Source organism: Cupriavidus phytorum (genome assembly GCF_003254285.1).
GTDB lineage: Bacteria > Pseudomonadota > Gammaproteobacteria > Burkholderiales > Burkholderiaceae > Cupriavidus > Cupriavidus phytorum.
On sequence record NZ_QKZN01000010.1, the window covers coordinates 1 to 57,671 of the forward strand.

The 57,671-nt window shown below is 67.8% G+C and carries 48 protein-coding genes, 1 tRNA gene and 1 pseudogene (1 of these 50 running past the window's edge); 23 read left to right on the top strand and 27 right to left on the bottom strand.

Annotated features, from left to right (window positions below):
• Positions 1-154 (bottom strand): annotated as a pseudogene (locus C7416_RS22290) (amino acid permease); the annotation flags it as partial.
• Positions 155-422: 268 nt separating this feature from the next.
• Entirely contained in the window at positions 423-1,517 is a 1,095-nt protein-coding gene (locus C7416_RS22295; protein WP_111520951.1) for a branched-chain amino acid aminotransferase, read from the bottom strand.
• Between the two features lie 441 nt (positions 1,518-1,958).
• On the opposite strand from C7416_RS22295, the gene C7416_RS22300 reads away from it, so the two are divergent.
• The 3 genes from C7416_RS22300 (at position 1,959) to C7416_RS22310 (ending at position 4,506) form a co-directional block, all read left to right on the top strand.
• Positions 1,959-3,431, top strand: coding sequence for a patatin-like phospholipase family protein (locus C7416_RS22300; protein WP_258401151.1), 1,473 nt, complete (start codon positions 1,959-1,961; stop codon positions 3,429-3,431).
• A 189-nt stretch (positions 3,432-3,620) separates the two neighbouring features.
• Positions 3,621-4,100: a carboxymuconolactone decarboxylase family protein gene (locus C7416_RS22305; protein WP_111520952.1), complete on the top strand. Its 480-nt coding sequence runs from the start codon at positions 3,621-3,623 to the stop codon at positions 4,098-4,100.
• A gap of 4 nt (positions 4,101-4,104) precedes the next feature.
• Entirely contained in the window at positions 4,105-4,506 is a 402-nt protein-coding gene (locus C7416_RS22310) for a cupin domain-containing protein (RefSeq protein ID WP_111520953.1), read from the top strand.
• Between the two features lie 30 nt (positions 4,507-4,536).
• Here C7416_RS22310 and C7416_RS22315 read toward each other — a convergent pair whose 3' ends face one another.
• The 4 genes from C7416_RS22315 to C7416_RS22330 all read right to left on the bottom strand — a co-directional run bounded on the left by C7416_RS22315 (position 4,537) and on the right by C7416_RS22330 (position 7,586).
• On the bottom strand, positions 4,537-5,328 hold the full coding sequence (locus tag C7416_RS22315; RefSeq protein WP_111520954.1) for a transporter substrate-binding domain-containing protein: 792 nt from the start codon (positions 5,326-5,328) through the stop codon (positions 4,537-4,539).
• 127 nt (positions 5,329-5,455) lie between these two features.
• The gene (locus C7416_RS22320; RefSeq protein WP_111520955.1) at positions 5,456-6,355 is read right to left on the bottom strand and encodes a MipA/OmpV family protein; all 900 of its coding nucleotides are present in this window, start codon (positions 6,353-6,355) and stop codon (positions 5,456-5,458) included.
• Between the two features lie 187 nt (positions 6,356-6,542).
• Positions 6,543-6,764 (bottom strand): DUF2798 domain-containing protein, encoded by a 222-nt coding sequence (locus C7416_RS22325; RefSeq protein ID WP_111520956.1) that lies wholly within the window; start codon positions 6,762-6,764, stop codon positions 6,543-6,545.
• A gap of 18 nt (positions 6,765-6,782) precedes the next feature.
• Positions 6,783-7,586 (bottom strand): SDR family NAD(P)-dependent oxidoreductase, encoded by an 804-nt coding sequence (locus tag C7416_RS22330; RefSeq protein ID WP_111520957.1) that lies wholly within the window; start codon positions 7,584-7,586, stop codon positions 6,783-6,785.
• A gap of 174 nt (positions 7,587-7,760) precedes the next feature.
• Here C7416_RS22330 and C7416_RS22335 point away from each other — a divergent pair, with 174 nt between their 5' ends.
• Both C7416_RS22335 and ppk1 read left to right on the top strand, forming a co-directional pair.
• Entirely contained in the window at positions 7,761-8,711 is a 951-nt protein-coding gene (locus C7416_RS22335; RefSeq protein ID WP_111520958.1) for a GlxA family transcriptional regulator, read from the top strand.
• A gap of 136 nt (positions 8,712-8,847) precedes the next feature.
• A complete protein-coding gene (gene ppk1, locus C7416_RS22340; protein WP_240988161.1) occupies positions 8,848-10,971 on the top strand; it encodes a polyphosphate kinase 1 in 2,124 nt (707 codons plus the stop codon).
• A gap of 249 nt (positions 10,972-11,220) precedes the next feature.
• Here ppk1 and C7416_RS22350 read toward each other — a convergent pair whose 3' ends face one another.
• The gene (locus C7416_RS22350; protein WP_111520960.1) at positions 11,221-12,654 is read right to left on the bottom strand and encodes an FAD-binding oxidoreductase; all 1,434 of its coding nucleotides are present in this window, start codon (positions 12,652-12,654) and stop codon (positions 11,221-11,223) included.
• A 133-nt stretch (positions 12,655-12,787) separates the two neighbouring features.
• Entirely contained in the window at positions 12,788-14,383 is a 1,596-nt protein-coding gene (pdxR, locus tag C7416_RS22355; RefSeq protein ID WP_181461301.1) for a MocR-like pyridoxine biosynthesis transcription factor PdxR, read from the bottom strand.
• Between the two features lie 158 nt (positions 14,384-14,541).
• Between pdxR and C7416_RS22360 the strand changes: the two genes are divergently transcribed.
• From C7416_RS22360 to C7416_RS22420, 13 genes are all read left to right on the top strand, one after another.
• A complete protein-coding gene (locus C7416_RS22360; RefSeq protein ID WP_111520961.1) occupies positions 14,542-15,897 on the top strand; it encodes an ArgE/DapE family deacylase in 1,356 nt (451 codons plus the stop codon).
• 77 nt (positions 15,898-15,974) lie between these two features.
• Entirely contained in the window at positions 15,975-17,579 is a 1,605-nt protein-coding gene (locus tag C7416_RS22365) for an ABC transporter substrate-binding protein (RefSeq protein WP_111520962.1), read from the top strand.
• 158 nt (positions 17,580-17,737) lie between these two features.
• The gene (locus tag C7416_RS22370; RefSeq protein WP_111521070.1) at positions 17,738-18,742 is read left to right on the top strand and encodes an ABC transporter permease; all 1,005 of its coding nucleotides are present in this window, start codon (positions 17,738-17,740) and stop codon (positions 18,740-18,742) included.
• Complete coding sequence (locus C7416_RS22375; protein WP_111520963.1) at positions 18,739-19,578, top strand: ABC transporter permease; 840 nt, start codon at positions 18,739-18,741, stop codon at positions 19,576-19,578. Before C7416_RS22370 ends, C7416_RS22375 begins: the two co-directional genes overlap by 4 nt.
• A 32-nt stretch (positions 19,579-19,610) precedes the next feature.
• Positions 19,611-21,248 carry an ABC transporter ATP-binding protein gene (locus tag C7416_RS22380; protein ID WP_111520964.1) on the top strand — a complete coding sequence of 546 codons (1,638 nt, stop codon included), beginning with the start codon at positions 19,611-19,613 and terminating at the stop codon, positions 21,246-21,248.
• Between the two features lie 52 nt (positions 21,249-21,300).
• Complete coding sequence (gabT, locus tag C7416_RS22385) at positions 21,301-22,563, top strand: 4-aminobutyrate--2-oxoglutarate transaminase (RefSeq protein ID WP_111520965.1); 1,263 nt, start codon at positions 21,301-21,303, stop codon at positions 22,561-22,563.
• Positions 22,564-22,598: 35 nt separating this feature from the next.
• On the top strand, positions 22,599-24,068 hold the full coding sequence (gene gabD / locus C7416_RS22390) for an NADP-dependent succinate-semialdehyde dehydrogenase (RefSeq protein WP_111520966.1): 1,470 nt from the start codon (positions 22,599-22,601) through the stop codon (positions 24,066-24,068).
• Positions 24,065-24,397, top strand: coding sequence for a cupin domain-containing protein (locus tag C7416_RS22395; protein ID WP_111520967.1), 333 nt, complete (start codon positions 24,065-24,067; stop codon positions 24,395-24,397). Before gabD ends, C7416_RS22395 begins: the two co-directional genes overlap by 4 nt.
• Positions 24,394-26,106, top strand: coding sequence for a thiamine pyrophosphate-binding protein (locus C7416_RS22400; protein WP_111520968.1), 1,713 nt, complete (start codon positions 24,394-24,396; stop codon positions 26,104-26,106). The genes C7416_RS22395 and C7416_RS22400 overlap by 4 nt, the downstream gene beginning before the upstream one ends.
• Positions 26,107-26,139: 33 nt before the next feature.
• A complete protein-coding gene (locus C7416_RS22405) occupies positions 26,140-27,219 on the top strand; it encodes a histone deacetylase family protein (RefSeq protein ID WP_111520969.1) in 1,080 nt (359 codons plus the stop codon).
• A 32-nt stretch (positions 27,220-27,251) separates the two neighbouring features.
• Entirely contained in the window at positions 27,252-28,499 is a 1,248-nt protein-coding gene (locus C7416_RS22410; protein WP_111520970.1) for a Zn-dependent hydrolase, read from the top strand.
• A complete protein-coding gene (locus tag C7416_RS22415; protein ID WP_111520971.1) occupies positions 28,496-29,398 on the top strand; it encodes a DMT family transporter in 903 nt (300 codons plus the stop codon). Before C7416_RS22410 ends, C7416_RS22415 begins: the two co-directional genes overlap by 4 nt.
• A complete protein-coding gene (locus C7416_RS22420; RefSeq protein ID WP_111520972.1) occupies positions 29,395-30,894 on the top strand; it encodes an aldehyde dehydrogenase in 1,500 nt (499 codons plus the stop codon). Before C7416_RS22415 ends, C7416_RS22420 begins: the two co-directional genes overlap by 4 nt.
• Before the next feature lie 68 nt (positions 30,895-30,962).
• Here the strand turns inward: C7416_RS22420 and C7416_RS22425 are convergent, their stop codons facing one another.
• The 6 genes from C7416_RS22425 to C7416_RS22450 all read right to left on the bottom strand — a co-directional run bounded on the left by C7416_RS22425 (position 30,963) and on the right by C7416_RS22450 (position 36,911).
• Positions 30,963-31,823 carry a phosphodiesterase gene (locus C7416_RS22425; protein ID WP_111520973.1) on the bottom strand — a complete coding sequence of 287 codons (861 nt, stop codon included), beginning with the start codon at positions 31,821-31,823 and terminating at the stop codon, positions 30,963-30,965.
• Positions 31,820-32,905 carry an ABC transporter ATP-binding protein gene (locus tag C7416_RS22430; RefSeq protein WP_111520974.1) on the bottom strand — a complete coding sequence of 362 codons (1,086 nt, stop codon included), beginning with the start codon at positions 32,903-32,905 and terminating at the stop codon, positions 31,820-31,822. Before C7416_RS22430 ends, C7416_RS22425 begins: the two co-directional genes overlap by 4 nt.
• Positions 32,898-33,818: an ABC transporter permease gene (locus tag C7416_RS22435; RefSeq protein ID WP_111520975.1), complete on the bottom strand. Its 921-nt coding sequence runs from the start codon at positions 33,816-33,818 to the stop codon at positions 32,898-32,900. Before C7416_RS22435 ends, C7416_RS22430 begins: the two co-directional genes overlap by 8 nt.
• 8 nt (positions 33,819-33,826) lie before the next feature.
• Positions 33,827-34,660: an ABC transporter permease gene (locus C7416_RS22440; RefSeq protein ID WP_111520976.1), complete on the bottom strand. Its 834-nt coding sequence runs from the start codon at positions 34,658-34,660 to the stop codon at positions 33,827-33,829.
• 59 nt (positions 34,661-34,719) lie between these two features.
• Positions 34,720-35,742 carry an ABC transporter substrate-binding protein gene (locus C7416_RS22445; protein ID WP_111520977.1) on the bottom strand — a complete coding sequence of 341 codons (1,023 nt, stop codon included), beginning with the start codon at positions 35,740-35,742 and terminating at the stop codon, positions 34,720-34,722.
• An 83-nt stretch (positions 35,743-35,825) separates the two neighbouring features.
• A complete protein-coding gene (locus C7416_RS22450) occupies positions 35,826-36,911 on the bottom strand; it encodes a LacI family DNA-binding transcriptional regulator (RefSeq protein ID WP_111520978.1) in 1,086 nt (361 codons plus the stop codon).
• A gap of 354 nt (positions 36,912-37,265) precedes the next feature.
• On the opposite strand from C7416_RS22450, the gene C7416_RS22455 reads away from it, so the two are divergent.
• Both C7416_RS22455 and C7416_RS22460 read left to right on the top strand, forming a co-directional pair.
• Positions 37,266-37,342: transfer RNA gene (locus C7416_RS22455), tRNA-Asp, on the top strand.
• A gap of 139 nt (positions 37,343-37,481) precedes the next feature.
• Positions 37,482-39,416, top strand: coding sequence for a SurA N-terminal domain-containing protein (locus C7416_RS22460; protein ID WP_111520979.1), 1,935 nt, complete (start codon positions 37,482-37,484; stop codon positions 39,414-39,416).
• 75 nt (positions 39,417-39,491) lie between these two features.
• Here C7416_RS22460 and C7416_RS22465 read toward each other — a convergent pair whose 3' ends face one another.
• Positions 39,492-40,178: an arylesterase gene (locus C7416_RS22465; RefSeq protein ID WP_111520980.1), complete on the bottom strand. Its 687-nt coding sequence runs from the start codon at positions 40,176-40,178 to the stop codon at positions 39,492-39,494.
• On the opposite strand from C7416_RS22465, the gene C7416_RS22470 reads away from it, so the two are divergent.
• The gene (locus C7416_RS22470; protein WP_111520981.1) at positions 40,177-40,875 is read left to right on the top strand and encodes an ABC transporter ATP-binding protein; all 699 of its coding nucleotides are present in this window, start codon (positions 40,177-40,179) and stop codon (positions 40,873-40,875) included. The two genes, C7416_RS22465 and C7416_RS22470, sit on opposite strands and share 2 nt — an antisense overlap.
• A 3-nt stretch (positions 40,876-40,878) precedes the next feature.
• Here C7416_RS22470 and pgi read toward each other — a convergent pair whose 3' ends face one another.
• The 11 genes from pgi to C7416_RS22525 form a co-directional block, all read right to left on the bottom strand.
• Positions 40,879-42,522 carry a glucose-6-phosphate isomerase gene (gene pgi, locus C7416_RS22475; RefSeq protein WP_111520982.1) on the bottom strand — a complete coding sequence of 548 codons (1,644 nt, stop codon included), beginning with the start codon at positions 42,520-42,522 and terminating at the stop codon, positions 40,879-40,881.
• A gap of 240 nt (positions 42,523-42,762) precedes the next feature.
• On the bottom strand, positions 42,763-44,352 hold the full coding sequence (locus tag C7416_RS22480) for an NAD(P)H-hydrate dehydratase (protein ID WP_111520983.1): 1,590 nt from the start codon (positions 44,350-44,352) through the stop codon (positions 42,763-42,765).
• Positions 44,353-44,359: 7 nt separating this feature from the next.
• The gene (locus tag C7416_RS22485) at positions 44,360-45,667 is read right to left on the bottom strand and encodes a D-amino acid dehydrogenase (RefSeq protein WP_111520984.1); all 1,308 of its coding nucleotides are present in this window, start codon (positions 45,665-45,667) and stop codon (positions 44,360-44,362) included.
• Positions 45,668-45,713: 46 nt separating this feature from the next.
• Complete coding sequence (locus tag C7416_RS22490; protein WP_111520985.1) at positions 45,714-47,024, bottom strand: TRAP transporter large permease; 1,311 nt, start codon at positions 47,022-47,024, stop codon at positions 45,714-45,716.
• Entirely contained in the window at positions 47,024-47,575 is a 552-nt protein-coding gene (locus C7416_RS22495; protein ID WP_111520986.1) for a TRAP transporter small permease subunit, read from the bottom strand. Before C7416_RS22495 ends, C7416_RS22490 begins: the two co-directional genes overlap by 1 nt.
• A gap of 87 nt (positions 47,576-47,662) precedes the next feature.
• Positions 47,663-48,628, bottom strand: a complete 966-nt coding sequence (locus tag C7416_RS22500; protein WP_111520987.1) for a TRAP transporter substrate-binding protein — start codon at positions 48,626-48,628, stop codon at positions 47,663-47,665.
• 128 nt (positions 48,629-48,756) lie between these two features.
• On the bottom strand, positions 48,757-50,145 hold the full coding sequence (locus C7416_RS22505; RefSeq protein WP_111520988.1) for an amidase: 1,389 nt from the start codon (positions 50,143-50,145) through the stop codon (positions 48,757-48,759).
• Positions 50,146-50,306: 161 nt separating this feature from the next.
• A complete protein-coding gene (locus C7416_RS22510; RefSeq protein WP_111520989.1) occupies positions 50,307-51,422 on the bottom strand; it encodes a sensor histidine kinase in 1,116 nt (371 codons plus the stop codon).
• An 81-nt stretch (positions 51,423-51,503) separates the two neighbouring features.
• Positions 51,504-51,722 (bottom strand): DUF2188 domain-containing protein, encoded by a 219-nt coding sequence (locus tag C7416_RS22515; protein WP_111520990.1) that lies wholly within the window; start codon positions 51,720-51,722, stop codon positions 51,504-51,506.
• Positions 51,723-51,931: 209 nt separating this feature from the next.
• Complete coding sequence (locus tag C7416_RS22520) at positions 51,932-52,228, bottom strand: hypothetical protein (RefSeq protein WP_111520991.1); 297 nt, start codon at positions 52,226-52,228, stop codon at positions 51,932-51,934.
• Between the two features lie 2 nt (positions 52,229-52,230).
• A complete protein-coding gene (locus C7416_RS22525) occupies positions 52,231-52,479 on the bottom strand; it encodes a hypothetical protein (protein WP_111520992.1) in 249 nt (82 codons plus the stop codon).
• Positions 52,480-52,729: 250 nt separating this feature from the next.
• Here C7416_RS22525 and C7416_RS22530 point away from each other — a divergent pair, with 250 nt between their 5' ends.
• On the top strand, positions 52,730-53,320 hold the full coding sequence (locus C7416_RS22530) for a winged helix DNA-binding protein (protein WP_111520993.1): 591 nt from the start codon (positions 52,730-52,732) through the stop codon (positions 53,318-53,320).
• A gap of 211 nt (positions 53,321-53,531) precedes the next feature.
• On the top strand, positions 53,532-57,578 hold the full coding sequence (gene purL / locus C7416_RS22535) for a phosphoribosylformylglycinamidine synthase (protein WP_111520994.1): 4,047 nt from the start codon (positions 53,532-53,534) through the stop codon (positions 57,576-57,578).
• Between the two features lie 83 nt (positions 57,579-57,661).
• Here the strand turns inward: purL and C7416_RS22540 are convergent, their stop codons facing one another.
• On the bottom strand, positions 57,662-57,671 hold the 3' portion of the coding sequence (locus C7416_RS22540) for an Imm52 family immunity protein (RefSeq protein WP_111520995.1). 713 nt of this gene lie beyond the right edge of the window; the window shows 10 of its 723 coding nt (coding positions 714-723); its start codon lies beyond the right edge, outside the window — the gene reads right to left on this strand; it ends in the stop codon at positions 57,662-57,664.

Sequence of the window (57,671 nt, forward strand, 5' to 3'; positions counted from 1 at the left end):
GCGCGCCGGTGCCGGTCAGCACGAAGATGCCGGTGCCGATGATGGCGCCGATGCCCATCAGCACCAGGTCGACCGGACCCAGCACCTTTTTCAGGGCGGCGACGTGTCTCTGCGCCAGCATCGCATCGATGTCCTTGGTTCGGAACAAGCTCATACAGGGATCTCCTAGATGGGTCTTGCCACGCGCTCGCACGGCTGCGCGCCGGAGATGGCGACGCGGCACGCGGTGCGCCGGCAGCCGGGCAGCGTGCCGACGGGTAGACGACACCGCTTGCCGGCACGCAGGTCGCGTGCCGGTCCCGGAAGTTTTTTTTGGGAATGGCCCAGACCGCCCAGGCGGTGGGGCAGACGTCAAGCCAAATCAACGCGGCGAGCGTTGCCCTGCGATGCCTTGCTCGCCGCCGAGGTCAATCACGCGGGTGTCAGTCGACGTGGTGCACCCATCCGAACGGGTCGGCGATGCTGCCGCGCTGGATGCCGGTCAGCAAGGTACGGAGCCGTTGCGTGACTTCGCCTTCGCCGCCGTTGCCGATGGTGAATTCGCCGCCGGCGTGGCGCACCTGCCCGATGGCGGTGACGACCGCGGCGGTGCCGCAGGCGAAGGTTTCCCTGACCCGGCCACTGGCTGCGTCGGCGCGCCACGACGCGAAGTCGTAGGGCGTTTCGTCGACCGGAATGCCCTCGTGCCGGGCCAGTTCGATGATCGAAGCGCGGGTAATGCCCGGCAGGATGGTCCCTTTCAGCGGCGGCGTGCGCAGCGAGCCGTCATCCATCACGAAAAACACGTTCATGCCGCCCAGTTCCTCGATCCAGCGGTGCTCCGCCGCGTCCAGGAACACCACCTGGTCGCAGCCCTTGGCCGCGGCCTCGGTCTGCGCGATCAGGCTGGCTGCGTAATTGCCGCCGCACTTGGCGGCGCCGGTGCCGCCGGAAGCCGCACGGGTGTATTGATCCGACACCCAGACGGTCACCGCGGACTTGCCGGGCTTGAAATAGGGGCCGACCGGACATGCGATCACGCAAAATACGTATTCGGCCGAGGCGCGCACCCCGAGAAAACTCTCCGAGGCAAACATGAACGGGCGCAGGTACAGGCTGCCCTCGCTGCCGGGAATCCAGGCACGGTCGATATCGACGAGCGCTTCCACGGCTTGCAGGAAGGTGGCCTCGGGCAGTTGCGCCATCGACATGCGGGCGGCGGAGGCGCGAAAACGCCTGGCGTTCTCCTGCGGCCGGAACAGCGAAATCCTGCCGCCCTCGCCGCGGTATGCCTTCATGCCTTCGAAGATCTCCTGCGCATAGTGCAGCACTGCGCAGGCGGGGTCGATCTGGAAAGGACGGCGTGCTTCCACCCTGGCGTCATGCCAGCCGCGACCGTCGGTCCAGCGTATCGTGACCATGTGGTCGGTGAACACGCGGCCGAAGACGGGGTTCTCCAGCCTGGCGGCGATCTGCTCGGCGGGGGTGGGGCCGGGATGGGGCTCCAGAACGAACTGCAGTGGATTTTCGGTGGTCATGCTTCAGTGCTCGGGGGATGTTGGGCCGTACGGCCTGGCCGCCGCGGTCGCGATGCCGGGGCGGGTGCGCTGCAAGGGAGTATCGGGCAAAGGCGCGGCTTCGGGCAACCGACCGCGGCCTGTTGCGGGCTGGCGCGTGGGGTGGCATTCACGATGTCTGTCTCCGGATGCTTCTATTTGTTCGGAGCAGTGTATGAAGCGGTCGCCACGCAGTAAATTGAAGAATTCCGACATCTGGTATCTGCAAAACGCATAGCGGGCGATGGGTTCCTGAGGCGCTGCCCCGAGGTCTTCAGGTCAGCGATCGTGATGGCGACCCCCTCGGTGGCGAGATACGTGCCGTGCCTGACGCGATGCCATATCATGCTGAGGCATCCGCCACCGGTTGCTTGCGGCAACGCAACTCGACCATCCCATCCAGCAGCCTGCGCCACGCCAAGCATGTCTCGTCACGATCCCTCTATCCGCCGGAACAACTGCCTGCCCCAGCCACCGGGCCGGCCAGCAAGCGGGCGTGGCGCCTGCGGCAAGGCCGGCCGCGCCCTGATGGTGCTTATGCTGGCCGGTGTCGCTGCCTGCGGCTCGCTTTCTCACAATGTCCCCCGCAATCTGCCCCAGGCGACGGCCGCCAGCGCCACCGTGCCCTTGCGTGAACCGGTCGACGTCGCCGGGCCGACTACCATCGCCATGGCGTTCTCCGGCGGCGGCACGCGCGCCGCGGCCTTCGCCTTCGGCGCGCTGCAGGGGCTTGACGCCATGCGGGGTCCCGGCGGCGCTTCCTTGCTCGACGACGTGGCCTTCATCAGCAGCGTGTCCGGAGGCTCGCTTACCGCCGCCTACTACGGCCTGCACGGCAAGGACAGCCTGGCGACGTTCCGGTCGGTGCTTCTGAAAGACGGCGAGGCGCGGCTGCGCTTCAGCCTGCTTAACCCCTTCAACCTTGCGCGCCTCTTTGGCGGGGGGCTCAATAATCGGGAAGACCTCCGGGCCTGGCTGGACGAAGACGTGTTCAAGGGGGCCACCTACGCCGACATGTTCCGCCGCGGCAAGCCGCTGGTGTGGATCAACGCCACCAACGTCTATTATCGGGTCGCGTTTCCGTTCAGCCAGCTGGCGTTCGATGCGCTGTGCAGCGATCTCGCCAGCTTTCCCGTGTCCGAGGCCGTCGCCGCTTCGATGGCGGTGCCGCTGTTCTTCGCGCCCATCGTGCTGGAGAAGCATACCGAGGCTTGCCGTGCGCCGCTGCCCAACCTGGATCACGCCGAGGCGCCCGGGCAATCGCTGCTGATCGGCGCGTTGGCGGTTGCCGTTCGCGGCCACCGGGATCTGTCCAAGGGCAAATACGTCAAGCTGGTCGATGGCGGCGTCACCGACAACTACGGCCTGGCCACCATCTTTCAGTCGCGCCTGCTGCTGGGCACGGCCTACGGGCCCATGAGCGAGAACGACGCCATCAAGGTGCGCCGGCTGCTGTTTGTCGTGGTCGATGCCGGCCAGGGGCCGCGCGGCGACTGGAACCAACGCCAGGTGGGCCCGTCGGGGATCGAAGTGGCAAACGCGTCCATCGACGCGGCCATGGCCACCAACGTGCGCATGAGCTATGACGCCTTCGTGCCCATGATGCGCCAGTGGCGCAACGACCTGGTCGCCTATCGCTGCGCCATGCCGTTTGCGCGGCAGCAGGCCATCGCCTCAAGCCGTCCAGGCTGGCGCTGCGACGACGTCGAGTTCTTCGTCACGCGCATTGCCTTCGACGCCCTCGACAAGGCCCGCGCCGCAAGCCTGAACGAGCTGCCGACCCGGCTCCGGTTGCCCGAGCAGGATGTCGATCGCCTGATCGAAGCCGGCCGGGACGCCATCCTGGGCAACCCGGTGATCCGCGAGTTCGAGCGCGAAGCCAACGCGGCCCGGTAGTTTCGCTGCAGGCAGGATCCGGCGCAGCCGCATCGTGCCCGACGATTGGTGCCGGCGTGGTAACAGTGCGTGTACTGCTGTGGCACTACCGGTGCGTCTGGCGCACCGCTACGCTTCGTTCCAGGCGGTCCCTGCCTGCCATCCGGCGCGGGTCCGCCGGCCATCCCCGCCATTTCAGCAGGAGCGATCATGACGCAACGCCTCAACTACTTCCAGCAATCCCCCGAGCTATCCAAGAAGCTCATGGAGCTCAACAGCCTGTTCGCGAAAACGACGGTCGAGCAGCACATTCGCGAGCTCGTCGAGATTCGCGCGTCGCAGCTCAACGGCTGCGCGTTCTGCGTCGACATGCACATCAAGATGGCGAAGATCCACGGCGAGCGCGAGCTGCGGCTGCATCACGTGGCGATCTGGCGCGAATCGACGCTGTTCTCGCCGCGCGAGCGCGCCGCGCTGGCCTGGACCGAGGCGCTGACCCAGCTGCCCGCGCAAGGGGTGCCGGACGATGTCTACGAGCGCGTGCGCACGCAGTATTCCGAGAAGGAGCTGTCCGACCTCACTTTCCTGGTGGGCGCCATCAACACCTGGAACCGGCTGAACGTCGCCTTCCGCATGGTGCCGGGTTCCTCCGACAAGGCCTTCGGGCTGGACAAGGCCAACCTGGAGTAATGCCATGAAACCGTCGATCGCGATCGCGGCGAGCCTGGCATTGCTGCTGTCGGCAACGCTGGCCAGCGCCGCGCCGCCCGAGGTGGTGGTCCAGTCGCTGACCACCAGGGCGCTGCCCGACTATGCGGGCAAGGAAGTGCAGATGATCACGGTGGAGTACCCGCCCGGCGGCTTCGACCCGGTGCACCGCCATGATGCGCATGCGTTCGTCTATGTGCTCGAAGGCAGCATTGTCATGGGCGTGAAGGGCGGCAAGGAAGTTACGCTGAAGGCGGGCGAAACCTTCTACGAAGGCCCGGACGACCTCCATACCGTCGGTCGCAATGCCAGCAAGACCAGGCCCGCGAAGTTCGTCGTGTTCCTGCTCAAGAAGCAGGGAGCGCCGGTCTTTACGCCAGTGAACTAGCGCGCTCCTGCGTCGATCGCATGCGCAACGCTACTTCCCCAGCCATACCGCACGGCGCGCATCGAATTCGCCGCCGGCCCGGGCCAGGTGCAGCCACTGGTCGACATACCGCTTGAACACCTCGTCGCCATTCGGCAGCAGATAGCCCATCTCTGCGTACTGCAGCGGCTTGTCGGGATTGACCGCGCACAACTCGGGATGGGCCTTGCTCTGGACGATGGCTTCGGCGGCCTCGGTGACGAAGACGTCGGCGTTGCCCCGGATCACCTCGTCGAAAATGGTCAGGTTGTCCTTGTGCATGGTCAGCCTGGCCTGGGACAGGTGGGTGCGGGCGAAGCGCTCGTTGCTGCCGCCGGGATTGGCGATCACGCGCACGCCGGGGCGGTTGATGGCCTCCACGGTCTGGAAGCGCTGCACATTCTCGCAGCGCGTGAGGGGCGTCTTGCCATTGACCATGTAGGGCGCGCTGAAATAGGCCTGCTTCTGGCGTTCCAGCGACACCGAGATGCCGCCGGCGCCGATATCGCACTTGCCGCCGACGAAGTCCGGCATCAGCGTGGCCCAGCTGGTCTTGACGAATTGCGGTTTGGCGCCGAGCGAACTGGCCAGCGACGTCATCAGGTCCACGTCGAGCCCCTCGTACTGGCCTTCCGACTTCATGAAGCTGAAGGGCTTGTAGTCGCCGGGCGTGCAGACGCGCAGCACGCCTGATTGCGCGACGCGGGTCAAGGTGGGCGACAGCCCGGCGGCCGGCGTGGCCGGCTGCGAGAACACCGGGGCGGCGCAAAGCAGGGCAACGGCGCTGACGATCGTCCTTGTCATTGGCATTTTCGTTTTTCTCTGGGTGGGATTCGGGAATGGGGCCGGGGCGGCATGCGGAAATATATCGCATGCGCCTGCCCCGGGGCGCATGTCATCGGCGCGATGCGCAATCCGCCGTCCCGCGGCCTTATTCCCGGCTCGGCACGTAGGTCGACGACTGACCGAAGATCCAGCTCAGTGCCAGTCCGGCAGCCAGGGCGTCCTTCTGGCGCACCAGCGGGCTGTTCTCGAAGCTGGCGCCGTCGAGTCGGTCGTAGCGGACGAAGGCGCCGAACCAGACATGGCGAAAGCGCTTGGACAGCGAAGCCAGCGCCATGCTGCCGGAGTAGCCTCCCTGTGCGCGGTAGGCCGGACGCGCCGCGGTGGCGAATTGCTCGTCGACGGAATAGAAATACTGGTTGTAGCGCGCGGTCGAGAACAGCGGACCCGCCATCAGGCCCAGGTTCCAGCCGGGCAGGCCGCCAACGTTGGCAACGTCGAGGTTCAGGTTGGGCGAAAAGATCCAGCCGATCGCCCTGGGCGACGATTCCACGGTCACGGCCAGCCGTACGGGCAGCCGCAGGTCCAGCCTGGTGCGGTCCTCGGCGGAATGCCAGAGCGTGATCGCCAGCGAAGGCCCGATTTCCACCGCGGTCTTGAGATCCGGCATGCCGCGGCGGACTTCATCCTGGCTGCTCTTGACCGGTAGCGAGAGGCCGAGGCTGACATTGAGCTCGATCCGGTCGCTGTCGAACAGCTTGCCGCGCACGCCGTTGCGGTCCGCGCGCAGGTGCTCGCCGCGGTAGACGAAGTAGGGCACCGGAAACAACAGGTTGGCGCGCGAGTCCGAGCCGCGGTAGTGCGGCAGGGTGATGCCGCCGACCCCAAGCCCGGCCTCCCACAACGGCCGCTCGATAGCATCGAAGTCCTGCGCCGCGCAGGTGGTGGCGAAGGCCGCGGCAATGGCCGGGAGAGCGCGCCAGCGCTTGCGCGGCCCGGTCAGTGGCGAAGCATGCCGTGGTCGGCTGGCGCAATACCCGGCTCGCATATCGTGGCTCCGGAGGAACTTCGTGGAAGGGCGGGGGGAAAACCGGGCAGGACGGATACCTGGGCAAGTATAGCCAGAGCGCGGCCATCTGCGCGGTTCCGGTTCAGCCGCGGTACTTCTCGCACTCGCTGCGCAGGCTGGCCGCGCTGCTGGAGCGCGGGCCGCGGCAGCAGCCCATCACCATCGTCTAGCGGACCCAGCGCTCGACCCGCGCCTGCAGGCGCGGCCCGACCAGCAGGATGGCGGGAATCACGATCACATAGCCGACGCCCCACGAGCGCAGCCAGGTCAGCATAAATGCCTCGGTGAACCCGATATTGAGGGCGAGCAGGGCAAACGAGATGATCCCCGTGGTGATCACGCCCATCGACAGCGCGAAGGCGATTTTCCGTTTCAGTTCTACGTTCATGGCGAATTTCCCGGACGATCAGCTCGCAATGCCGTACCGCGCGGCCGGCTGCGCACGCGAAAGATTGGGGCCGAGCGCGGCGCGGGCCGCCTCGAAGGCCTGCCAGTCGGCGGCGTCGGGCAACGACGGCAGCGTGATCACCTCGCCCTGGTCCAGTCCTGCCAGTGCCGCATCGACCAGGTCGTCGCCGTCCATCACCAGCGCTTCCGGAAGGTTGTCGACAGGGTGCCCGGCAACGTCCCAGAACGCCGTGCGGGTCGCCCCCGGCAGCACCGCCTGGACGCGCACGCCGTGGCCGGCAAGCTCATGCTGCAGCGACTGGGTAAAGGCCAGCACGAAGGCCTTGGAGCCGCCGTACACGCCGTTCAGCACCTCGGGAGCGATCGCGACGATCGAGGCAATATTGATGATCGTGCCCTGGCCCCGCGCCACGAAGGCCGGGGCGGCGGCGTAGGTGAGGCGGGTCAGCGCCGTGACGTTGAGTTCGATCATCGCCTGCATGGTGTCCGCATCCGACGCCAGCAACGGCGACGCGCCACCGAAGCCCGCGTTGTTGACCAGCGTGGTGATGCTGGCGTCCGTTTTCAGGATGTTTTCGACGTGTCGTACGTCGGTCGCCTGGCCCAGGTCGGCCGTGACGATCTCGACGGAGCGGCCGGTCTGGTCGGTGATGTGCCGCGCCAGGGCCTCCAGCCGGCTGCGGTTGCGTGCCACCAGGATCAAGTCGTGGCCGCGGCGCGCAAGCCGGTCCGCATAGATGGCGCCGATGCCCGAAGACGCCCCGGTGATCAGCGCGGTGCCGGCGTAGGTGTGAGTTGTCACGTTGAAGCTCCATAACAGTGGAAAGGCGGTGAGAAGTGCCGTGGCAGCCGGCCGTGCGTATCGCCGCTGCGTGCATCGAAGATTAGGTGCACAATGGCCATGGCAACAATGTCGTAGATCCCACCTTTTAAGCCATGGCGGAAATGTGCCTTCCGCCGCCATCGGGAGTTCACCATGCACCATGTAGCCCTGGCCCTCTATCCCGGCTTCCAGGCGCTGAACCTCGCCGTGTCGACGGTGCTCGAGTTCGCCAACCGGGCGCTTGGCGAGCCGCTGTACCAGGTTCACTTGCTGTCCGAGCATGGCGGCCCCGTGGCAAGTTCCGGCGGCTTCGCCGTCAGCACCGCGCCCTTTGGCCGGCGTCGCTTCGATACCGTGCTGGTGGTGGGAGACAATGACATCCTGCCCGCGCCGCCCGCCCTGGTGAAGTTCCTGCAGCGCGCTGCACGGACTTCGCGGCGCATCGGCGCGACTTGCACCGGCGCCTTCACGCTGGCGGAGGCGGGCCTGCTGGCCGGCCGCCGTGCCACCACGCACTGGTATTACGCCGAGGAGCTGCGACGCCGCTTCCCGGACGTCAGCGTGGAGGAGGACCGCATCTTCATCATCGACGGTCCGGTCTGGACCTCGGCCGGAATGTCGGCCTGCATCGACCTGGCGCTGGCACTGGTGGAGAAGGACGCGGGCGCCGCGGTGGCGCGAGGCGTGGCCAAGAGCCTGGTCGTGTACCATCGCCGCGCCGGCGGCCAGTCACAATTTTCGGCGCTGCTGGACCTGGAGCCGCGCTCCGATCGCATTCGCGGCGCACTGGATTTCGCGCGGCAGAACCTGCAACAGGAGCTTTCGGTGGAGCAGCTGGCGAATGCGGCGCACCTCAGCGCCCGGCAGTTCTCGCGCGCCTTCCGCGACGAAACCGGCCAGAGCCCGGCCAAAGCCGTGGAGCGCCTGCGCGTCGAGGCGGCGCGGCTGATGATGGAAAGCGGCCGCCATCCCATCGATGTGGTGGCCCGGGATACCGGCTTTGGCGATCCCGAGCGCATGCGGCGCGCCTTCCTGCGCGCCTTCGGGCAACCGCCGCAGGCGATCCGCCGCATGGCGCGCGGCGGCGTACCGCACCCTGCTTAGCTGGTGTGCCCGTCACATTGGCGCGATACCGGTGTGCCGCGGCAAGACTTTTTTTGCGAACGCCGGACGCGTAATCGCGCCGGTATGCGCGATACGCCAGCTAGAATCTGAAGACAGCTTCTCTTGGCACGGCATCATGAGACACGAATCTGGCGTCAGGCAGGACGAGTCGCAGGGTCCACGTGGGCGCGATCCGGCGGATGCGGCTACCTTGCCAAACGGCAATGCGCGCTTCATCAACCGCGAACTCAGCCAGCTCGAGTTCTTTCACCGCGTGCTGCAGCAGGCGGCCGATCCGGCCATGCCGCTGCTCGAGCGGCTGCGGGCCCTGTGCACCTTCAGCAGCAACCTCGACGAGTTCTACGAAATCCGCGTGGCGGGATTGAAGGAACAGTGCGTGCTGTCGTCGCCAGTGGTCGGACCGGACGGGCTGACGCCGCAGGCCGTTTATGCCGCGGTCAACCAGCGGGTGCGCGAGCTGGTCGGTCAACAGTACCGGCTGTTCAATGACGTGCTGATTCCCGCCATGGCCCAGGAGCAGATTTGCTTCCTGCGGCGGCCATCGTGGAACGCCGCGCAGCAAGACTGGATTCGCGATTTCTTCTTTGCCGAGCTGATGCCGGTCCTGACGCCGATCCGGCTGGACCCGGCGCATCCGTTTCCGCGGGTGCTGAACAAGAGCCTGAACTTCGCCGTTGAGCTCGAGGGCAAGGATGCGTTCGGCCGCAGCTCAGGCAATGCCATCGTGCAGGCGCCCAGGGCGCTGCCGCGCGTGATCGCGCTGCCAGCGCAGGTCGCGGGATGCGAACACGGCTTCGTGTTCCTGTCTTCGATCCTGCATGCCCACGTCGGCGAGCTGTTCAGCGGCATGACGGTGCGCGGCTGCTACCAGTTCCGGGTCACGCGCAACAGCGAGCTGTTTGTCGACGAGGAAGAGGTCAAGAACCTGCGCGAGGCGCTGCAGGGCGAACTGCCGCACCGGCACCTTGGCGACGCGGTGCGGCTCGAGGTGGCCGACAACTGCCCGCGCGCCATGACCGCGTTCCTGCAGGAGCAGTTTGGCCTCGCGCCCGGCGAGGTGTACGCGGTCAACGGCCCGGTCAACCTGGTTCGCCTGATGCAGGTGCCGGACCAGGTCGACCGGCCGGACCTGAAATACCCGCCGTTCCGGCCGGGCTTGCCGAAGGCGCTGCGGGACCAGCCCGACATCTTCCGCGCCATGCGCGACGGCGACATCCTGCTGCACCATCCGTTCCAGTCGTTTGCGCCGGTGGTCGATTTCGTCAGGCAGGCGGCGCAGGATCCGGACGTGGTGGCGATCAGCCAGACGGTGTATCGGGCCGGGCACGACTCGGCGCTGCTGTCGTCGCTGATCGAGGCGGCGCGCAACGGCAAGGAGGTCACGGCCGTGGTCGAGCTGATGGCCCGCTTCGACGAAGAGGCCAACATCGGCTGGGCGGGGCAACTCGAGGAAGTGGGCGCGCATGTGGTCTACGGCGTGGTCGGCTTCAAGGCGCACGCCAAGATCCTGATGGTGGTGCGGCGCGAGGACGGACGGCTCAGGCGCTATGTGCATCTCGGCACCGGCAACTATCATCACGAGACCTCGCGCAGCTATACGGATTTCGGCTTGCTGACCTGCGATGAAGCGCTGACCCAGGACGTGGCCCAGGTCTTCAGCCAGCTCACCGGCCGCGGCCAGACCCAAAGCATGACCCATGTCTGGCAATCGCCGTTTACGCTGAAGCAGCAGCTGCTGGCAGCGATCCGGGGCGAAGCCGAGCATGCCAGGGCCGGGCGCACGGGGCGCATCATCGCCAAGATGAATGCGCTGCTCGAGCCCGAGCTGATCCAGGCGTTATACGACGCGTCTGGCCAGGGCGTGCGCATCGACCTGATCGTGCGGGGCGCGTGCGCGCTGCGTCCGGGTGTCGCCGGTCTGTCCGAGCACATCACGGTGAAATCGGTGATGGGCCGGTTTCTCGAGCACTCGCGCATTTTCTGCTTCCACGACGGCGGCGCCGACAAGGTCATGCTGTCGAGCGGCGAATGGATGGAACGAAGCCTGTCGCGTCGCATCGAAATATGTTTCCCCGTGCTCGATCCCCGCTTGAAGGAGCGGGTCCTCTCCGAGGGCCTGGAGCCGTATCTGTCCGACCGGCGCGAAGCGTGGATGATGACGCCGGAAGGCAACTATGTGCGCCAGCCCGTGCCGGACGGCGAGTCGGCCCAGTGCATGCTGCTGGCTGCGCTGACCTGAGTGCGCCACCTGCCGCGTATCGCTCCCAGCCCCTGCAAAAGGAACGACCATGACCCTGAACCAAGCCATGGGTCAAGGCCGCCTCAAGGCACGCCAGGCCAGGACCGCTGCCGCGTACACGACCTCGATGCTCGACGGCGGCCTGGTGCTGCACTTGCGTCTACAGCGAGGGTCGCCTGATGCGCGGGTCCGGGCGGCAGCGGCGCAGCGCTTCAGGCAGAGAGACCGACCCATTCATGCGTCCTTGCTTCACCTTGGCAGTTCTGGGTCCACGTCGATGACCCGGCCCGGGCACAAGATAAGGTTGGGATCCAGTGACCGTTTGAGTGAGCGCATCAACGCCAGCGCCTCGGGCGTGCGCGAATGCCCGAGGAACGGCTTCTTGTGCGTGCCGATGCCGTGCTCGGCGGAAATGCTGCCGTTGAACTCTTGCACCTTGGGGTAGAGCACCTCGCTGATCTCGTGCTCGGGAAAGTCCTCCGCCGTCGCGCCGGGAAGATAAACGCTGACATGCAGGTTGCTGTCGCCCACATGGCCGAAGTTGACCAGTTCGGCGTGCGGCCAGCGCGCCAGCACCGCCGTGCGCAGGCTCTCGGCGAAGCGGCCGATCTGGCCGATCGGCAGGCTCACGTCGTAGGCGGCATTGGGCGCCCACATCACCGGGAACTCGGCGACCGCGTCGCGCAGCTTCCAGAAGCTCTCGGCTTCTTTCTCGCTGGTGGCAACGGCAGCGTCGGTGATCAGGCCGGCTTCCATCGCCGTTTCGAGCATCGATTCAAAGGCCGCGCCGTCCTGTTCGGCGTCGTTGCCCTGCAGGTCGACCAGCACATAGAACGGTGAGCCGGCGGGCAGCGGGTTGCGCACGCCCGGCACGCGCGTCGTCACCAGTTCATAGAAATCGGCCCACATCGCCTCGAAGGCCGATACACGCCCCGACAGCCGGCGCTGCGCATGGCGCAGTAGCGCCACCACGTCTTCATAGCTGCGCAGCGCGCATAGTGCGGTCTGCGTGCTGCCGGGCAGCGGCGCGAGACGCAGCACAGCGCGTGTAATGACGCCGAGCGTGCCTTCGCTGCCGATAAAGAGCTGGCGCAGATCGTAGCCGGCGTTGTTCTTCTGCATCTTGTTGAGCGAGCTGACCACGGTGCCGTCAGCCAGCACTGCCTCCAGCCCGAGCACCTGCTCGCGCATCATGCCGTAGCGGATCACGCGGTTGCCGCCGGCGTTGGTGGCGATATTGCCGCCGATCTGGCAACTGCCGCGCGCGCCCAGGTCCACCGGAAACAGCCAGTCCGCCGCGCGCGCGGCGTCCTGCGCGGCCTGCAGGGTGGTGCCGGCCAGCACGGTCATGGTGCCGGCCTGCGCATCGATTTCTTCCACGCCGCGCATGCGCTCGAGCGACAGGACCAGTTCACCGCCGGCGGGCGTCGCGGCGCCCGCCAGGCCGGTCAGGCCGCCCTGTGGCACCACCGGTTGCCGGTGGCGATTGCAGATGGCCAGCACCGCCGACACCTCGGCCGTGCTGCGCGGCCTTGCCACCGCGACCGGCGGCTGCGGGTCCAGCGGTGCGTACCAGTCCTTGCGGAAGCGGGTTTCGATGGCGTCGCCAATTTGCAGGCCGGCGGCATCGAGGATGCCGGCCAGTTCGGCCAGCAGGGCGGAGCGGTCTTGCACGGGAGCCATCGTGGGTCTTTCCGGTTAAGGGAGTCGGTGGCGCTGCGGGAGCGAAGGAGAGCGCCCAGGCGCAGCGCACAATGCTAGGGCAAGGCAGTGCACGATGATAAGAGCCAATCGGCGCCGGCGCGGTGGCGCCACCTCACGCACCGCTCCACGCTTCGTTGTTGATGCGCGCGCTGAATTCGCGTGGCGGCTGGCGCGTGCGGGCCAGGTGCTCCAGCGCAGGCTCGATGACTTCGGCAAGCTTGTGGAAGGCGGGGCCGATGTCGTCCTCCGGCACGCAGGCGTAGCCCAGCAGCAGTCCCTGCCGCGCGCGCTGCTCGTCGCTGTAGTAGCGCGACAGCGGACGTGCCGACAGACCCTGCGTGCGCGCCGCCATGCTGATGCCGAGATCGTCGGCGCCCGGCGGCAGGTGCACCACCAGGTGCAGGCCTGCCTCGTGTGTCGAGGTCGGCCAGTCCTGGCCAAAGCGTTTCGCGATGGCCTCGCGCAGCAGTCCCTGGCGCTGCGCATAGCGCTGGCGCATGCGTCGCAGGTGCGTGGCGTAGTGACCCTCCTCGATAAAGTCCGCGAGCACCGCCTGCTGCATCAGCTGACCCTCGCGGAACAGTTCCGACAGGCCGGTGGCGAAATGCGGCGCCAGCGGCTTGGGCAGCACCATGAAGCCCATGCGCAGCCCGGGAAAGAGCGTCTTGGAGAAGGTGCCCATGTAGATCACCCGGTCGTGCTCGTCCAGGCCCTGCAGCGAAGCAAGCGGCCGCCCTTCGAAGCGGAACTCGCTGTCGTAGTCGTCCTCGACGATCCACGCGCCGCGCTGCCGCGCGTATTCCAGCAGCATGCGCCGCCGCGTCAGGCTCATCACGGTGCCGAGCGGGTACTGGTGCGAGGGCGTCGCGAAGATAAAGCGCGGCGGATCCTGCAGCCTCGCCGCGTCGGGCGCGATGCCTTCGTTATCCACCGGCACGGGAATCACGTCGACGCCCGCATTGGTCAGCAGGCTGCGTGTGCCCCAGTAGCCAGGGTCTTCCATCCACGCCTTGTCCCCCGGGTCGGCCAGCAGGCGCGCGATCAGGTCGATGGCCTGGTGGATGCCGGTGGTCAGGATGATCTGCTCGGGCTCGCAGCGCACCGCGCGCGCCAGCCGCAGGTGCTCGGCCAGCACGCGCCGCAGCGGCATATAGCCGCCGTGGTGGGCGTAGGTCAGCAATTGCGGGCGCGGATTGCGCCAGTGCTTGTTCAGCAGCCGGGCCCAGGTTGCATGCGGGAACAGCGAGACATCGGGCACGCCCGCCATGAAGGCACCCCATTGCCTGTCCGACGCGCCGGCGTTGGACACGAGATGCATGCCGCGCCGCGACAGATCGAAGCGGTTTGAATTTTGCTGCACTGCGGGCACAGGCGTGGTGCCAATCCGGGCACCAGCCTTGTGCAATGCACTATGGTCGGGAAAAGTCTGCGAGACAAAGGTGCCACGTCCCGTTGATGCGGTGACATAGCCTTCCGCCAGCAGCTGCTCATACGCATACAGAACGGTATTGCGGGAAACCCCTATCTCGGTCGCGAGCAGCCGTGATGCCGGCAGCTTGCTGCCCGCGGAGATAGAGCCAGCAAGGATTTCCTGCCGAATCAGCTCATACAGCTGGCGGTTCATATGCGTGCCGTTGCGGTCCGCCTGCGTCCCCGCCGGACGCTCCAGCCGCTGCAGCAACAACTCGGACAGAATCGTTTCCTTCAAAGTGGCTCCAGCAAATATCGTGAATATGGACCTATGTATGGTACCAACGATCGTTTAATTTTCCATCCGTGGTTGGCGTCATCGCGGAATTTTTGTGATTGACGCCCGATGCGTTGGCTTTGCGTCCCCTCATGCGTTCCCCCTCGCCAGGAGCTTTCATGTCAGGTCCCGATTCCCTCACGGCCAGCCCGTCCTCCACACAGGCCGCGGTACCCACCACCGCTGAACTTTCGCAAGCCGTGCGTGAACTCCTGCCCTATATGGTCGAGACGCTGTCCGGTTTCGTGGCCGCCAAAAGCCCGTCGGGCGAAGAGCAGCCCGCGGCGGACTTCATCGAAGGCGCGCTGGCAGAACTGGGCCTGGCTTCCGAGCGCATCGCGCTGCGCACCGAGGACATCCGCCACCTGCCGATGTATTCGCCGGCGTGCTGCCCGGACGGCGGCCGCTACAACCTGCTGGCGACGCACCGGCCCAGCCGCAAGGGTGGGCGCTCGGTGCTGTTCAACGGCCATCTCGATGTGGTGCCGACCGGTCCGGAATCGATGTGGAGCCAGTCGCCGTTCGCGCCGGTAGTGAAGGACGGCTGGCTCTACGGCCGCGGCGCCGGCGACATGAAGGGCGGCATCGTGTGCGCGCTGGCCGCGTTCAAGGCGCTGGCCAGCCTGGGCTTGCAGCCGGCGGGGGCGGTCGGCTTCAATGCGGTGCTGGAAGAAGAGAACACCGGCAACGGCGCACTTGCCACGGTGGCGGCGCTGCGCAGCGCGGTCGGCGCCGGCAAGCTGGTGTCCTTCGACACCGTGATCATTCCCGAGCCGCTGGGCGAGAGCCTGATGAGCGCGCAGGTCGGCGTGTTCTGGATGTTCATCGAGCTGACCGGCAAGCCGGCGCACGCGGCCTACATGACCAGCGGCGTCAACCCGGTCGAGGCCGGCATCGCGGTGATGGAAGACCTGCGCCAGCTGGAAGCCGAATGGAATCGTCCAGATCACCGGCCGGCGGCATATCGTGACCACGCCCATCCGATCAACTTCAATCTCGGCCAGATCCAGGGCGGCGAGTGGAACTCGTCGGTGCCCTGCACCTGCACGCTGGGCGTGCGCATCGGCTTCTTCCCGAACATGGATATCGACGACGCCAAGGCCACGGTGGCAGCGCGCATCCGCGCCACGGTGGAACGCCTGGCCAGCAATCTCGAACTGCGCATCCGCTATGAAGGCTTCCACGCGCCCGGCTGCGAATTCGACCTCGACGTGCCCAGCATGCAGGCGCTGGGTGAAGCGCACCGCAAGGTCAATGGCACGCCGATCCGCCGCGAGGCGACTACGGCGACCACCGATGCCCGGCATTTCCGCATCGGCCTGGAAACGCCGGTGACCTGCTACGGGCCCGAGGCCCGCAATATCCACGGCATCGACGAATCGGTGTCGCTGGAAAGCATGGTGCGAGTGACCACGACGCTGGCCCAGTTCCTGGTGGACTGGTGCGGCGTGGAACCGGCCGGCGACACGGCCTGAAGAAGCCGCGCGCAAGCACAACCGGTGCTGCCATCCCGAAGCCATCACCAAAAACGAGCCAACTGAGGAACTGCCCGATGAACCGATTCACGATGCGACTGACCAAGAGCGTGCTGTCGATGGCCTTTGCCGCCGCCGGCCTCTCCCTGCTGCCGCTGGCGCTGCCCACTGGCCATGCCGTGGCCCAGACCAAGGGCGGAACGCTGTCCGGTATCGTCCAGCCCGAGCCGCCGATCCTGGTGAGCGCGATGAACTCGCAGGCGCCGACCCAGTATGTCGCCGGCAAGATCTACCAGGGCCTGCTGACCTACAGCCCCGACCTGAAGCCGCAACCGGAACTGGCCAAGTCGTGGACCGTCTCGCCGGACGGCCTGACCTACACCTTCGAGCTGCAGAAGGGCGTGAAGTGGCATGACGGCAAGCCCTTCACCTCGGCCGACGTGGTGTTCTCGATCGACAAGATGCTGCGCGACGTGCACGTGCGCACGCGCGCGGTCATCAACAAGTACATGGCGTCGATCCGCGCGGTCAACGACAGCACCGTGGAGATCAAGCTCAAGGAGCCGTTCCCGCCGTTCATCTCGATGTTCGAGACCGGCACCATGCCGATGATGCCCAAGCACCTCTACGAAGGCACCGACTACCGCAACAACCCGGCCAACCAGAAGCCGGTCGGCACCGGACCCTTCATGTTCAAGGAGTGGAAGAAGGGCGCCTATATCAAGCTGGCCAAGAACCCCAACTACTGGAAGCCGGGCAAGCCCTACCTGGATGAGCTGGTGTTCTACGTGATCCCGGATTCCGCCTCGCGCGCCGTGGCCTTCGAGAAGGGTGACGTGCAGGTGCTGCGCGGCGGCGATGTCGACAACGTCGACGTCAAGCGCCTGCGCGCGCTGCCCAACGTCGAGTACACCACCAAGGGCTGGGAAATGTTCTCGCCGATGGCCAGCATGCTGCTTAACGAACGCAAGCCGCCGTTCGACAACGTGAAGGTGCGCCAGGCGGTGATGCACGTGCTCAACCGCAAGATGATCGTCAACAACATCTTCTTCGGCATGGGCAAGCCGGCGGTCAGTCCGTTTTCGTCGACCACGCTGTTCTTCGACAAAAACATGCCCGAGTACGACTTCAACCTGAAGAAGGCGCGCGAGCTGGTCAAGGCGTCGGGCGTGGAGGTGGGCAAGTACCCGGTCAAGATCCTGTCGACCTCGTACGGCGCCAACTGGGACCGCCTGGACGAGTACGTCAAGCAGATGCTCGAGCAGCTTGGCTTCAAGGTCAGCATCGAATCGGCCGACGCCGGCACCTGGTCGGCGCGCGTCAGCAACTGGGAATTCGACCTGACCACCACCTACACCTACCAGTACGGCGACCCCGCGCTGGGCGTGGAACGGCTCTACGTGACGCGCAATATCGTCAAGGGCACGCCGTTCGCCAACGTGCAGGGCTACAGCAACCCGAAGGCGGATGAGCTGTGGGCCAAGGCCGGCTCGACCATGGACATCGCGGAGCGCCAGAAGCTGTACAGCGAGCTGCAGAAGATCCTGGTGACCGACGTGGCCAATGCCAACCTGTTCGAGGTGGAGTTCCCCACGCTGTACCGCAAGCATGTCAAGAACCTCGTGACCACCGCCATCGGCCTGAACGAGTCCTTCGACAACGTCTCGATCGAGAAGAACTGAGCGAGACCGGAGCCGATGCCCGCGCCTGAGCCGGCGTGGGCATGAAATCCTGAAGCCTGAAATCCGCTGCCATCGCCGCGCCCCGCAACGAGGACGGCGAGGGCCAGCTGCATCCCAGTGCCGCGGTGGCCAGCCCGGCCGCCAGCGTGGAGCAAGCCGTGAACTTTCTATCCTTTCTTGGCGCCCGTCTCGGAAAGGCCGTCGTGGTCGTCCTTGGCGTGGTCGTCATCAACTTCTTCCTGATCCGGATGGCGCCGGGCGACCCGGCCACCGTGATGGCGGGCGAAGCCGGTGCAGGCGATGCCGCCTTCGTCAACCAGCTGCGCGAGCAGTTCGGGCTCGACAAGCCCGTGCTGACCCAGCTCGGCATCTATCTCAAGGGCGTGGCGCAGCTTGACCTGGGCTACTCCTACCGCAACCACCTGCCGGTGCTGGACTTGATCCTCGACCGCCTGCCCGCCACCTTCCTGCTGATGAGCGGGGCGTTTCTCTTTTCCATCGTGCTGGGCGTGCTGCTTGGCGTGATCGCGGCGCGCACCCGCTACGAGAACCGCCGCCGCTGGATCGACAGCGCGGTGATGTCGGGCGCGCTGCTGCTGTACGCGACGCCGCTGTTCTGGCTGTCGCTGATGGCCATCATCCTGTTCTCGGTGGTGCTGGGCTGGCTGCCCGCCTTTGGCATGGAGACCATCGGCGCCGGCTACACCGGCCTGGCCCGCGTCAAGGACGTGGCGCTGCACATGATCCTGCCGACGGTCTCGCTGGGTTGCTTCTTCATGGCCGTGTACGTGCGCCTGACGCGCGCGTCCATGCTCGAGGTGATGGGCATGGACTATGTCAAGACTGCACGCGCCAAGGGCGTCCCGGCCGGCCGCGTGATCCGCGTGCATGTGCTGCGCAACGCGCTGCTGCCGGTGATCACCTTCGCCGGCATCCAGCTGGGCCAGATGGCCGGCGGCGCGGTGCTGACCGAAACCGTGTTCTCGTGGCCGGGCATCGGCCGGTTGATGTTCGATGCGCTGCTGCAGCGCGACTACCAGCTGCTGCTCGGCATCTTCTTCGTGACCTCGGCGCTGGTGGTGTTCTTCAACCTGGTGACCGACGTGATCTACCGCTTTATCGACCCGCGCATTGCCGCGGGCGGCAAGGGAGCCACCGCATGAAAGCCTTCCTGCAACGTTATTGCCGCAACTACGGCGCGGTGATCGGCCTGCTGGTGCTGCTGGGAGTATTGGCACTTGCCGTGCTTGCGCCGGTCTTCTACGAAGAGTCGCCGTGGCTGATGGTGGCCGAGCCGCTGGTGCACCCGTTCACCGACCCGGCGCTTCCCTTTGGCACCGACATGCTCGGCCGCGACATCACCGCCGGCATGCTGTACGGCGCCCGCGTCTCGCTGCTGGTCGGCGTGATCTCCACCGCGGTGGCGCTTGCCGTCGGCATCGCCGTGGGTGCGATCGCGGGATATTGCGGCGGCCGCGTCGACGATGCGCTGATGCGCATCACCGAGTTCTTCCAGACCATTCCGCAACTGGCGATGGCAGTCGTGATCGTCGCCATCTTCAATCCGTCGATCTATTCCATCGTCGCCGCCATCTCCGTGGTGTCGTGGCCGCCGGTGGCGCGGCTGGTGCGCGGCGAATTCCTGTCGCTCAAGCAGCGCGAGTTCGTGCAGGCCGCGGTGGTGATCGGGCAGAAGCCGGTGCGCATCATCGCCACGCAGATCCTGCCCAATGCCATGTCGCCGATCATCGTCTCGGCGTCGTTCATGGTCGCCACCGCGATCCTGACCGAATCGGCGCTGGCCTTCCTGGGGCTGGGCGACCGCAACATGATGAGCTGGGGCTTCATGATCGGCGCGGCGCGAACCATGATCCGCGAAGCCTGGTGGATGAGCGTGTGGCCCGGCGTGGCGATCCTGCTGACGGTGCTGTCGATCAACCTGATCGGCGAGGGCCTGAACGACGCCATGAACCCGCAGCTGCGCCGCCGCGGCGAGTGAGCGCCCGCCCTGGACCAGCAAAGGAAAAAGTGATGAAGACCAGCGACCAAGCGCCCCTGCTGTCGATCCGCGATCTGTCGATCGCGCTGCCCGCGGGCGGCGACCGGCCCTACGCGGTGCGCGATATCTCCTACGACCTGCATGCCGGCGAGATCCTCTGCATCGTCGGCGAATCGGGTTCCGGCAAGTCGATGAGCGCCAACGCCATCATGGGCCTGCTGCCGGCCTACCTGAAGCCTGAGGCGGGCCAGATCCTGTTCAAGGGCCGCGATCTGCTGACGCAGGACGAAGCCACGCTGCTCGGCATGCGCGGCAAGGACATGGCCATGGTGTTCCAGGAGCCGCTGTCCGCGCTGAACCCGGTGATGACCGTCGGCGACCAGATCGCCGAGGTCATGCGCGTGCACAACGCCTATCCGGGCGAGGCGCGTGCGCGCCGCGTGCTCGAGCTGCTGGAGTTCGTCGGTCTGCCCGATCCGGCCACGCTGATGCATGCCTATCCGTTCCGGCTGTCGGGCGGCCAGCGCCAGCGCGTGGTGATCGCCATGGCGCTGGCGCTCGAACCGGCACTGCTGATTGCCGACGAGCCGACCACCGCACTCGACGTCACCACGCAGGCGCAGATCCTCGACCTGATCCGCCGCATCCAGGCCGAGAAGGGCATGGGCGTGATGTTCGTGACCCATGACTTCGGCGTGGTCGCCGAGATCGCGGACCGCGTGGCGGTGATGGAGAAGGGCGTGCTGGTGGAGATGGGCAGCGCCGACCAGGTGTTGAACCGTCCGCAGCATCCCTATACCAGGCGGCTGATCGGCGCGGTGCCGCATGGCCGTGCCGGCGAGCGCGGGCGCAACGAGAACGAGACCGTGCTGGAAGTGCGCGACCTGCGCAAGACCTACGTGACCGGCGGTGGTCTCTTTACCAGGAAGCGCGTGGTGCATGCGGTGGATGGCGTCAGCTTCACGGTACGCCGCGGCGAGACGCTGGGAATCGTCGGCGAGTCCGGCTCGGGCAAGTCGACCATTGGCAAATGCCTGCTGCGCCTGACGGATATCGATGGCGGGGCGCTGATGTTCGATGGGCAGGACATCGCCCGCCTTTCCGAGCGCCAGTTCCGTCCGCTGCGCCGCGACGTGCAGATGATCTTCCAGGATCCGTTTGCGTCGCTCAACCCGCGCCATACGGTGGGCCGCATCATTACCGATGGCCCGGTCGCCAACGGCGTGCCGCTGGCCGCCGCGCAGGCGCGCGCGCGTGAGCTGCTGCAGCTGGTGGGGCTGGAGGCGTCCGCGTTCGACCGCTATCCCAACCAGTTCTCCGGCGGCCAGCGCCAGCGCATCGGCATCGCGCGGGCGCTTGCGCTCGAACCCAAGCTGCTGGTGGCCGACGAATCGGTCTCGGCGCTCGATGTCTCGGTGCAGGCGCAGGTGTTGGAACTGCTGGCCGACCTGCAGAAGCGCCTGAACATCGGCCTGATCTTCATCACCCACGACCTGCGCGTGGCCGCGCAGATCTGCCACCACGTGATCGTGATGCACAAGGGCCGCGTGGTCGAGTCCGGTCCGCCAGGGCAGATCTTCGATGCGCCCCAGCACGCCTATACCCAGCGCCTGATCGGCGCGATTCCCGGCAAGGAATGGGATCCCACACTGATCCGCGCCGCCGCCTGAGCGGCGCGCGCACCCACCACGTCGCAACCGCGAAGACAAACTGGAGAGAAGTATGAAGAACGCCGAACTGGTTCGCCGCAAGGACGCCGCCACCCCGCGCGGCGTGGGCGTGATGTGCAATTTCTACGCCGAGCGTGCGCTGAATTCGGAAATCTGGGATGTCGAGGGCAAGCGCTATATCGACTTCGCCGCCGGCATCGCCGTGCTCAATACCGGCCACCGCCATCCGCGCCTGGTCGAGGCCGTCGAGCAGCAGCTTGGGCGTTTCACTCACACCGCCTACCAGATTGTGCCCTATGCCAGCTATATCGAGCTGGCCGAGAAGATCAACCGCCGTGCGCCGGGGCGCTCGGCCAAGAAGACTGCCTTCTTCACCACCGGCGCGGAGGCGGTGGAGAACGCCATCAAGATCGCACGCGCGGCCACCGGCCGGCCCGGCGTGATCGCGTTTTCCGGCGGCTTCCACGGCCGCACCATGATGGGCATGGCGCTGACGGGCAAGGTCGCGCCGTACAAGATCGGCTTCGGGCCGTTCCCGGGCGAGGTCTACCACGCGCCATACCCGTGCGCGCTGCACGGCGTCAGCACCGAGGACTCGCTCAAGGCGCTGCAGCACCTGTTCAAGGCGGACATCGATCCCAAGCGCGTCGCCGCGATCATCTTCGAACCCGTGCAGGGCGAGGGCGGCTTCAACGTCGCGCCGACCGATTTCGTGCGCGCGCTGCGCGCGGTCTGCGACGAGCACGGCATCCTGCTGATTGCCGATGAAGTGCAGACCGGCTTCGGCCGCACCGGCAAGCTGTTCGCGATGGAACACTACGACGTGGCGCCGGACCTGACCACCATGGCCAAGAGCCTGGCCGGCGGCATGCCGCTGTCGGCAGTGTGCGGGCGCGCCGAAGTGATGGACGCGCCCGCGCCCGGCGGGCTGGGCGGCACGTATGCCGGCAATCCGCTGGCGGTGGCGTCGGCGCTGGCGGTGCTTGACGTGCTCGAAAGCGAAAAGCTGATCGAACGCGGCGCCGAGCTGGGCCAGCGTTTGATGACGCGCGTGGAAAGCCTGCGCCCGCGCGTGCCGCAGATCGCCGAAGTGCGCGGCGTCGGCGCCATGGTCGCGGTGGAATTCCGCCAGGCCGACGGCAGCCCCGATCCCGACTTTACGCGCACGGTGCAGAACCGCGCGCTGGAGAAGGGCCTGCTGCTGCTGTCGTGCGGCGTGTACGGCAACGTCATCCGCTTCCTGTTCCCGCTGACGATCCAGGACGCGGTGATGAACGAAGGCCTGGACATCCTGGCCGAGGCACTGACCCGCTGACCCGTACAGATCCATCGATACCAAAGAGACTAGCCATGCAACTCAAGGACTCCGGCCTGCTGCGCGCGCAGGCCTATATCGCCGGCAACTGGCAGGATGCCGACAGCGGCGCCAACTTCACCGTCACCGATCCCGCCAGCGGCGCCTTGATCGGCACCGTGCCCGGCATGGGCGCGGCCGAAACGCGCCGCGCCATCGACGCCGCGCAGGCCGCGCAGGCCGGCTGGCGCCGCAAGACCGCACGCGAGCGCGCCGCGGTGCTGCGCGCCTGGTACGAACTGATGCTGGCCAATGCCGACGACCTCGCGCTGCTGATGACCACCGAGCAAGGCAAGCCGCTGGCCGAAGCGAAGGGCGAAGTTATTTATGCAGCTTCCTTCCTCGAATGGTTCGCCGAGGAAGCCAAGCGCGTCAGCGGCGACGTGCTGGCCACGCCCGCCAACGACAAGCGGCTGGTCGTGGTCAAGGAGCCTGTCGGCGTGTGCGCGGCGATCACGCCGTGGAACTTCCCGCTCGCCATGATCACCCGCAAGGCCGGCCCGGCGCTGGCCGCGGGCTGCGCCATGGTGCTCAAGCCGGCCGAAGACACGCCGCTGTCGGCGCTGGCGCTGGCGGTGCTGGCCGAGCGTGCCGGGCTGCCGGCGGGGCTGTTCAGCGTGATCACGGGCGACGCCATCGCCATCGGCGGCGAGCTCACGGCTAACCCCGTGGTGCGCAAGCTCAGCTTTACCGGCTCGACCGAGGTGGGCCGCATCCTGATGCGGCAGTCCGCCGACACCATCAAGAAGCTCTCGCTGGAACTCGGCGGCAACGCACCGTTCATCGTGTTCGACGATGCCGACCTCGACGCGGCGGTGGAGGGTGCCATTGCCTCCAAGTATCGCAACGCCGGCCAGACCTGTGTCTGCGCCAACCGGCTCTATGTGCACGACAAAGTCTATGACGCGTTCGCTGAGAAGCTGGTAGCCGCGGTAGCAAAGCTGAAGGTCGGCTACGGCGTCGAGCCGGGCATATTGCAAGGCCCGCTGATCAACGGGGACGCGGTGGCCAAGGTCGAGTCGCATATCGCCGACGCGCTCGGCAAGGGCGCGCGCCTGCTCACCGGCGGCAAGCGCCATGCGCTGGGCGGCACCTTCTTCGAACCGACCGTGCTGGCCGACGTGACGCCCGCCATGCGCGTGGCCCGGGAAGAAACCTTCGGCCCGCTGGCGCCGCTGTTCCGCTTCTCCACCGACGAGGAAGCGATCGCGATGGCCAACGATACCGAATTCGGCCTGGCCTCCTACTTCTTCAGCCGCGATATCGGCCGCGTCTGGCGCGTGGCCGAGGCGCTGGAATACGGCATGGTCGGCATCAATACCGGCCTGATTTCCAACGAGGTGGCGCCGTTCGGTGGCGTCAAGCAGTCGGGCCTGGGCCGCGAGGGCTCGAAGTACGGCCTCGACGAATACCTGGAGATCAAATACCTGTGCATGGGCGGGGTGGACCGCGGGGTGGGCCAATGAACGCGCCGCAAGACCGGCCCAAAGCCGTCGGCACCGTGCAGGTCGACTACGAGCGCGTGATCGTGACCGAGTGGCGCTTCGCGCCCGGCGCCGAGACCGGCCAGCATCGCCACGGTTTCGACTATGTGGTGGTGCCGATGACCACCGGCGCGCTGCGCTTGCAGACCCCGGCCGGAGAGGTCACCAGCCAGCTGGTCGCCGGCCAGGCTTACTACCGTCCGGCGGGCGTCGAGCACAACGTCATCAATGCCCACGAAGGCGAATGCGTGTTCGTGGAGATCGAGATCAAGCCGGCGGCCGGTGCCGCGGGCGCAGGAGGTAGCCAATGAGCCAAGCCACTCCCACGCTGCGCGAGCGCAATGGCGGGCAGATCCTTGTTGAGCAGCTGCGCATCCAGGGCGTGCGGCGCGTGTTCCTGGTGCCGGGCGAGAGCTACCTGCCGTGCATCGATGCGCTGTACGACCATCAGGACGCGATCACGCCGATCGTCTGCCGCCAGGAAAGCGGCGCAGGCTACATGGCCGAGGCCCACGGCAAGCTGACCGGCGAGCCCGGCGTCTGCTTCGTCACGCGCGGCCCCGGCGCGACCAATGCCAGCATCGCCGTGCACACCGCGTTCCAGGACTCCACGCCGATGATCCTGTTCGTGGGGCAGGTGGGCAACGATTTCTACGAGCGCGAGGCCTTCCAGGAAATCGACTACCGCCGCATGTTCGGCCAGATGGCCAAGTGGGTCGCGCAGATCGACCGCACCGACCGCATCCCCGAGTTCATCGCGCGCGCCTTCGCGGTGGCGACCAGCGGCCGGCCCGGCCCGGTGGTGCTGGCGCTGCCGGAGGACACGCTGTGGGGCAAGGCCACCGTGGCCGACATGCCGCGCTACGTGCGCAGCCACGCCGCGCCGGCGCCGCACGCGCTGGCATCGCTGGCCGCGATGCTGGAACAGGCTGAGCGTCCCTTCCTGATGATCGGCGGCTCCGGCTGGACTCCCGAGGCGATGCGGCAGATGGCAGGCTTCGCCGAACGCTTCGGCCTGCCGGTGGGACTGGCGTGGCGCCGCCTGGAGTGCTTCGACAACCACCATCCCAACTATGCCGGCCATGTCGGCTGGGGCATGGGCGAGGCATTGCGCGCGCGCATCCGCGAGTCGGACCTGCTGATCGCCGTCGGCACCCGCATGGGCGAGGCCACCACCGAGGGCTATACCTTGGTGGAAAGCCCGCTGCCGCGCCAGCGTCTGGTGCATGTGTATCCCGATCCGGAGGAACTGGGCCGCGTGTTCCGCGCGGACGTGCCCATTGTCGCTGACGTCGTCTCATTCGCGGCCGCGGTGGACAGCCTGCGCCCGGCGCGGGAACACAACCGCGCGGCACTGGTGGAGCGCGCACGGCACGACTACCTCGACAGCCAGAAGGCGCTGCCCGCCCCAGGCCCGCTGAACCTGAACCAGGCCGCCTGCCTTGTGCGCGAACGTCTGCCCGAGGATGCCTGCATCACTGTCGGCGCCGGCAACTACGCGGTCTTTCCACACACCTATTACCGCTACAAGGGCGTCGGCACCAGCCTTGCGCCCACAGTGGGCTCGATGGGCTACGGCCTGCCGGCGGCCATCTCGGCCAAGCTGGAGCATCCGGAACGCACCGTGGTCTGCTATGCGGGCGACGGCTGCTTCCAGATGAACCTGCAGGAGCTGGGCGTGGCCATGCAGTACCGCCTCGGCATCGTGGTGCTGGTGTTCAACAACGGCATCTGGGGCACGATCCGCGCCCACCAGGAACGCGAGTTCCCCGGCCGGACCATCGCGCTGGGCTTCGAGAACCCGGAGTTCGCCGAACTGGCGCGCGCCTACCGCGGCTATGGCGAGGTGGTGTCGAGCGACGCCGAATTCGGTCCCGCGCTGGATCGTGCCCTCGACTTTGCCAGCACGCACAGCATGCCTGCGCTGCTGGAACTGCGTTACGACCCCGACGGCATCGCGCCCGGCATGACCCTGTCCGGCATCCGCGCGGCGGCACTGGCGCGCCAGGCGGCAGGCTAAACCGGGGCTTCCCTTCACAAAAAAATCTAATCCATGCGTGCTTTCTTCTCGGATGATCAGTTGCTGCACGAGCCCCGCCAGTTCATGCGCGCGGGCCGGTTGTGCGCGCCGACCGACGTGCCGGCCCGCGCAGCGGCACTGCAGCGCGCGCTTGCCGCGCGCGGCGTCGAACTAACGGCGCCGCCCGATTGCGGGCGCGTGCCGCTGGAAGCGGTGCACAGTCCGGCCTATCTCGACTTCCTCGCCAGCGCCTGGGCGCGCTGGCAGGAACTGGCGCGCCCGGGCTTCGAGCCCGGCATCGAAGTCCTGCCCAATCTTTCGCCGTATCACAACGGCAAGGTCGGCGAGCCGCGCCGTCCCGTGTGTCCCACCGATTCGGTGATTGCCCAGGCCGGCTACTACCTGGGCGACCTCAGCTGCCCGCTCGGGCCGGACAGCTGGCGCGCGATCCTGCGCGGCGCGCACAGCGCGGTCGCGGCGGCACGCCACGTGTGCGAGCGGCAGGACGGCGCCGGCATGGCCTACGCGCTGTGCCGTCCCTCCGGCCACCACGCCCACAGCGACCGCGCGGCCGGCTTCTGCTACGTCAACAACTCGGCCATCGCGGCACAGACGCTGCTGGCCCGGTTCGGCAAGGTGGCGGTGCTCGACGTCGATGCGCATCACGGCGACGGCACCCAGCAGATTTTCTATCACCGTTCGGATGTGATGACGATTTCGCTGCATGCCGATCCGGCGGATTACTACCCGTTCTATACCGGCTATGCAAACGAGCGCGGCTATGGCGCGGGCTACGGCTACAACCTCAACTTTCCGCTGCCCCACGGCAGCGGCGATGCGGAATTCCTGTCGGCGCTCGACGGCGCGCTGGACGCGCTGCGCGACTATCGCCCGCAGGCGGTGGTGCTGGCGCTGGGCTTCGATACCTACGAGAGCGATCCGATCAGCGTGCTGAAGGTCAGCATGGATGGCTACCGCGGCATCGGCGAGCGCATCCATGCACTGGGCCTGCCGACGGTAGTGGTGCAGGAGGGGGGGTACGAGGTCGAGGCCATCGGCCGCGGGCTGGACGCATTCCTGGCGGGTTTCGCACCTGCGACCGCTCAGGCCTGAATGGCGCAATCACCAATACCGGGAGAACCGCAATGACTAGCAAGATCGCCGTCAACAGCCAGCGCCTGTGGCAATCGCTGATGGACCTGGCACGGATCGGCGCCACGCCGAAGGGCGGCAATGCGCGGCTCGCGCTGACCGCGCTCGACGGCCAGGGCCGCGATCTGGTATGTGGCTGGATGCGCGATGCGGGCCTGACCGTGACGGTGGACCGCGTCGGCAATATCTTCGGTCGCCGCGCCGGGCGCAACGATGCGCTGCCGCCGGTGATGACCGGCAGCCATATCGATACGCAGCCGACCGGCGGCAAGTTCGACGGCTGCTTCGGCGTGCTGGCCGGGCTGGAAGTCATGCGCACGCTCAACGACCATGGCGTGACCACCGAAACGCCGCTCGAGCTCGCCATCTGGACCAACGAGGAAGGCACGCGCTTCGTGCCGGTGATGATGGGCTCGGGCGTGTTCGCCGGGATTTTCCCGCTGCAGACCGCGCTGGACGCCACCGATACCGATGGCAAGCGCGTGGCGGACGAACTGCAGGCTATTGGATATGCCGGCACCGACGAAGTGGGCGGGCGGCCGGTGGGAGCGTATTTCGAGGCGCATATCGAACAGGGCCCTGTGCTGGAAGCGGCGGACAACGTGATCGGCGTGGTCACCGGCTCGCTCGGGCTGCGCTGGTACGACGTGACCGTGACCGGCATGGAATCGCACGCCGGCCCCACGCCGATGCCGTTGCGCCGCGACGCGCTCTATGGCGCCACCCACGTGATGCAGGAAGTGGTTCGTATCGCGCATGACTTCGCGCCGCACGGACGCGGTACGGTGGGCGTGGTCAATCTCCATCCCGGCTCGCGCAACGTGATCCCCGGCGCGGTGAAGTTCACGGTCGACCTGCGCCACGAAGATGCCGGCAAGCTGGCCGAGATGGATGCCCGCTTCCGCGCCGTGTGCGAGGCGCTGGCACAGGGCAAGACCACCGGTGCCACCTTCGACGTGAAGGTCGAAGATGTGCAGTATTTCCCGCCAACCCCGTTCGCGCCGGAACTGGTGGACCACGTGCGCCGTGAGGCCGTGGCGCGCGGCTACAGACAGCAGAACATCGTTACCGGCGCCGGTCACGATGCCGTCTACATGGCGAGCGTGACCCCGACCGCGATGATCTTCGTGCCCTGCAAGGACGGCATCAGCCACAACGAAGTGGAAGATGCCAGCCCCGAGCACCTGGAAGCGGGCGCCAACGTGCTGCTCGGCGCAATGCTCGCGCAGGCTGGCGCATGACCGCCGCGGCGCGGGACGGGTCCGGCTGGTGGCGTGGCGGGCTGCTGTTCCTGTGCGTGGTGACGCTGTTCGCTACCGTGGACGCCACCGCCAAGCACCTGGTCGGCCGATATCCCGCGCCGTTTCTCAACGCTGTGCGCTACGGCGCCACGCTTGCGGTAGCGGTGGCCATGCTAGCCAGCTCTGGCCAGCTGCGCTTCTGGCACACCCCGCACCGCGGCCTGCTGATGCTGCGAGGTCTGATGCTCGCTGTGGTCGGCACCTGCTTCATGACCGCGCTGCTGTGGATGCCGCTGGCCGAGGCCACGGCCATCTATTTCATGGCGCCGCTGATGGTGGTGGGCCTGTCGCCGTGGATGCTGGGCGAGAAGGTCGGCCTGCGCCAGTGGCTGGCGGTAGGCGCCGGCTTCTGCGGCATGCTGCTGATCGTACGGCCCGGAGGCGCGGTGTCGTGGCTTGGCACCGTGCTGATGCTGGTCGCCACGCTGGCCTATGCCATGTTGCAACTGCTGACCCGGCGCATGGCGGGGCAGGTCGATGCGCGCGTGCAATACGGTTTTGCCGCGCTGATCTGCATGGTCGCCACCGGTGTGCCGGCGCCGTTCTTCCCGCCGCCGGTCTGGCCCGATCTGGCCGACTGGCTGGCGATCCTGGCCATGGGCCTGATGAGCGCCGCGGCGCAGGTACTGCTGATCCTGGCGCTGCAGCGCGCCCCGGCATCGCGGCTGGCACCGCTGAACTATTTCCACCTGTTGCTGGCACTGGTCTACAGCGCGCTGTGGTTCGGCCGCTGGCCCGACGCGCTGGCGCTGGCCGGCATCGCCCTGATCGTGGTCGCGGGCCTGACGCAGACGCTGCCGTCGCCCGCGGCCCTGTCAACCAAACGAGGAACCTCATGAGCGAAACACGCGACCTGTCTTACTGGCAGGCCCGGGCAGCCGCACTGCGCCCGCAACACCGCGCCTATATCGGCGGCGAATGGACCGATGCCGCCGACGGCGCCACCTTCGACACCATCAACCCCGCCACCGGTGCGGTGCTGGCCAAGGTGGCGGCATGCGGCGCGGCCGACGTCGACCGAGCCGTCGCGGTGGCGCGCCAGGCCTTCGAGCAAGGCGTCTGGTCCGGCCTGGCGCCGCGCGAGCGCAAGGCCGTGCTGCTGCGCCTGGCCGCGCTGATCGAAACGCACCGTGAGGAACTGGCCTTGCTGGAAACGCTCGACATGGGCAAGCCCATCGGCGATACGCTGGCCTACGACATCCCGGAAGCGGCGCGCACCTTCGCGTGGTACGCCGAAGCCATCGACAAGATCTACGACGAAATCGCCCCCACCGGCGGCAATGTGCTCGCCACCATCACGCGCGAACCGCTTGGCGTGGTGGCGGCTGTAGTGCCCTGGAACTATCCGCTGTTGATGGGCAGCTGGAAGGTCGCGCCCGCGCTGGCTGCCGGCAATAGCGTCATCCTCAAGCCGGCTGAGCAGTCGCCCCTCACTGCCCTGCGGCTCGCCGAGCTGGCGGCGGAGGCCGGCATTCCCCCCGGCGTGTTCAGCGTCGTGCCCGGACTGGGCGCACAAGCCGGGCAGGCGCTTGGCCTGCACCCCGACGTGGATTGCATCGCCTTCACGGGCTCCACGGCCACCGGCAAGCGGTTCATGGAGTATTCCGGCCAGTCCAACCTGAAGCGTGTCTGGCTCGAATGCGGCGGCAAGTCGCCGCACATTGTGTTCGACGACTGCCCCGACCTCGCGCGCGCCGCGCAGGCCGCCGCCATCGGCATCTTCAACAACCAGGGCGAGATCTGCATCGCCGGGTCGCGCCTCTATGTCCAGCGCGCCATCTATGAGCCGTTCATGGAGAAGCTGGAGGCGTATGCCCGGGCAATGCAGCCCGGCGACCCGCTCGACCCGGCCTCCGCCATGGGCGCTATCGTCGACGCGCGCCAGCTCGACCGCGTGATGTCCTATGTGGACGGCGGGCAGCGCGAAGGGGCGAGGTTGCGTCTGGGCGGCGAACGCGTCCGCACGGACACTGGGGGCTATTTCCTGCAGCCGACCATCTTCGAATGCCCGAGCCAGTCGCTCAGCATCGTGCGCGAGGAGATCTTTGGTCCGGTGCTGGCCGTGACGATGTTTGATACCGAGGAGGAAGTGGTGCGCATGGCCAACGACTCGCCTTATGGGCTCGGCTCAGGGTTGTGGACCGCCAACCTGTCACGCGCACACCGTGTCTCGCGTCGGCTGCGGGCCGGGCTGGTGTGGGTCAACTGCTATATGGATGGCGATATCACGGTACCGTTTGGCGGGGTCAAGCAATCGGGCTCCGGGCGAGACAAGTCGTTGCATGCGTTGGACAAATACAGCGACCTGAAGACTACGTGGATCAGGCTGGACTAAAGCCCGGCAATCACCGGGTCGGGCATGGTTGGTGAATCCAGAGATTGCACCGGTTGCCGGGCGGTGTCTCAATCGATCAGCTTCCCCTGTGCGTCGAAGAACGGATACGCAGGTCCATGGTCCCCGATGGCAACGGCATGGGTGACCAGTCCGTGCACGGGATGCCACCAGTGCAGCAGCATGCCCGGCGGCTCCATCCGGAAGCGCGAAGCCGCCTGCGGGTCGAGGTCCAGCGCGACCTGGTGGGCCGGGCCGGGCGCGGTCATGGCGACGGTGCCGCCGAAGCGCCGGGTGATATGCCGATGCAGATGGCCGCACAGCACCCGCTCCACTTGTGGATGGCGCCGCACCACGGCCTCGAGCAGCGCTGCGTTCTGCAGACCCTGCTGGTCCATGTGGCCGATGCCTGTGTGGAAAGGCGGGTGATGCAGCATCAGCAGGGTGGGACGCTGCGGCGCGGCGTTCAGTGCGGCTTCCAGCCATGGCAGCGCCTCCGGGTCCACGCGCCCGCCGCTTTGGCCTGGGACGGTGCAGTCGAAGGCAATCAGCGTCAAGGGCCCCGCGTCGATGCGGTAATGGACCGGGGCATCGGCATCGCCAGCGGCGAACAGATAGGCGTGATCTGCGAATACGCGGCGCAGCGCGCCGCGGCTGTCGTGATTGCCCGGCATCAGCCGCACCGGCATTGGCAAAGATTCAAGGATCGCCCGCAGGAAGCGATATTCATCCTCGCTGCCGAAGTCGACCAGGTCGCCGGTCACCACCGCAATGTCGGGGCGCTGCGGCAACGCCAGCAGCGTGTCGATGCACTGGCGCAGGGCGCCCGCGGTATCGACGCGCCGGTAGGAGAGCTTGCCGCCCGCCTTGATATGCAGGTCCGTGATGTGGGCGACCAGGTAGGGAGTGGCCTGGGGGGCGCTCTGCGTCATGCCGCGCTCCCTACTGACACCGAGGGCGCAGCGGGCACCGTCAGCAGATGGCCGGTATCGATGCGCAGGCCAACGCGGTCGCCGGCCACCCAGCGGTCGCGCCGCGCGGTATCGAGCACGATGGGGGCAGGTGCGCCGACATCGACCAGCAGCCGGGTCGCATGGCCAAGGAACAGGGCCGTGACGACACTGCCGGCCACGTGGACGTCGGGCGCATTCGGTGCGTCGGCCAGCGCTACGTCCTCGGGCCGGAACATCAGCTCCACCTGCGCCACCTCGATGTGCCGCGGCTCGCGCGGCAAGGCGCCACCCGGCACGCGCCATACCTGGTGATCCGCGGCCGCCGGCAAGCGATTCATGGTGCCGATGAAGTCGGCGACGAAGGCATTGGCCGGATGGCGGTAGATGTCCTGCGGCGTGCCGCTTTGCGCGATGCGCCCCTTGTCCATCACGATGATCCGGTCGCCCAGCGCCATCGCCTCGGCCTGGTCGTGCGTGACATACACCGTGGTGATGCGCAGGCTGCGCAGCAGCTGGTTGATATCGGCGCGCAGCGCATCGCGCAGCTTGGCATCGAGCGCCGTCAGCGGTTCGTCCAGCAGCAGCACACGCGGCTGCACGGCGATGGCGCGCGCCAGCGCCACGCGCTGGCGCTGGCCCCCGGACAGCTGGTCGACGCGCCGGTTGGCGAAGGCGCCCAGCTGCATCATGGCGAGCATGTCGTCGACCCGGCGCCGGCGGGTCTGTGGGTCGACCTTGCGCACACGCAGGCCATAGCCGATATTCTCGGCCACGGTCATATTGGGGAACAGGGCATAGTTCTGGAACACCATGCCGACGCCGCGCTGTTCGATCGGGAGGTGCGTGACCGCTGCGCCGCCGAACAGGACCTCTCCGCCCGTATCGGGAAATTCCAGCCCCGCGATCATCCGCAGCGTGGTGGTCTTGCCGCAGCCCGACGGACCGAGCAGCACGACAGTTTCGCCGGCACCGATGTCCAGGTCCAGTGGTTCGAGCGCGCGCGTGCCGTCGGGGAACGTCTTGCCGCATTGGCGCAGGGCGATGGTGGTAGGCTCATGCATGGCGGGGGGCCTCCGGCTGTGGCTGGGACTGCGGCGCGTTGTCCAGGCCGCCAGGTGGGTTCAGTGAAGTGGTGACCGTGCCGGCGAACGGCATGGCCGTGTCCTGCACCACATGTCGCTGGGCCCGCGCACCCAGCGCGGAAACCATTTGCATGACCACCAGCAGCGGAATGATCATCAGGAAAAACACGATGGTGTAGGCCGAGCCGATCTCCAGGCGCATCGAGGCGTAGCTGTCGGCGAGCCCGACCGGAAGCGTCTGCGTGGTGGGCGTATGGAGCATCCATGTCAGGTTGAACTCTCCGACCGAAAGCGTCACCACCATCAGCGCGCCGGCGAGAATCCCTTGCCGGCAATTCGGCAGCACCACGGTGAAAAAACGCTGCATGCGGGTCGCGCCGAGGCTGGCGGCGGCGTCCTCGAGCGTGCGGATATCGATGGCGGACATGATGGCCAGCACCGAGCGCACCATGAAGGGCAGGGTGAACAGTACATGCCCGATCAGGATGAAGACCCAACTGGTGCGCAGCCATGGCAGGCCCCCATACAGCAGGATCAGGCCGAGCGCGGTCGCAAGTCCGGGGATCGCCACCGGCAACATCAGCAGTTCCTCGATCAGCCGCGTCACGCGGCTGCGGCGCAACGCCATGTAATAGGCGGCCGGAACGCCGAGCACCAGCGTGCAGGCCAGGCACGCCAGCGCGATCCATAGCGACAGGAAGATGGTGTTGCGGTACAGGCCCCACACTTCCTCGACCCAGCGCGTGGTCAGGCCGCTCTGCAGCCCGACGAAGATATTGCTGGTGAGGCCGGCCAGCACCGACAGCGCCACGGGGACGGTCATGAACGCGCAAACGGCGAGCGTCAGTGCCAGTTGCGCCCAATAGGCGGAGCCGCGACGGTTGGTCTTCATGCTTGCTCCTACGCGGTGGCGGCAACCGCGTTGCCGGAAAGATGACGCGCCACCGCCAGCAGGGCCCAGGTCACGACACCGAGCAGGATGGACAGCGCGGCGGCCATGCCGAAGTTGGCGTAGTTGGTGAACTCGTTGTAGATGGTGAGCGGCAGCACATCGAGTTGCGTGGCAAGGGTGAAGGCGGTGCCGAACGCGCCCATGCTGGTGGCGAAGCAGATCGCGCCGCTGGAGATCAGCGCGGGCATCAGCGCCGGCAGCATCACGTCGCGCACCACGCGCCACCGGCCGGCACCCAGTGAGCGGGCCGCTTCCTCCAGCGAGGCGTCGAGTTTTTCGACCGCCGCCATCACGGTCAGGATCACGCGTGGAATCGAGAAGTACAGGTAGCCGACGAACAACCCGGCCATGCCATAGGCAAAGGTCCAGCGCTCGCCTGCAAGCAGGTCGCCCACCGATGCGAGCAGGCCGTTGCGGCCGCCCAGCATGATGACCATGAATCCGATTACCACGCCGGGAAAGGCCAGCGGAAAGGTCAGCATGGCGACCAGCACCGGCTTGCCCGGCACCGGGTGCCGCTGCAGGAAGGTCCCCGCCACGCCGGCGATCGCCAGCGTGGCCAGCGTCACCGAGGCCGACAACAGCACCGTGGACAGCAGGCTGTGCAGGTAGCGCGGGCTCGACAGCACGGTCCAGTAGACTCCCGCGCCGTTTTCGCCCGCCACGCTGACCGCGAGCAATTTGGCCATCGGCAGGCAGAAGAACGCCAGGAAAACGATCAGCGCCGGCAGCGCGAAGACGATCAGCGTGCGGGCGGCTGGCGCAGTGGTGCGACGGCGCATGGGTTTCTCCATCTTGAGAGGGGCTGGCTGGCCGGGGCGACGCGCGCCCCGGCGCGGCGTCAGCGCACTTCCTTCAGGTACTGGTCGCTGAAGGCTTTTTGCACTTCGGCCATCTTGCCGTAGTCGATGGTCTTCGCGCGCGCATAGTCCGCGGCCGGCAGGAAGCGGGATTCCACTTCCTTCGACACGGCCTTGGCCCGTACCGGGCGCAGATAGGCATTGGCCCACAGCGACTGGCCGGCATCGGACAGCACGAAGTCGAGCACCTTGCGGGCTTCCGCAGGATGCGGCGCCTTGTTGACCATGCTCATGACGTAGGGCACCACCAGCGAGCCCTCCCTGGGAATCACGAAGGCAACGTTGGCGCGATCCTTGTAGCGCGCGCGATAGGCGTTGAAGTCGTAGTCCAGCAGGATCGGGATCTCACCGGACAGCACGCGCGCGTACGCGGTCTGCTTCGGCACGATGGGCTGGTTCTTCTGCAGGTCCTTGAAGAACTTGAGCGCCGGGCCGAAGTTGTCCAGCGAGCCGCCCAGGGCCTGGTTGATCGCCACCGCACCCACATAGCCGACAAAGGCGCTGGCCGGGTCGAGATAGCCAACCATGCCCTTGTACTCGGGCTTCTGCAGGTCGGCCCACGACTGCGGCACCGGTTTGCCGCGCAACGCGTCGACATTGACCATCAGGCCCAGCGTGCCCGAATGGATGGCAAACCAGTGGCCCTGCGGGTCCTTCAGGCCGTCGGGGATGTCATTCCAGTTGGCGGGCTTGTAGGGGGCCGTCACGCCTTCCTTCTGGGCCTGGATGCCGAACGTCACGCCGTAATACACCACGTCGGCCACCGGATTGGCTTTTTCCGCGACGATCTGGGCCAGCGACTGGCCCGAGTTCTTGTTGTCGTGCGGCACCGTGACGCCGGTCTTTTCCTTGATCGCGCGGATCTGCGCTGCCCAGTCCGCCCATTCCGGCGGGCAGTTGTAGCAGATTGCCGTTTGCGCGGCCGCGGCGTGGCTGAATACGACCGCGCCAACCGTGGGCAGCAGCCAGCGCAAGCGGCGCAGCCAGGACGAAGTCGATTGCATGATGCACTCCTTTTCTAGATACGACGGTGGTGGAAAACGGCGTAGGACGCGGCGATGTCGGCGCTGCTTCGGTTGCGGTGCCGCTAAGGCGGCGGCCCGACGGTAGCGCCTTCGCGCAGCGCGTGCGGCAGCAGCGTCGCGCGCGGCAAGCGGGGGTCAGGCGCGGCCCCGGCGCTGGCAGGCTCCAGCCGCGCCAGCAGGCAGCCCAGCGCACCGGCACCGATCTCGTGGTTGGGCTGCGCCACGGTGGACAGCGGCGGTTCCAGCAACTGGCCGAGTTCGATGCCGTCGTAGCCGAGCACGGATACATCGCCGGGCACGGACAGTCCCAGGCGCTTCAGGATGGAAATCACACCGATCGCCAGCATGTCGTTGGTACAAAACAGCGCGGTCGGCGCGGAAGGCGCCGTGACGAATTGCCGGATGCGCTCGACCTCCGCCGGCGTCTGCGAGGGCGTATGGGCCGGCAGGGACAGCGGCGGCAACGGCTGCAGGCCATGCGCGCGCATCGCGTCCTGGTAACCCATGTGGCGCTGCCTGGCGCGGTCGGACGCGACGAAGGCGCCCGACACCACCGAGATGCGCCGATGCCCGGCAGCGATCAGCGTCTCGACGCCGGCGCGCGCGCTGACGCGGTTGTCCACCGATACCGAATAGCGTTTGCCCCGGCGCGCTCCCTGGTTGTACGCAAGGACATAAGGCACGCCTTCGGCATCCAGCTGTTCCAGCACCGCGCTGCGGGCCGCATCGGCCACCGTCAGCACCATGCCGTCGACGCGGTGACGCAGCAGATATTCGATCCGCTCGCGTTCGCGCGCCGGGTCGTAGCGGCTGGTCACCAGCATCAGCGAATAGCCTTGCGCCAGCGCCGCCTCCTCGATGCCGCGCCAGCATTCGGCAAACACGGCATTCTCCAGCGTCGGCAGCATGACCCCCACGATGCGCGAGCGCTGGGCCCGGAGCTTGGCCCCCAGCAGGTTGGGGCGGAAGCCAAGCTCATCCGCCGCCTGCAATACGCGCCCGGCGGTGTCCTGGCGGACCAGCTCCGGATTGCTGAACACGCGCGAGGCGGTCGCCAGCGACACGCCCGCGGCCCTGGCGACATTGACCAGGGTCGCGCCATTGGATGGCGCGGGCGAAGCGGCGAGGGAGGTGGCGTTGCGGCGCATTCGGCAGTAGTCGGAATCAGTGCAGGAGTCGGCAGCAGTCGGTGCAGAAGAAAATGAAAACGTTTTCATTCAAGCCGCAAAAAAACGGGTGTCAAGGACAACCGTTGGTGCGGTGCGCCGCAGGACAACCGGCGCGGCCACGCGAATGGCCTGGAAGGCCGAACGAGGGCGATTGTGCGGGGCGCAAGTGACAGCGGGATGACACTAGCGGGCAGGAACCAGCCACGGACCCTTCGCGCGAGGCGCCAAATTTAAACGTGTCCCCGTATTGCGCTGGTCCGGCAACATACGCTATAGTTCGGCCTCTCTGCTGCGGCGCTGGTACGAAAGTACGCTGCAGCGGGCACCGACACAGGAGTGGTAGTTCAGTCGGTTAGAATACCGGCCTGTCACGCCGGGGGTCGCGGGTTCGAGTCCCGTCCACTCCGCCAGCTTTATGAAACGCCTGCGCCAGCGGGCGTTTTTCATTTGTGGCTCATGTTCGCCACCCAGCACATAGGGCGCTTGCCCACCGGCTCCTGATAGAATCGCGGAGTTTGTCTTTCGTGCCAATCCACTACCCGAATCCGCATGCTTGATTTCGTACGCAACAACCGGCGCCTGATGCTCTTGCTGCTGCTGGTGCTTGTTTTCCCGTCGTTCGTGTTCTTCGGCGTGGAAAGCTATTCGCGCTTCATGGACAGCTCGCACGATGCGGCCAAGGTCGACGGCCGGGCCATCAGCGTGCAGGAGGTCGACAACGTGGTGCGCGACCAGAGCGAGCGCGCGCGCCAGATCCTCGGCGCCAACTATGATCCGCGCCAGTTCGAGGGCCCGGAGGCACGCAAGGCCGTGCTCGATCAGCTGATCCAGCAGCGCGTGATGGCCAATGCGGTGGCCAGCGAGCACCTGACGGTGTCGGATGCCAAGCTGGTCGAAGAGATCAACAGCCTGCCGGCGATTGCTCAGCTGCCGCGCGGCAAGGACGGCAAGATCGACGACAAGGCCTACCTGCAGCTGCTGCAGTCCCAGGGCATGACGCCCGAGCAGTTCGATGCGCGCATGCGCTTCGAGCTGGCCACGCAGCAACTGGGCGCGTCGATTGCCGCGACGGCGTTCGTGCCAAAGTCGCTGATCGAGCGCCTGATGGCGGTGCGCGACCAGCAGCGCGAGGTGCAGGCGCTGCTGTTCAAGCCTGCCGGCTACACCGCCAAGGTGCAGCCCGACGCCGCCGCGCTGAAGGCCTACTATGACAGCCACCAGCAGGACTTCTCGGTGCCGGAGCAGGCCAAGGTGGAATACCTGGTGCTGTCGGGCGAGGCCCTGGCCGCGTCGCAGGCGGTGACGCCGGAAGAGCTGAAGTCGTACTACGAAAGCAATATCGCGCGCTTCCGCGTCGACGAGCAGCGCCGCGCCAGCCACATCCTGATCAGCGCGCCGAAGGATGCCCCGGCGGCGCAGCGCCAGGCCGCCAAAGACAAGGCGACCAAGCTGCTGGAAGAAGTGCGCAAGCAGCCGGACAGCTTCGCCGACGTCGCGCGCAAGAACTCGCAGGACCCGGGTTCGGCCGAGAAGGGCGGCGACCTCGGCTTCATGGGCCGCGGCGCGCTGGTCAAGCCGTTCGAGGACGCCATGTACGCGCTCAAGGAAGGCCAGATCAGCGACGTGGTCGAGACCGACTTCGGCTACCACATCATCAAGCTGACCGGCACCAAGCCCGCCGAAACCAGGCCGCTGGAGGCCGTGCGCACCGAGCTGGAAGCCGAGCTGCGCAAGCAGTTCGCCGACAAGAAGTTTGCCGAGCAGGCCGATGCCTTCGGCAATACCGTCTACGAGCAGGCCGACAGCCTCAAGCCCGCCGCCGACAAGTTCAAGCTGACCATCCAGACCGCCGACAACGTCACGCGCCAGCCGAATCCGGCGCTGGGCGCGCAGAGCCCGCTGAACAACGAGAAGCTGCTCAAGGCACTGTTCAGCGACGACGCGATCAAGAACAAGCGCAACACCGAAGCGGTGCAGGTCGCCCCCAACACGCTGGTGGCCGCCCGCATCGTCGCGTACCGCCCGGCGACCGTGCGCAAGTTCGAGGAAGTCGAAGCGCAGGTGCGCGAAGGCTATGTCGCGCAGCAGGCGTCGGCGCTGGCGCGCAAGGATGGCGAGGCGCGCCTGGCCGCGCTGAAGCAGGCCGACAGCGCCGAGGGCTTTGGCCCGGTGCAGACGGTGTCGCGCACCAAGGCCGAGGGCATGACGCCGCAGGCCGTGGAAGCCGTGATGCGCGCCGATGCCGCCAAGCTGCCGGCGCTGGTCGGTGTCGACCTGGGCGCGCAGGGCTATGCGGTCTATCGCATCACCAAGGTCAGCCAGCCGCCGCAGGCCGATCCGGCCCGCCGCCAGGCCGAGGCACAGCAGCTGGCGCAGCTGGCCGGCCAGACCGACCTGCAGGCCTTCTATGAAAGCCTGAAGGCCCGCTCCAAGGTCAAGCTGCTGACGCCGGCCGGTGCGACCCAGGAGCAAGGCGCCGAGTGATCCGCGCCGGGCCGGCACCACGCCGGCCTCACCTGAATCAAGAACCCCTGCCACGCGGCAGGGTTTTTTTTATGGTCACTTCGCGGCGCTGCGCTTGAGCAGTGGCTTGAGCTGCGGCCACACCGTCTCGAGCAAGGCGGGCTGCGCCGCAGCAGTCGGGTGGATGCGGTCGGGCTGGAACCAGTCCTGCCGCGCGATCACCTGGTCGAGGAAGAAGGGCACCAGCCGCACCTTGTATTCCCCCGCCAGCCTGGGATAGAGCGAGACGAACTTTTCGGTGTAGTCCTGGCCATAGTTAGGCGGTATGCGCATCCCGATCAGCAACACGCTGGCGCCGGCCTGCTGCGCCGTGGTGACGAGGTTGCGCAGGTTGGCCTCGGTGGAGTGCAGCGGCAGGCCGCGCAGCGCATCGTTGGCGCCCAGCTCGATCACCACGATGGCGGGGCGGTGCCGCGACAGCAGCTCGGGCAGGCGGGTCTTGCCGCCGATGGTGGTCTCGCCGCTGATGCTGGCATTGACGACGCTATAATCGAAGCGCTCCTGCCGCAGCCGGTCCTGCAGCAGCGTGACCCAGCCCGCGCCGCGCGCGATGCCGTATTCGGCCGACAGGCTGTCGCCCAGTACCAGCAGCGCGGGGGCGGTGGCCCGGGCCGCGGTCTTGGCCGGAGCCTGGGCCCGCGCCGGTCCGGCAGCCGAAATCGCCAGCGCCATGCCGGCTGCCAGCAGCAGCCTGCGCTTTTTCCCTCGGATCCCTATATCCATGTCTTCTTCCATTCTTGCAGTCGAATCCCTTGGAAAGACCGTAGCCGACACGACCGGTTCGCTGACGATTTTGCACGACGTGACGTTTTCCGTCACGCCGGGCGAAACGCTCGCCATCGTGGGCGCGTCCGGATCCGGCAAGTCTACGCTGCTGGGCCTGCTCGCCGGGCTGGACCTCCCCAGCACCGGCACGGTGCGGCTGCAGGGCCACGACCTGTATGCGCTGGACGAGGACCAGCGCGCCGCGGTGCGCGGCCGGCATGTCGGCTTCGTGTTCCAGTCGTTCCAGCTGGTGGGCCACCTGACCGCGCTGGAAAACGTGATGCTGCCGCTGGAGCTGCGCGGCGAGACCGCGCAGGTGCGCGAGCGTGCGGTCGACATGCTGCAGCGCGTGGGCCTGGGCGCGCGCCTGGGCCACTACCCGCGCACGCTGTCGGGCGGCGAGCAGCAGCGCGTGGCACTGGCGCGCGCCTTCGTCGCGCGCCCCGACATCCTGTTCGCCGACGAACCGACCGGCAGCCTCGATACCGCCACCGGCGAAGCGGTGATCGCGCTGATGTTCGAGCTGAACCGCGACGCCGGCTCGACGCTGGTGCTGGTTACGCACGACCGCTCGGTGGCGTCGCGCTGCGGGCGCGTGCTGACCATCGACGCCGGCCACGTGGCCAGCGACGAATGGATCGGCCTCGAGGTCTAGCGGCTAGCTGGCCGCGCCGGCCTGCAGCACCGCGCGGGCGCGCGCGATCAGCGCGGCGGTGGAGGCATCGTGCTGGCCGGTGGCGGTGCCGGCCAGTTCGGCCTCGATCGGCCGCGCCAGGATCTTGCCCAGCTCGACGCCCCACTGGTCGAACGAGTTGATGCGCCACACCACGCCCTGCACGAAGGTACGGTGCTCGTACAGCGCAATCAGCGCCCCCAGCACATTGGGTGTCAGGTCCTCCATCAGCAGCGTGTTGCTGGGGCGGTTGCCGTCGAACACCATATGCGCGATGCGCACCTCGTCCTTCAGCCCGGCGGCGCGCAGCTCGTCAGCGCTGCGTCCGCGCATCAGCGCCTCCGCCTGCGCGAAGCAATTGGCCAGCAGCTTGGCGTGATGGCCCGGCAGCCGGCGTGGCGGCACCAGCGGCGCGACGAAATCCACCGGCACCACCTGCGAGCCCTGGTGGATCTGCTGGAAGTACGCGTGCTGGCCGTTGGTACCGGCCGTGCCCCACACCACCGGCGAGGTATGCGTACGGACGGGCTGGCCGTCGAGCTGCACCGACTTGCCGTTGCTCTCCATCTCCAGCTGCTGCAGGAAGGCGGGGAACAGTTCCAGCGAGGTCGAGTAAGGCGCCATGCAGCTGGTGGGCAGGTTCCAGAAGTTGCGGTACCAGATGCCCAGCATGCCGAGGATCACCGGCATATTGCGCTCCAGCGGCGCGCTGCGGAAATGCTCGTCCATCGCGCGTCCGCCGGCGAGCAGGTCGGCAAAGGCATCGAAGCCCACCGCCAGCGTGATCGACAGGCCCACCGACGACCACAGCGAGAAGCGCCCGCCGATCCAGTCCCAGAACTCGAACATATTGGCCGGGTCGATGCCGAACTCGCGCACCGCCTCGGTATTGGTCGAGACCGCGACGAAGTGCTTGGCCAGGTCCTGCTCGGCCACGCCGCCGGCGACAAACCACGCGCGCGCGCTGCGCGCGTTGGCCATGGTCTCGAGCGTGGTGAAGGTCTTGGAGCAGACGATCACCAGGGTGCGCTGCGGATCCAGCCGCACCAGGGTCTCGGCCAGGTCGGTGCCGTCGACATTGGAGACGAAGTGCATGCGCGGCGCGGTGTTGCCGTCTGCATCGGCGAGATGCGACAGCGCCCGGCACACCATGCGCGGCCCCAGGTCGGAGCCGCCGATGCCGATGTTGATGACATCGGTGATGCGCTCGCCGGTCGCGCCCTTCCAGGCGCCGCTGCGCACACGCGCGGAGAAGTCGCGCATGCGCGCCAGCACCTGCTGGATGGCCGGCACCACGGCTTCGCCGTCGACCTTGTAGCCGGCGCCGGCGGTGGCGCGCAGCGCCACGTGCAGGGCCGCGCGATCTTCGGTGGTGTTGATATGCTCGCCCGCGAACATCGCGTCGCGACGGCGGGTGACGCCGGCCTCGGCCGCGAGCTGCATCAGCAGGCTCATGGTCTGCGGCGTGATGCGGTTCTTCGAGTAGTCGAGATAGAGGCCGGCGGCCTCGAGCGAGCATTGCGCGACGCGCTGTGCGCCTTCGCGATCGAACCAGTCGCGCATCTGGGCGTCGCGAAGGGTGTCATGGTGCCGCAGCAGGGCATTCCAGGCGTGAAGGTCAGTGGGCATGCAGGACTAGCGTGCAGGACTAGCGGGGTTGCGGGGCGCGAGCCGCGTGGCATTGCCGGCTTGCAAGACGGAGCGGTAAGTATATCGCCAGCGATCGCGGCATCGAGGCTTGCGTCGGCGTCATATCGTTACCACTTGCAACATAACAGCCGCGGCGGCGAGCGGGTATCGGTCGTTGTCTGACGGCAGGTGCGGCGGGCGCCTCCGGTAGTGGCAGGAGCGCGCACCTTCATGCGCAACTTAGGCCTGCGCTGCGCTCAGCAACTGGTTGAATACGCCGCGTGCCGGCGCGTACAGTTCGCTTGCCATGACGCCTGCCGGACCCGTGCCTTGCTCGACCAGCACATCGGCGGCCCGGCCGTGGATCCACACCGCCGCCTGCGCCGCGGCCAGCGGCGCCATGCCCTGCGCCAGCAGCGCGCCCAGCATGCCGGCCAGTACGTCGCCGGTGCCGGCGCTGGCCAGCGCCGCGTTGCCGGTCGGGTTCAGCGTCCACGGGCTGCCGTCGGGCGCGGCGATCACGCTGCCCGATCCCTTCAGCACCACCACCGCCTGCCATTGCGCGGCCAGCGCCGCGGCGGCGGCGGGCCGGTCGCGCTGGATCTCGGCCACCGGCACGCCCATCAGCCGCGCGGCTTCGAGCGGGTGCGGGGTCATCACGGTGGCTGCGCCACGCGTGGCCAGCGCACCCGCCAGGGCCGGATCGGCGGCCAGCAGGTTCAGCGCATCGGCATCCAGCACCAGCGGCTGCGTCGCGGACTGCAGCAGCCGCGCGAACTGCTGACGGGCGTTGGCATCGGTGCCCATGCCCGGCCCGATCACCAGCGCCGACATCGACGCGAGCGCCAGTGCATCGAGCGCATGCAGCATCAGCTCCGGATGCAGCGGATCGAGCAGCGGAGCCGGCTGCGCCAGGAAGCCGATATGCACCTTGCCCGCGCCGAGCCATTGCGCCGCGCGTGCGCCGAGCAGCGGTGCACCGGTCATGCCGAGGTTGCCGCCGATCACGGCGAGCGCGCCATGCGTGCCCTTGTTGCTGGCATGGCGGCGGCGCGGCAGCGCGGCACCGAACAGCGCGGGGCCGTTCACCAGTCCCTGCGGTGTTTCGCGCGGGGGATAGTCCAGGCCGATCGGCGCGATCTCGACCGCGCCGGCGCAGTCGCGCCCGTCCAGCGTCAGCAGCCCGGGCTTGGCGGCGATGAAGGTCAGCGTGCGCCGGGCGCGCACGGCGGGCGTGCCCGCGCCGGTGTCAGCGGACAGGCCGCTGGGGATGTCGAGCGCAAACACCGGCAGCGCGGCGCGGTTGAGCTGGTCGATCCACCACGCCATGCGGCCATCGGCGGGGCGGTTCAGGCCGATGCCGAGCAGGCCGTCGACGATCGCGGCGGTGCCGGCGGGCCAGTGCGGGTCCTGCGCGGCATCCACTTCCGCCATCACGTTCGACCGCACGCCCGCGGCCTGCGCCTGCTGCCACGCGGTGGCGGCATCGGCCGGCAGGCGCTGCGGATCGGCGGCGAGCCAGACCTGCACCGCGCGCCCGGCGCGATGCAGCTGCGTGGCGGCGACCAGCGCGTCGCCACCGTTGTTGCCGGGGCCGGCCAGGAACAGCAGCGGCCCGTCGGGCGCATGGCAGGCGAGCCAGCGCGCCGCCGCCGTGCCGGCGCGCGACATCAGCGTGAAGGCGGGCAGCTGCGCCAGCGCGGCCTGCTCGAGGCGGCGGATCGCGGCCACGTCGTAGAGCGGCACCGGGGCCGGCGCGGCCGCATCGAGGGAGAGCCAGTCTTGGTCGTGGTCGGTGGGCGTGATGGCGGTGGCGGCAGTGCTGGTCATGTCGGGCTCACTTGGCCGGCCCCAGCCCGTAGCGGTCGGGCAGCAGGCCTTCCATGTCGATGTCCGGACCGTCGCGGCCGGCGCAAGCGCCAGCGCTGGCGGCGATCTGGTCAGCCGCAATCTTGCCTGATCCGCAGCTCATCGCCCAGCCCGTCGAACCATGGCCGAGGTTCAGGAACAGCCCTGGCACCGCGGTGGGGCCGATCAGCGGCGGGCCGTCGGGTAGCATCGGCCGGGCGCCGGCCCATTGCGTGGCCTCCTGGTAGTTGCCGGCCACCGGGAACCAGTCGCGTGCGACCTTGATCAGCGTGTTGAGCGCGGCCGGGCGCAGGTCGAGCCGGCGCGAGCCCAACTCCGCCGTGCCGGCCACGCGCAGCCGGTTGCCCATGCGCGTCATCGCGACCTTGTACGACTCATCCATCAGCGCGCCCAGGGGTGCCTGAAGTTCGTCGCGGATCATCACCGTCACCGAATAGCCCTTGACCGGATACAGCGGCACGCGCAGGCCCAGCGGGCGCAGCAGCGCGGCGCTGTCGGCGCCGGCGGCGACCAGTACGCGCTCGGCAGCGAGCACTTCCGCCGCACCCTGGCCGCCGGATGCCGACAGCTCGAGCTCCAGCTTGCCGGGCTGGCCGGGCCGCAGGCGCGTCACCTGCGTGTCGAAGCGGAACGACACGCCCGCGGCCTGCGCGTGCCGCTGCAGCGCGCGCACGAACATCGGGCAGTTGCCGGATTCATCCTCGGGCAGGTGCAGCCCGCCGGCCAGCGGCGTGCCGGTGGCCAGGCCCGGTTCGATCCGGCGGCATTCGGCGGCGCTGACCAGCCGGTGCGGCACGTTGTTCTCGCGCAGCAGGGCGATGGCGGGCCCGGCCAGGTCGAGGTCGCGCGCGGTGCGGAACAGCTGCAGGTAGCCCTGCGACTGCTCGTAGTCGATCTCCAGCTCGCTGCGCAGCCGGTGCAGGCAGGCGCGGCTGTAGAACGCCAGCCGCTGCATGCGCAGCTTGTTGGCGCGGTAGCGCTCGAGCCGGCATTCGCGCAGCCAGCGCGCGATCCAGCGCCACATCGCCGGGTCCGCGGCGGGGCGGAACAGCACCGGCGCATCGCGCGCAAAGAGCGTGCGCAGGATCTTGGCCGGCATGCCGGGCGCGGCCCAGGGCGTGACGTAGCCGGGCGCGATCACGCCGGCGTTGCCGAAGCTGGCTTCCTGCGCCGGCGCGCCGCGGCGCTCGAGCACGGTCACGTCGAAACCGGCCTGGCGCAGGTACCACGCGGAACTGACGCCGATCGCGCCGGCGCCGATGACGATCACATGCATCGTTGCCCGATCCTCCTTCGCGCATCCGTTGCCGTGCCGGCCAAGGTTATTTGACCTCCTGCTGCATCACCGCGTCGGGCAGCCAGGTCACCACGCCGGGCCAGATCGTGACGATGGCGATCGCCACTACCATCATCATGAAGAACGGCAGCGAGACCCGCGCGATGTAGTTGCTGTCCTTGCCGGTCATGCTCTGCAGCACGAACAGGTTGAAGCCCACCGGCGGAGTCACTTCGGCTATCTCCACCAGCAGCACGATGAAGATGCCGAACCAGACCAGGTCGAAGCCGGCCGCCTGCACCATCGGCAGCACCGTGGCGGTGGTCAGCGCGATCATCGAGATGCCGTCCAGCGCCGTGCCCAGCACGATGTAGATCACCGTCAGCACCGCGATCAGCGCCCACGGCGACAGCTGCAGCGCCGCCACCCACTCGGCCAGCGCGCGCGGGATGCCGGTAAAGCTCATGGTCACCGACAGGAACGAGGTCGCGCCCAGCACGAACATGATCATCGCGGTCAGGCGCGTGGCCGACATCAGGCTGTCCCAGAACGCCGCGCGCGTGAGCGAGCCGCCCGCCCACGCCAGCGCCAGCGACGCAACCACGCCATAGGCGGCGGCCTCGGTCGCGGTGGAGTAGCCGGTCACCATGATCACGGTGATGAAGGCGATCAGCACGATGCACGGCAGCAACTGGCGAATCGACGCCAGCCGCGCGCGCCAGTTGAAGTGCTCCGACGCCGGGGTCTTGTCCGGGTTGGCCAGCGCCCAGACCACGATGTAGCCCGAGAACAGCAGCATCAGCAGCAGCCCCGGGATAAAGCCGGCCAGGAACACGCGGATGATCGACACGTCCGCCGAGACCGCGTACACCACCATCGTGATCGACGGCGGGATCAGGATGCCGAGCGTGCCGGCGCACGACAGCGAGCCCAGCGTGATGCGCTCGTCGTAGCCGCGCCGCGTCAGCTCGGGCAGCGCCGACTTGGCGATGGTGGCGCAGGTGGCCGCCGACGAGCCCGACACCGAGCCGAAGATGCCGCAGCCCAGGATGTTGACGTGCATCAGCCGCCCCGGCAGCCAGCTCAGCCATGGCGACAGCCCGCTGAACATCTGCTCCGACAGCCGGGTGCGGAACAGGATCTCGCCCATCCAGACGAACAGCGGCAGCGACGCCAGCGTGTACGACGCGCTCGACGACCACCACGCATTGGCCAGGCTGACCAGCGCCTCGCGGTCGGAGAACACCACCAGCCCGACCCACGAGGTGACCGCGATCGCCACGGGAATCCACGCGCCCAGCGCGAGGAAGACGATCAGCACCAGCAGCAGGATCAGTGCAACCAAGACCGTGCTCATCAGACCGTCTCCCCGAAATCGCCGGCGGCCAGCTTGGCTTCCTGGGCCAGCTGGTAGCGCGGCTTCTGCCGCCGCACCACGCGCAGCCATTCATCCGCGACCGCCAGCAGGAAGCCCGCGCAGCCCAGCACCGCGAAGCTCTGCGGGATCCACAACGGAATCACGATCTGGCCCTGCGAGACATCGCCGATCTCCCAGCTCTGCCACGCAAAGGTGCCCAGCGCCCAGCTTGCATAGGCGGCGAACACCAGGCAGACGGTCAGCGAGACCAGTTCCAGCAGCCAGCGCCGGCGCGGGCCGAGCGCCGACAGCAGCATCTCCACGCGCACGATGCCGCCATGCTGGAAGGTCTGGCCCAGCACCAGGAAGGCGGAGGCGGCGCACAGCCAGGCCACGATGTCGTCGCCGCCCTTGAAGATCACCGAGGTTTCGCGCGACAGCGACATCAGGATCATGATCACGCAGACGGCGAGGATGCACAGTGCGCCGAGCGCGGCGAACAGGTCCAGCACGCGGTCGAGCCAGCGCTTGGAGGAGGGGGCAGTGGGCATGGTGGGCGGCGCAGGGAAAGGATGGGCTCCCTGCAACGCAGCCGGCGCGGCCGCGCTGCAGGCGCTGGAGTTGGTGGGCCCGCCGGCCTACTTGCGGTAGGCGTCGAGGATGGCCTTGCCGTCAGGGCCCGCGCTCTTGGCCCAGTCGTCGACCATGGTCTGGCCCAGCTTCTGCATGTCGGCCTTGAGCTGCGGCGACGGCTGCTGCACCGTCATGCCGTTTTTGGCGAGCGTGGCCAGGTATTCCTTGGTCTTCTGCTCCGATACCTGCCAGCCGCGCTTCTCGGCGTCGGCGACGGCCTTGAGCAGCGCGTCCTGGGTGGGTTTGTCGAGCGCGGCGAAGGCCTTCTTGCTGACCACCAGCATGTTCTTGGGCAGCCACGCATCGACCGCATAGAAGTACTTCACGCTCTCCCACACCTTGGTGTCGACGCCGGTCGCGCCCGACGACATGAAGGAGTTGACGGTGCCCGTGGCCAGCGCCTGCGCCAGGTCGGCGGCCTGGATCGTGACCGGCTGCGCGCCGACCAGCTCGGCGATGCGCGAGGTGGCGGGATTGTAGGCGCGCCACTTCAGGCCTTTCATGTCGGCGGCCGAGTTGATCGGCTTGTTGGCGTAGATGCCCTGCGGCGGCCAGGCCACCGCATACAGCAGCTTGAGCCCCTGCTTGTCCAGCACCTTCTCCGTAACCGGGCGCGAGGCCTGCCACAGCTTGTAGGCATCGGCATAGCTGGTGGCCAGGAACGGCACCGCGTCGACGCCGAACACCGGGTTCTCGTTGGCCAGCAGCGACATCAGGATCTCGCCCATCTGCACCTGGCCGGTCTGCACGCCGCGCTTGATCTCGTTGGCCTTGAGCAGCGACCCGTTCGGATGCAGCACGATCTTGAGCTTGCCGCCGGTGGCCTTGTCGACGTCGTTGGCCATCTGCTGCAGGTTCTCGGTGTGCAGGTTGGCGACGGGGTAGCCGGTGGGCAGGTCCCACTTGGTGTCCGCCTGTGCCGCCACGGCGGCCAGCATCAGCGTGGCCGCGAACATTGCCTTGACTCGCATCTCGATCTCTCCTGGTGTGCGCGCGGGGGCGCGGTTGTACAGCGGGTTGCGTACTACCTGGTGCCACGCGCAGGCCTGGCTCCGGGCCGGGCGCGTGGCGCAAGAAGATCAACGGCGCGGCGGCGGGCTCAGTCGTCGCGCGCTCGGTCGTCGCGCGATGAAGGCTGCACGATGCGTTCCAATGCAAGCGCCGTGCCGAGCAGCGCGGCGTCGCGCATCGGCCCGTGCGACAGCATCAGTCCTACCGGCAGCTCGTCCGGCGCGTGGCACGGCATGGACAGCGAGCAGCCATCGAAAAAATTGAAGGCGGAGGTGTTGCGCAACAGCAGGGCATTGACGCGGAAGAAGTGCGCGTCATCGGTGCGCAGCGGCCCGATCTCGGGCGCCACCATCGGCACGGTGGGGCAGACCACGGCGTCGAAGCCGGCCAGCCGCGCTTCCATGCGGGCGATCCAGTCCAGCCGCGCGCGGCCCAGGTCGATATAGTCGGCGGCGCTGATGCCGGCGCCGCGGTCGATGCGCGACGCCACGCGCGGGTCGTAGCGGTCGCGGCGGGCCGCCAGCAGGTGGCGGTGGATGGCATAGGCCTCGGCCGCGCTGAAGCCGCCGTGCGCGTTCAGCGCGGCCAGTTCCGCGAGTTCGGGCAGGTCGACATGCTCCAGCCGCACGCCGGCGGCCGACAGCCGGCCCAGCGCGCGGTCGAAGGCGCGCGCCACCACCGGGTCGAGATCGTCCAGCAGCAGCTGGCGCGGGATCGCCAGCCGCGTGGCGGCAGGATCGGTCACGCGCGGCAGCACCGCGCTGTCGGCGATCACGCTGTCCACCGCGATGCAGTCGCCGACCGTGCGCGCCATGGCGCAGGCGGTGTCGAGCGTATACGACAGCGGGAACGCCCCCGCCAGCGGCACGCGCCGCGCGGTGGGCTTGAAGCCGGTGATGCCGCACAGCGCCGCCGGGATGCGGATCGAGCCGCCGGTGTCGCTGCCGAGCGCAGCCACCGCCAGCCCGAGCGCCACCGATACCGCGGCGCCCGACGACGAGCCGCCCGGGATGCGGGCGGCGTCGCCGGTATCGCCGCCGCCGGCCGGATTGGCGGGCGTGCCGTAATGGGGATTGATGCCCACGCCCGAGAATGCGAACTCGGTCATGTTGGTGCGCCCGACCAGCGCCGCCCCGGCCGCGCGCAGCCGCGCCACCACCGGGGCGTCGGCGGCGGCCGGCGCGGCATCGGCGCGCACCAGCGAGGCGGCGCGGGTGACCTCGCCGGCCACGTCATACAGGTCCTTGACCGAGACCGGCAGGCCCGCCAGCGGGTGCAGCGCCTTGCCGGCACGGCTGGCGGCGTCGGCGGCGCGCGCCACCTGGGCGGCGGCGTCGAAGGTGCTGTGCAGGAACACGGCCTCGGCCGCCGGCGTGGCGGCCCGGGCCGCGGCCTGTTCGACGATCTGCGCGCGGCTGGTGGCGCCGTCGCGCAGGCGGGCGTTGAGGGTATCGAGGTCGGGAAGCATCAAGGGCATGGGTCTGCAAATGAGGGGCGAAGGCGCGCGCAGCGCGCGCCGGGGGGGCGGCCTGGGAACCTCAAGGGTAGCAAGAAGCCCTGCAAGGCGACAGATAGGGATGGCCTCTATGTCGTGGCGCGCGCGCCGCAGCGTTGCCGGGGGAGGGGCGGAGCCGCCCGCTAGGCCTGGCGCGGCAGGCTTACCTCGAACACGGTCCCGGCCGCATCGGAGCGGGCGCCGATCGAGCCTTGGTGGGCCCTGGCGATTTCGCTCGCGATATACAGCCCCAGCCCCAGGCCCGGGGCGTTCTTGTCGTGCGGATCCTCGCCCCGCCTGAGCGGGTCGAAGATCTGGCTCAAGGTCTGCGGATCGATCGGCGGGCCGCTGTTCCAGACCGACACCTGGACCTGCGCCGCGCGGCCGGTGACGGCAACCCGGACCGGCGTGTCCGCCGCGCCGTACGTGACCGCATTGGTGACCAGGTTGGAAAGCAGCTGCTGCAGCCGCGCGCCGTCCCAGACGCCCTGCAGGTTGCCATGGGCGGCGAATTCGATGCGGTGGTCCGGGTGGGCGGTGCGCAACTGGTCCACGGCATCGCCAAACACCTGCGCCAGGTCGATCGCGGCGGGCGCGATGTTGATGCCCAGGCCAAGCTTGGTCCGGTTGAAATCGCACAGGTCGTCCAGCAGCGCATTCATGCGGGCGCCGCTGCGGATCAGCCGGGTCGCGGCTTCCGATACCTTTTCCCCGGCGTTCAGCGCGGCCAGGTATTGGGCGGTGGTCTGGATGGTCTGCAGCGGACTGCGCATGTCGTGCCCCAGCATGCCGAGCAGCAGGTTGCGCGCCTGCTCGACCTGCGCATCGAAATACCCGACGGATTCCGTGATGGCCTGGTCGATGGCCTCGTTGAAGCGGACCATGTCGTCGAAATCCGATGGGCCCGGGCGGCCGTCATCGATCCACAGCCGCAGCACGCTGGCACGCAGGGCCCGGTACTCGCTGACCATCTGGTTGATGTTGAAGCCATGGCGTGCCCGCAGCAGCGCGTGGGTCTGGGCCGCGGTCTCCGGGGCGTCGGGCAGGCGCGGCGCCCGCCCCAGCGATTTTTCGCGCTGGGCGTGGCGCGTTTGCGGGGTCGACAGGTCCTTGGCCACGGCCTGCAGGATCTGCAGCGCGTGGTCGCGCAGCGCGAGTGCATCCATATGCCTGGCGGCCGGCATCAGGGTGGCGGCAAACGCCTCCCATTCGGTCAGGATCCGGTTCATGTCGCGCAGGATGAAATCGGCAAGTCGCATGTCTGCTCCGGCAGGATGGGGGCGAATCGTCTATGCACCTGGGGTGGCAGCCATCTTACGCTGATTGCCGGCCCGGCGATCTCAGCCTTGCGAGTCTTCGGCGCTGCCTGCCGCCGCGCGCAGGCGCAGGCCGCCGTCGTGGCGATGGATATGCAGTTCGCCGTGCTCCCGCCGGGCCTGCGCCCATCCCGCCAGGATCGCGTCCTCGAGCGTCGGGAACCGTTGCGGCTGCGGAAAGCTTGCGGAGTCCAGCGCCCAGCCAGAGTCGACCGGTGTAACGCGAATGATTCGCGCTTGCATATTGCCTCCCGGATCAGGCGCAAAAAAAAAGCGCCCGCTACGTGTAGCGGGCGGTCGAAGGCCGGATGGGTGAACGCATCCGACCGTTCGATATTGCCGCGCCGTGGTCGCCATAGCATATCCCTACTCAAGAGGTAGCGTGGCAGAAATGCATCACGTCTTGATGCTTCGGGGTCGTGCGGAACCCCGGGCGGCACGCCGGCCTGACGTCAGCCCGGTTCCGCGCCGGCCGGTTCCGCCCGGTAGGCCGACCAGTAATAGTGGCTGTGCCGGTTATGGCGCGCGAGCTTCTTCACGATAAAGAGCCGCACCGTGCCGAGATGGCCGGCTTCGACCAGCACCTCGTGGTGGTTGGGCGCGTCCGCCGTCGCGCGCGGCAGCGTCTGCAGCGCGGCGGCGACATGGTGGCCCTGCACCTGCGCCAGTATGCCGTTGGCTCCCGGCACCGGATACTCGGGCGTTGCCGCCGGCAGGTGGCAGCTTGCCGCCTGTTTGCTGTTGCCCATGGCTACCTCCGCCCGGGCACGATGCGCACGCCGTCCCGGCAGACCTCGATCTGGGGCTGGTGGCCATAGGCGCGCAGCAGCCGCACATCGCTCCGGGCGGAAGCGGGAATGTCCTGACGGCAGGCGAGGGCGCCGCGGCTGATGTGATAGGCGCCGCAGCCGGGGCAAAGGTAGAGATAGCCGCGTGGCGCGGCACGCGTGCGCTCGGCAGCAGCGCCGCAAAGGGGGCAGTTTGCAGGTTCGGGCGACATGGGGGGGCTGGATCGACACTGTATGGATATACAGTATAGCGTCTCTGGCCGGGGTGGGAAGAGTCCGAAACGCTGTCATGGCTGTTTGGCTCCCGAGGCCGATACGGGTCGCCCGAAATGTCGTTTTATTCGTGGTAATTCACCGATAAACTATCAGGCCAAAGGCGGCAGCCGGTGGGGTCGATCCCGCAAAATTTGATACGTCGAACGCCGCCAATGCCGCCTCTCCATCGAAAGGAATCGTCCCCCTATGTCACGCAAGCCAGCCGAAAGCGCGCCCGCCGCCGCGGTCGCCGATATCCCTGCCGGCAGGCCAGCCACCGCGCTGTCGCGCGCCGCCGGCGCCAATATCGTGTCGTCGTCGCACCTGGTGTCGGTGCGCAGTCCCGAGCTGTCGGAATTCGAGTTCGGCCTGAACACCGCCTACAACGCCTACAGCCGCTGGGTGGTGCGCTGCATGGGCGCTGCCGGCGTGCGCGACCTGACCTTCCTCGACGTGCTGGTGCTGCACCACGTCAACCACCGTGGCCGGCCCAAGCGGCTGGCCGACATCTGCTTCGTGCTCAACGTGGAAGACACGCACCTGGTCACCTATGCGCTGAAGAAGCTGCAGGGGCTGGGGCTGGTCAGCGGGGAGCGGGTGGGCAAGGAGGCAACGTATTCGACCACCGAAGCCGGCGCCGAAGCGTGTTCGCGCTACCGCGAGATCCGCGAGCAGTGCCTGACCAGCAATTTCACCGCGGGCAGCGAAGAGAATGCCGAGATCGGTGAACTGGCCCGGCTGATGCGGGTATTGACCGGGCTGTACGAGCAGGCGGCGCGGTCGGCAACGTCACTCTGAGCCATTCCTGGCCCTCAAGTGATGCATAAGCATTATCACGACGGCGCGTGACACAGCGCCGTGCCGATGTCGCAGTGCAAAAAGCGGGTGCCGGCAAGGTACAATAGCGATTTCCCGCCAGCCGGCACCCCATGCAGCGGTGCCGAGCAAGCAGCAGCCCCTACCAGGCCCCTACAGGCTTTACCTCCACGCCTCCCTGACCGCTACGATCATGGCGCATTTCTCGTGCTTCCCCGGCGCTTTGGCGCTCTCCGCCTTCCGTCAGCAACGCCTGCTCACCGCTCTCCGGCAAATCGACGCCGATATTGAGTCGGTGCACGGCCAGTTCCTGCATTTCGTCGATGCGCAGACGCCGCTGTCGGCCGACGACCAGTCGCGCGTGGCGGCGCTGCTGACCTATGGCGCACCGTTCGGCGAGCAGCCCGAGGGCGACCGCTTCGTGGTGATCCCGCGCTTCGGCACGATCTCGCCGTGGGCCAGCAAGGCCACCGACATTGCCCACAATTGCGGCCTGACCCATATCCACCGCATCGAGCGCGGCATCGAGATCACCGTGGTTTGCAAGAAGGGCCTGCTGCGCGGGCGCAAGTCGCTGGATGCGGACACCCGCGCCGCCGTCGCCGCGCACCTGTTCGACCGCATGACCGAGACCGTGGTCGCGTCGCGTGACGATGCCGCCGGCCTGTTCCAGGAACTGCCGGCCAAGCCGCTGCGCTTTATCGACATCTCCGCCGGGCGCAGCGCGCTGGCCGCGGCCAACGTCGAGATGGGCCTGGCGCTGTCCGAGGACGAGATCGACTACCTGGTCGACGCCTACGCCAGGCTGGAGCGCAACCCGACCGACGTCGAGCTGATGATGTTCGCGCAGGCCAACAGCGAACACTGCCGCCACAAGATCTTCAACGCCACCTGGACCATCGACGGCGTGCAGCAGGACAAGTCGCTGTTTGCGATGATCCGCAACACGCACCAGCTCAATCCGCAGGGCTCGATCGTGGCCTACTCGGACAACTCGGCGGTGATGGAAGGCGACGTGGCCGAGCGCTGGTTCCCGCGCGGCACCGACCACAAGTACGGCCGCCACGAGGCGCTGACGCACACGCTGATGAAGGTCGAGACGCACAACCACCCGACCGCGATCTCGCCGTTCCCGGGCGCCTCCACCGGCGCCGGCGGCGAAATCCGCGACGAGGGCGCGACCGGCCGCGGCGCCAAGCCCAAGGCCGGCCTGACCGGCTTCACGGTGTCCAACCTGATGCTGCCCGATGCCGTCGAATCGTGGGAAAACGATCGCGACGCGGCCCAGCCGGTGGCGCACCGCAACCCCGACGACAAGCCCGGCGTGACCGGCAAGCCGGACCGCATCGCCTCGCCGCTGCAGATCATGATCGACGGCCCGCTCGGCGGCGCCGCGTTCAACAATGAATTCGGCCGCGCCAACCTGGGCGGCTACTTCCGCGTCTACGAGCAGAACGTCGGCGGCACCGTGCGCGGCTACCACAAGCCCATCATGATCGCCGGCGGCATCGGCAATATCGACGCCTCGCACACGCACAAGAACCCGCTGCCGGCCGGCACGCTGCTGATCCAGCTGGGCGGCCCGGGCATGCGCATCGGCATGGGCGGCGGCGCCGCCAGCTCGATGGCGACCGGCACCAACACCGCCGACCTGGACTTCGACTCGGTCCAGCGCGGCAACCCCGAGATGGAGCGTCGCGCGCAGGAAGTGATCAACGCCTGCTGGCAGCTCGGCGACGCCAACCCGATCCTGTCGATCCACGACGTCGGCGCGGGCGGCATCTCCAACGCCTTCCCGGAACTGGTGGACGGCGCCGGCCGCGGCGCGCGCTTCGACCTGCGCCAGGTGCACCTGGAAGAGTCCGGCCTGTCGCCGGCGGAAATCTGGTGCAACGAGTCGCAGGAGCGCTATGTGCTGGCGATCGCGCCGGACAGCTTCCCGCAGTTCCAGGCCATGTGCGAGCGCGAGCGTTCGCCGTTCGCCGTGGTCGGCATTGCCACCGAAGAGAAGCAGCTGCAGCTGGTCGACGCCAGCGTCGACGCCGCGCTCAAGGAACACTACGCCGTCGACATGCCGATGGACGTGCTGCTGGGCAAGCCGCCGCGCATGCACCGCGACGTCAAGCGCGTCGAGCAGCCGCTGCCGGCCGTGGACGTGACCGGCATCAGCCTGGAGCAGGCCGTGCGCGACGTGCTGCGCCATCCGACCGTGGCCAGCAAGTCGTTCCTGATCAGCATCGGCGACCGTACCGTGGGCGGCATGAACGCGCGCGACCAGATGGTCGGCCCGTGGCAGGTGCCGGTAGCCGACGTGGCCGTGACCACGCTGGACTACAAGGGCACCGCCGGCGAGGCGATGACCATGGGCGAGCGTACCCCGCTGGCCGTGATCGACGCGCCGGCTTCGGGCCGCATGGCAATCGGCGAGGCGCTGACAAACCTGGCCGCGGCACCGGTCAAGGACCTGGGCAAGGTCAAGCTGTCGGCCAACTGGATGGCGGCCTGCGGCGTCGAGGGCGAGGATGCGAAGCTGTACGACACCGTCCACGCTGTCGGCATGGAGCTGTGCCCGGCGCTGGGCATCAGCATCCCGGTCGGCAAGGATTCGCTGTCGATGCGCACCAAGTGGCAGGACCAGGGCGTCGACAAGGAAGTGGTCGCGCCGGTGTCGCTGATCATCTCGGCCTTTGCCGCGGTCGACGACGTCAACCGCACGCTGACGCCGCAACTGCGCACCGACGCCGGCGACACCGTGCTGATCGCCATCGACCTCGGCCGCGGCAAGAACCGCATGGCCGGCAGCATCCTGGCGCAGGTGACGCAGCAGGTGGGCGACAGCGCCCCCGACGTCGACAACGCCGAAGACCTGAAGAACTTCTTCAACGTGATCCAGCGCCTGAACCGCGAGGGCAAGCTGCTGGCCTACCACGACCGTTCCGACGGCGGCTTCCTGGCGGCGCTGGCCGAAATGGCCTTTGCCGGCCATTGCGGCATCTCGCTCAACGTCGACATGCTGGCGCTCGATCCGCAGCAGGAACAGGACTACGGCGACGCCAAGAACTGGGCCCAGCAGATCGCCGAGCGCCGTAACGACCAGACCCTGCGCGCGCTGTTCTCGGAAGAGCTGGGCGCGGTGGTGCAGGTGCGCATGGAAGACCGCGACGCCGTGTTCGCGGTGCTGCGCGAGGCCGGCCTGTCGGCATGCAGCCATGTGGTGGGCAAGCCCAACACCTCCGACCAGGTCGAGATCTACCGTGACGCGAAGAAGGTGTTCGGCGCCTCGCGCACCGACCTGCAGCGCAACTGGAGCGAAGTCAGCTGGCGCATCGCGCGCCTGCGCGACAACCCGGCCTGCGCCGACAGCGAATACGACCGCCTGCTGGATGCCGCCGACCCCGGCATCAGCCCGGTGCTGACCTTCGACCCGGCCGAAGACATCGCCGCGCCGTTCATTGCCACCGGCGCCCGTCCGCGCGTGGCGATCCTGCGCGAGCAGGGCGTCAACTCGCAGATCGAGATGGCGTACAGCATGGACCGCGCCGGCTTCGACACGCACGACGTGCACATGAGCGACCTGATCGCCGGCCGCGCCAACCTGGCTGACTTCAGCGGCTTCGTCGCCTGCGGCGGCTTCAGCTACGGCGACGTGCTGGGGGCGGGCGAGGGCTGGGCCAAGACCATCCTGTTCAACGCGCAGATGGCCGAGCAGTTCGCCGCCTTCTTCAACCGCCAGGACACCTTCGCGCTTGGCGTGTGCAACGGCTGCCAGATGATGAGCAACCTCGCCCCGATCATCCCGGGCGCGGGCGCGTGGCCCAAGTTCACGCGCAACCAGTCGGAGCAGTACGAGGCGCGCTATGTCACGGTCGAGGTGCAGTCGTCGCCGTCGATCTTCTTCGCCGGCATGGAAGGCAGCCGCATCCCCATCGTGGTCGCGCACGGCGAAGGGTTTGCCGACTTCTCGCAGCAAGGCAATATCGACCAGGCCCACGTGGCGCTGCGCTTCGTCGACAACTACGGCGCGGTCACGCAGACCTATCCGCTCAACCCCAATGGCTCGCCGGACGGCATCACCTCGGTGACCACCGTCGACGGCCGCTTCACCGTGCTGATGCCGCACCCCGAGCGCGTATTCCGCGCCGCGACCATGAGCTGGGCGCCGGACGCATGGAAGCAGGTCGCAGACGGCGGCAGCCCGTGGATGCGGATGTTCCGCAATGCGAGGAAGTGGGTGGGGTAAGGCTCACCGGCGCCCGCGCGTAGGGCCGTCCAGTCAAAAAGCCACCGGCCGAGCCGGTGGCTTTTTTGCATACCGGGCCTGCGCTACGGGTCT

Bases quoted from the DNA above. Each gene is read 5' to 3' on its own strand.
- C7416_RS22295 (WP_111520951.1), bottom strand. From the start codon at position 1,517: ATGACCACCGAAAATCCACTGCAGTTCGTTCTGGAGCCCCATCCCGGC.
- C7416_RS22300 (WP_258401151.1), top strand. From the start codon at position 1,959: ATGTCTCGTCACGATCCCTCTATCCGCCGGAACAACTGCCTGCCCCAG.
- C7416_RS22305 (WP_111520952.1), top strand. From the start codon at position 3,621: ATGACGCAACGCCTCAACTACTTCCAGCAATCCCCCGAGCTATCCAAG.
- C7416_RS22310 (WP_111520953.1), top strand. From the start codon at position 4,105: ATGAAACCGTCGATCGCGATCGCGGCGAGCCTGGCATTGCTGCTGTCG.
- C7416_RS22315 (WP_111520954.1), bottom strand. From the start codon at position 5,328: ATGACAAGGACGATCGTCAGCGCCGTTGCCCTGCTTTGCGCCGCCCCG.
- C7416_RS22320 (WP_111520955.1), bottom strand. From the start codon at position 6,355: ATGCGAGCCGGGTATTGCGCCAGCCGACCACGGCATGCTTCGCCACTG.
- C7416_RS22325 (WP_111520956.1), bottom strand. From the start codon at position 6,764: ATGAACGTAGAACTGAAACGGAAAATCGCCTTCGCGCTGTCGATGGGC.
- C7416_RS22335 (WP_111520958.1), top strand. From the start codon at position 7,761: ATGCACCATGTAGCCCTGGCCCTCTATCCCGGCTTCCAGGCGCTGAAC.
- ppk1 (WP_240988161.1), top strand. From the start codon at position 8,848: ATGAGACACGAATCTGGCGTCAGGCAGGACGAGTCGCAGGGTCCACGT.
- C7416_RS22350 (WP_111520960.1), bottom strand. From the start codon at position 12,654: ATGGCTCCCGTGCAAGACCGCTCCGCCCTGCTGGCCGAACTGGCCGGC.
- C7416_RS22360 (WP_111520961.1), top strand. From the start codon at position 14,542: ATGTCAGGTCCCGATTCCCTCACGGCCAGCCCGTCCTCCACACAGGCC.
- C7416_RS22365 (WP_111520962.1), top strand. From the start codon at position 15,975: ATGAACCGATTCACGATGCGACTGACCAAGAGCGTGCTGTCGATGGCC.
- C7416_RS22375 (WP_111520963.1), top strand. From the start codon at position 18,739: ATGAAAGCCTTCCTGCAACGTTATTGCCGCAACTACGGCGCGGTGATC.
- C7416_RS22380 (WP_111520964.1), top strand. From the start codon at position 19,611: ATGAAGACCAGCGACCAAGCGCCCCTGCTGTCGATCCGCGATCTGTCG.
- gabT (WP_111520965.1), top strand. From the start codon at position 21,301: ATGAAGAACGCCGAACTGGTTCGCCGCAAGGACGCCGCCACCCCGCGC.
- gabD (WP_111520966.1), top strand. From the start codon at position 22,599: ATGCAACTCAAGGACTCCGGCCTGCTGCGCGCGCAGGCCTATATCGCC.
- C7416_RS22395 (WP_111520967.1), top strand. From the start codon at position 24,065: ATGAACGCGCCGCAAGACCGGCCCAAAGCCGTCGGCACCGTGCAGGTC.
- C7416_RS22400 (WP_111520968.1), top strand. From the start codon at position 24,394: ATGAGCCAAGCCACTCCCACGCTGCGCGAGCGCAATGGCGGGCAGATC.
- C7416_RS22405 (WP_111520969.1), top strand. From the start codon at position 26,140: ATGCGTGCTTTCTTCTCGGATGATCAGTTGCTGCACGAGCCCCGCCAG.
- C7416_RS22410 (WP_111520970.1), top strand. From the start codon at position 27,252: ATGACTAGCAAGATCGCCGTCAACAGCCAGCGCCTGTGGCAATCGCTG.
- C7416_RS22415 (WP_111520971.1), top strand. From the start codon at position 28,496: ATGACCGCCGCGGCGCGGGACGGGTCCGGCTGGTGGCGTGGCGGGCTG.
- C7416_RS22420 (WP_111520972.1), top strand. From the start codon at position 29,395: ATGAGCGAAACACGCGACCTGTCTTACTGGCAGGCCCGGGCAGCCGCA.
- C7416_RS22425 (WP_111520973.1), bottom strand. From the start codon at position 31,823: ATGACGCAGAGCGCCCCCCAGGCCACTCCCTACCTGGTCGCCCACATC.
- C7416_RS22430 (WP_111520974.1), bottom strand. From the start codon at position 32,905: ATGCATGAGCCTACCACCATCGCCCTGCGCCAATGCGGCAAGACGTTC.
- C7416_RS22435 (WP_111520975.1), bottom strand. From the start codon at position 33,818: ATGAAGACCAACCGTCGCGGCTCCGCCTATTGGGCGCAACTGGCACTG.
- C7416_RS22440 (WP_111520976.1), bottom strand. From the start codon at position 34,660: ATGCGCCGTCGCACCACTGCGCCAGCCGCCCGCACGCTGATCGTCTTC.
- C7416_RS22445 (WP_111520977.1), bottom strand. From the start codon at position 35,742: ATGCAATCGACTTCGTCCTGGCTGCGCCGCTTGCGCTGGCTGCTGCCC.
- C7416_RS22450 (WP_111520978.1), bottom strand. From the start codon at position 36,911: ATGCGCCGCAACGCCACCTCCCTCGCCGCTTCGCCCGCGCCATCCAAT.
- C7416_RS22460 (WP_111520979.1), top strand. From the start codon at position 37,482: ATGCTTGATTTCGTACGCAACAACCGGCGCCTGATGCTCTTGCTGCTG.
- C7416_RS22470 (WP_111520981.1), top strand. From the start codon at position 40,177: ATGTCTTCTTCCATTCTTGCAGTCGAATCCCTTGGAAAGACCGTAGCC.
- C7416_RS22465 (WP_111520980.1), bottom strand. From the start codon at position 40,178: ATGGATATAGGGATCCGAGGGAAAAAGCGCAGGCTGCTGCTGGCAGCC.
- pgi (WP_111520982.1), bottom strand. From the start codon at position 42,522: ATGCCCACTGACCTTCACGCCTGGAATGCCCTGCTGCGGCACCATGAC.
- C7416_RS22480 (WP_111520983.1), bottom strand. From the start codon at position 44,352: ATGACCAGCACTGCCGCCACCGCCATCACGCCCACCGACCACGACCAA.
- C7416_RS22485 (WP_111520984.1), bottom strand. From the start codon at position 45,667: ATGCATGTGATCGTCATCGGCGCCGGCGCGATCGGCGTCAGTTCCGCG.
- C7416_RS22490 (WP_111520985.1), bottom strand. From the start codon at position 47,024: ATGAGCACGGTCTTGGTTGCACTGATCCTGCTGCTGGTGCTGATCGTC.
- C7416_RS22495 (WP_111520986.1), bottom strand. From the start codon at position 47,575: ATGCCCACTGCCCCCTCCTCCAAGCGCTGGCTCGACCGCGTGCTGGAC.
- C7416_RS22500 (WP_111520987.1), bottom strand. From the start codon at position 48,628: ATGCGAGTCAAGGCAATGTTCGCGGCCACGCTGATGCTGGCCGCCGTG.
- C7416_RS22505 (WP_111520988.1), bottom strand. From the start codon at position 50,145: ATGCCCTTGATGCTTCCCGACCTCGATACCCTCAACGCCCGCCTGCGC.
- C7416_RS22510 (WP_111520989.1), bottom strand. From the start codon at position 51,422: ATGCGACTTGCCGATTTCATCCTGCGCGACATGAACCGGATCCTGACC.
- C7416_RS22515 (WP_111520990.1), bottom strand. From the start codon at position 51,722: ATGCAAGCGCGAATCATTCGCGTTACACCGGTCGACTCTGGCTGGGCG.
- C7416_RS22520 (WP_111520991.1), bottom strand. From the start codon at position 52,228: ATGGGCAACAGCAAACAGGCGGCAAGCTGCCACCTGCCGGCGGCAACG.
- C7416_RS22525 (WP_111520992.1), bottom strand. From the start codon at position 52,479: ATGTCGCCCGAACCTGCAAACTGCCCCCTTTGCGGCGCTGCTGCCGAG.
- C7416_RS22530 (WP_111520993.1), top strand. From the start codon at position 52,730: ATGTCACGCAAGCCAGCCGAAAGCGCGCCCGCCGCCGCGGTCGCCGAT.
- purL (WP_111520994.1), top strand. From the start codon at position 53,532: ATGGCGCATTTCTCGTGCTTCCCCGGCGCTTTGGCGCTCTCCGCCTTC.